Below are 42,858 nucleotides of genomic sequence, written 5' to 3'. Positions count from 1 at the left end.
TGAAGCTGGCTTTCCGGATATGAATCCCCAGATGCGACGAGGCCCGCACTTGGCGGGCCTTGTCGCTGATAGTTGGTGGGCCGGGGTAATTTGAAACCGGTCGGTATCTATCTGTTTTGGCTAGTAAATAATTTTTAGATCAACTTGCTTGGAATACCAGTTGGAACGCTGCGTGGCCTGGATTCCGATGGACGGTGCTTTTTAAGAACCGCGCCCAAAAACGAATCGGGGCCGAATCTATAAAGCAGATGGTCGCACTGTTGATTGTTGCCCCTACGCTCGCCGGCACAGGGGGTCTAGCAAACGATATCGTCAATGATTGCTGTGTTGGCTAAGCCGACTCTCGAAGTATTGCGCCGTCTCTTTGTCGGTGCAGTACAGGTAGCAACCCTTCATCCCCCTTGTCATCAGGGTTCGGTACGTATTTTTGATAATCAGGTCTGTTTCACTTTTCGCGAGGGCAGGTTGCTCTTTCATCATTTTTTTCCAGCCGCGAATCGATTTATCGTGCTTGTCGCGCTCATCCGGGGATGTCACTACCTGACCGTCACGTACGATCAGATCTGGTCCGATAATCACCCCAATGTAGTCGACTTCCAAACCTTGGCAGGTATGAATGCAGCCAACCTGCTCAATGGAGTTCTCAGCGATGATCCATAGGCTGCCATCCTGATCCAGGTTCCATTGGCGTTTGTAGTCACCAATCACGATATCAGCAGCGGTGGGGTCTTTCTTGCTCAACCAAGGCCAGCAATAGCCCGCGACCACACGAGCTTTGTTTCCGTGGTTTTTTTCGTTGATTGCGTCATGCATCGCCTGAGGTGAGTCGAACACCTTAAACTCGTACTCTTGGGTCTCAAGCGTCGGATTTGCCGTCGAGCGAATGCCTAGCGTGTCATCCAGCCATGCCAGGTAACCATCAGAACCACTGCAGCGAAACTGCGAAGACAGCACGTGTTCTTCAACCACAGCACCCTTGGCTTTTGCAAAGGCGCGTATCGCCTGCTTGCTGCCGATATCGCTCAAGGTTACACGCTGGTCCTCATCAATAAAGAAAATGGAGCATTTCGCTGAATCAATCAGCTCCTTGATCTGGTTTTCCCCAAGGTTTCCATAAAGCCCGCTTTTCTCATTCAGCCGGTGAGCTTCGTCCACGATAAGCGCATCGAATGTGTTGGGCTCAGTGTCGATGAATGCCCCAGAGCCTGAAAAGAAATTCGAGAAATGGCTGCGCTTGATGGTGCCAACCAGTTTGCTCTCGTAGACCTTGCGCGGGGCTGCGTTCTTGGAGACGTATTTGCTCATCAGCTTCAATTCGGTGAGCCTCACCAGCAGATTGATAGCCAGAACGGTCTTCCCGGTGCCCGGTCCACCTTCAATGATCATCACCTTGGGGGCTTGGTCCGAGGCCTCGCTTGCCGCCGCCAGCGCCGACTCAAAAATTGCTTTCTGATCGTCAATCAATACGAACTCGGGTTTGCCTTTCATCAACCCACCGAGGGCTTCGGCTAGCGCCTTGGACGGGCGAATTTTTCCTTCGGACAGCTCGTACAGCACCTCTTTATTGTCGCCATGGCTTATATGCTTTTTCAAAAAGCTTCTGAGCTTACTGAGCTCTTCCGGGCCTTTCAGAAACAGCGGAGCCTTGTTGATGTGGGGTTCATAGTGAGCTGAATCTATGACGCCGTCGCTGACGTAGTTATGGAGGTACGCACACGGACGGATTTCGATGCTTTTGTCATACACCGCCTCGTTGAAGCCTTCCAGCAGCGCTGCATATGACCACACTTGGTAGGACGGGTGAATGGTCTCAATGAGGCCGCCACCCAATGCCGTTTTGACGATGGCATCTTTGGTAGTGGCGTTGGCCTTACTCCATTGCTTCAGCTCGATCAGTACGGCCTTTTTTGCCTGGTTTTCGTCGCGACCGGTGAGCAGAAAGTCGATTCGCTTCGACGACTGCGGAATGTGCAATTCGATGGCCAGGCCTGCATCGCTCGGGAGGCCTTCATCTCTAAGGACCTTGGCCATGTACGTCAGGGACCCTTGCCACGACCTGATTTCCGAGGAGCCAACGTTCTTGCCGGTAGCTTCCTTGTAATGCCTGAGGATCACCTCCTCAATGTCATCGTTATCGTTGTCTTTGAGAAATTGCTGTTTGGTCGCAGCGTAGACGATCACGGGCTGTCCTTGGATTCGAGTTGTTCAGAGTCGGTCGTACTTTTTGCTGCTGCTTTTGGCTTTATCCACGGGGTACTTCTGGCCGTTCGAGGCGAGTTTCCGTGTCACAGCCTCGTTGAGGTCGATGCTGAGCACGCTGCTCAGGCGAACCAGGTACATCAGTACGTCCGCCAGTTCATCCTTTACGGCTTGGCCGATTTCGGGATCTGTTGCGGCGGAAATCGAATCGGCATCGCTCATCCATTGGAAAATCTCGCACAGCTCTCCTACCTCGCCAGTGAGAGCCAGGATGAGATTTTTGGGAGAGTGGAACTGCTGCCAGTCGCGATCATCTGCGAACCGCTGGAGGGAGGCGGCAAGCTTCACTACGTCAACCAGTGGCGCGGATGAGCTGTCTGAGTCACTCACAGGGCTATCTCTTGGGTATCAGTGGTGAGGTAAAAATATGTAGGAAATCCGGCTTTGGATTGTAAGGGTTTTCTCTGTCTGCGCAGATGTTTTGTTTTTCTATCACAGCCGTCTGCAGGCAGAGTTGCTTGCCAGTGTTTGCAATAACTGTTGAGAGCGGCAAGGGAGGGCTGGGCTGTCGGAGGGCGTAGTTCTTTTTCGAGGCGATCGTTACGCCCCGTCTTTCTCATAACCCTGTTCGTTTTTTTCATAACAGCGGAGCTTTCCAGTGGCGGCTGACGCTTTCCAATTGCCGCTATTTTGCTGGGCGGATGAGGAGAGCATTCTCTGGAAATTGTTGCCCATTACAGTAGGCACAAAGATGATCACGGGCTGTATGTCAGCACCGGCGGGTTCACCAAGGAGGCGCTATCTGAGGGAGAGTGGACGATAAATGAATTGGCTCGCACATTGCTGGCCCATTTCGCGGCTACCGATCCCGAGACTAAACGATTGGTGCCGCTGAGCTACGTTTACGTGCCTGCGTAAAAGGTCTTCCTAGTCCAATAGTCAGCGCTGATTTACTAAATCGCAGACACAAAAAAAGACGTCCAAGGACGTCTTTTTTATTGAGTTGGTGGAGCCGGGGGGATTTGAACCCCCGTCCGCCAGTACTCCGCTGTCGGTACTACATGCTTAGCCGTGTCTATTAAGTTAACCCTCAGCGACCCGACGGGCAGGGTGCTTTGGGCGAGTTGTGTAAGTTTTAGCCGCTTCGTCCACAACGTACTGCACGGCGATTCTGTTCTATATGACAATCATTTCGGGTTTACAGACATCCCCTGATGATTGCTGGGCCCGAAGGCACCAGAAGTGCATGTCAGCTGCAATTAAGCAGCGAGAGCAGCACCGTATTGGTCGTCATTGGCAACTATAAGAAGTTGCAACAGTGGATTTACGACTTCTGTTACCAAGTCGGCATGCACCTAGAGTTTCGCAACCGGCGTCGAATCCTGAACGGCCCCGAACTCATTGCCCGGTACATCTGTTGGAGCAACAAGCACGTGCAGTGTACGCCAAACGGCCCGCGAGGCCAACCCGAAGGTTGGCCGGGCTTCGATCAATTGTTGGTGCCGCTGGATTTTCGGAGTTCCGTAATGGTCTGCGAGGTTTCTGCGACGCAATCATCGATTTTGCCTTGGGCCTTGAGCGCCTGTGCCTTCTGCACACTGGTTTCGGCGCGCTGGCTCAGTTCCGGCGACGATGAAAGCTGGGCCTTGGCATTGTTGATGGTCTGGATGTTGGCATCGCACAGGTCGGCAGGCTTGTCGGCCGCGAACGAGGCGGATGCCATCATCGATGCCGTAACGAACAGACCTAACAGTACAGAACGTTTCATATGAATCTCCTTGAACTGAGGGATCCAGACTTCGCTGGCCGTCAGGACGGGCAACCGGGTTGAGGAAAAGCCCCGTTTGGCGGGGCTGTTCTGTGGACTGCCGTGGCTTTCAAGGAGTTCTATTTTTCTTCAGCCGGTTTTCGCCCGGGTCACCCGATCCACCAGATACACCAGCCCGTGGTAGTTGATGCCGCCGTGTTGCGTCAGGCCGATCTCACAGGTGCGGCTGGTGGAGATCCCTTCGCTGCAATGTTGCACCGCATCCTTGAGGGTACGCAGCGAATGGCCGTTGAGCTCCGGTGTGGTGAAGCCCTTGTCGCCGGCGAAACCACAGCAATGAATGCCCTCCGGGATCACCACGTTCTTGCTGCACTTGCGCGCCAGATCGATCAGTGCCTGACTCTCGCCCAGATGCTGAGTGCTGCACGTCACATGCACGGCAATCGGTGCTTCCTGTGGGATGAACTCCAGCCGGTCCATCAGATGGGTGCGGATGAAGCGCACAGGGTCATACAGATCGAGACGAACATTTCCTACATCCTGTACCAGTCGCAAGGTGCAGGGGCTGGTGTCGCAGTAGATCGGATCGAGCCCGCCACGGCTGGCGTGCAGCAGGGCGCCGATCAGTTCCTGGCGCTTGTGCTCGGCCTGTTCGGCATAGCCTTTGGAGGCGAAGGGCTGGCCGCAGCAGAGGTTGTCCAGATTGTCCGGAAGCACCACCTGATAACCGGCCTTCTCCAGCAGGCCACGGGTCTTGTCGTACAGCGACATCTGCTCCTTGTCGCCCGCCGCTGGCCCCATCACACGCGACACGCAAGCCGCCAGGTACACCACACGCGGGCGTTCGTCCGACAGGCCGGGGCTGACCCGAATGGCTTTTTCCGGTTGCGGCATGGCGTTGGTCCACTGCGGCACCTGGCCTTTGGACAGGCGTGTCAGTGTTGCCGACAACTTCGCCAGACGCGGTGCTCCCAGCAGCATCCGCGCACCGTTGGCCACGTGCAGGGTGAACCGCGCGCCTTGCAGGGTGGTGGCGAAATTTCCTTCGATCCAGTTAGCCGCTTTCGTATGGGTGGCGTTACGGGCGCGCAGCTTTTTCACCAGCTCGCCGGTGTTGATGCCTACAGGGCAGCGCTGCGCGCACAAACCGGTCGCGGCGCAGGTTTCGATGCCCTGGTACTCGTAGGCTTTTTCCAGTTCGGTGGTGTCGATGCCGGCGCGCTTTCGCGCCTGAATATCGCGCCAGATCACGATGCGCTGGCGCGGGCTCAGGGTCAGGCCTTTCGATGGGCAAACCGGCTCGCAGAAACCGCACTCGATGCACTTATCCACAATCTCGTCAGCGGCCGGCAGCGGTTTCAGGTGCTTGAGGTGGATCTGCGGATCTTCGCTGAGCACCACGTCCGGGTTGAGAATGCCCTGAGGATCGAGCAGGCGCTTGAGTTGCCACATCAACTGATAGGCGTCGCTACCCCATTCCTGTTCGACAAACGGCGCCATGTTGCGTCCGGTGCCGTGCTCGGCCTTTAACGAGCCACCGAATTCCACGGCCACCAACTGCGCCACGTCGTCCATGAACGCCTGATAGCGTGCGACTTCTTCCGGACTGTTGAAGCCTTGGGTGAAGACGAAGTGCAGATTGCCTTCCAGTGCGTGTCCGAAAAGGATCGCTTCGTCGTAGTGATGTTTGTCGAACAGCTCGATCAGACGGTTCACACCGATGGCCAGTTGTTCCACCGGGAAGGTGACGTCCTCGATGATTACCGTAGTGCCGGTCTTGCGCACGGCGCCGACGGCGGGGAAGGTGTCCTTGCGGATGGCCCAGAGGCGGGCGTTCTCCACCGGGTCTTCGGTGAAATCGACCTGTTTTTCCACCGGGAAGCCGTTGAGCGAGGCCATGATCTGCGCCAGTTGCTCTTGCAGCAAAGTGGAAGATGCGGCGCGGGATTCGATCAGCAGCGCGCAGGCATTGTTCGACAGGTGCCTTACGAAATCCGGCATGCCTGGTTTGTCCTGCACCGAGCGCAGGCTGCGGCGGTCGAGCAGCTCCACGGCGGACACCGGCTGGCTTTTCAGTACGGTGACCGCGTTGCAGCAGGTTTCCACATCCGGAAAAACGATCAGTGCCGAGGCTTTGTTCGGGTGGTCGATCACCGTGTCGTAGGTCACTGCGCTGATGAAGCCGAGAGTACCTTCGGAACCCACCAGCAGGTGACTCAGGATATCCACTGGCTCATCGAAATCCACCAGGGCGTTGAGCGACAGGCCGGTGGTATTTTTCAGACGATATTTGTGGCGGATTCGTGCAGCCAGTTCGGTATTGGCGCGGGTCTCGCGGCCCAATGTCGCCAAACGCTCCAGCAATTCGCCGTGGCTGGTGCGAAATGCCGCGACGCTGGCGGCGTCCTCGGTGTCCAGGCGCGTGCCGTCGGCCAGCACCAGACGAATTCCGGCCAACGTATGGTAGGTATTTTGTGCGGTGCCGCAGCACATGCCGCTGGCGTTGTTGGCGACGATGCCGCCGATCTTGCAGGCGTTGATCGACGCCGGATCCGGGCCGATCTTGCGCCCGAACGGCGCCAGCCAGGCGTTGGCCTGGGCGCCGATCACCCCCGGTTGCAGGCGGATCTGCATGCCTTGCCCTCGAATCTCACGGGCATTCCAGTTATCCCCAAGCACGATCAGCACCGAATCGCTGATCGCCTGGCCGGACAGGCTGGTGCCGGCGGCGCGGAAGGTCACCGGCACCTGATCGCGGCGGGCCAGTTTCAGCAGCGCCACCACTTCATCTTCGGATTCGACGCGGATCACCAGTTGCGGAATCAACCGATAGAAGCTGGCGTCGGTTCCGAAGGCCAGCGTCGACAGCGGGTCATCGAAACGCCGTTCGGCCGGAATCAGTTGTTGCGCATCGCGCAGGAAAGTCGCCGGTAAGGTCATTGGTCCTCCAGGATCAACACCACCAGGTCTTTCGGGCCGTGGGCGCCGTAGGCCAGCACTTGTTCGATGTCGGCGGTTTTCGACGGGCCGGACACCAGCAATGCATTGGTCGGCATGCCTTGCGCCCACTCGAATTCCTGCTGCACCTCATAGAAGTTGTCACGGATCTGGCTGGCCTTGAGCAGGGCGAAGTGCACCGGCGGTACCAGGCTCATCAATCGTGGTTCTTCGCGGCTCGGCCAGAGAATCAGGCTGCCCGTTGCGGCGATGGCGCCAAGGGTGCCGGTAAGGCTGGCCGGGGTGTCGTTGAACAACTCGGCTTTCCATTCCTCCACTGGCCGGTCGTAGGACTTCAGCGTCGGCAGACCCGGATTGTTCGCCCAGTGTTGTGTGATGCGTTGCCCGTGAGGCGTCGTCGGTGCGATCAGCAGGCTTGGTAACTGGCGGTCGCGCAGCAATTGCGCGAGAAGAGCCGGCCACGCGTCCGCAGACGTCAGATGGATTTCGGTGTGCACCGCTTCCATCAGTTTGCGCAGTTGCGGGATCCGTTGTTCGGCGCTGTAGGTGTAAGGCCGGGTTACCAGATCGACGTCGAAGTTGTCGGCAATCGGTGTGGTGCCGGTCAGACTTTTACGCAACTTGCCGAGGATGTTTTGCTTGGCGCTCATCAACGGTCTCCTTGTTTGGCCAGATGCTCGCGGGCCATGTCATGCAGTGAGCGGGCGGCGGGTTTCGGAGCGCTGTGATTCTGCGTCCACGGGCCGACATTGTTCGGCGTCAGCGCACGCAGGCGTGTGGCGAAGAACGCAAACAGTCGATACAAAGTCGGCGAGCTGTTGAGCTTCGCCCAGGCATTCCAGATGAACCGTTCCTTGCGCGAATACTTGCTGCCCTGGCCGCGCATCACTTGATGAGGGCTGTCAGGGGCTTTGACGTTTTCTTCGCGCAGACGACGCAGCAGCGCAGGGATCGGAATCTTCACCGGGCACACCTCGCCGCAGGCACCGCACAACGAAGACGCGCTCGGGTGATCCGGGACTTTCGCCAGGCCGACCATGTGCGGGGTGATGATTTTGCCGATCGGGCCGGGGTAAACCTTGCCGTAGGTATGGCCGCCGATACGGGTGTAGACCGGGCAATGATTCATGCAGGCGCCGCAGCGGATGCAGTTCAACGTCTGGCGCAGTTCGCTGTCGGCAAACGCCTGGCTGCGCCCGTTGTCGAGCAGGACCAGATGCACTTCCTGCGGGCCGTCGAGTTCGTGTTCCTTGCGCGGGCCGGAGATCATGTTGACGTAGGTGGTGATCGGAATGCCCAGCGCCGAACGGGTCAGCAACGACAGCAGCGGCACCACGTCGCGCAGGTTTTCCACGACTTTTTCGATGCCGGTGACGGCGATGTGCACCGGCGGCACGGTGGTGGTCATGCGTCCGTTGCCTTCGTTTTCCACCAGCAGCAGGGTGCCGGTTTCAGCCACGGCGAAGTTGACACCGGAGACGCCGATGTCCGCTTCGAAGAATTTCTGCCGCAGGACCCTGCGACCGATCTGAATGAGTTGGTCAACGTCCTTGGTGTATTCCACGCCAAGTTTGTCGTGGAACAAGGACGCGACCTGACCGGCATTCTTGTGGATTGCCGGCATGATGATGTGAGAAGGCTTCTCGTGGTCGAGCTGGACGATGTATTCCCCCATGTCGGACTCCAGACATTCAATGTCTTGAGCCTCGAGGAAATGGTTCATCTCCATCTCTTCGCTGACCATCGATTTGCCCTTGATCACTTGCCGCGCCTCGTGAGCGCGGATGATCGAAAGGACGATGCCATTGGCCTCGTCCACCGTTTCCGCCCAGTGCACTGTCACACCGTTGCGGGTCAGGTTCTGTTCCAGTTGCTCGAGCAGGTCGGGCAACTTGGAGAGCGCGCGGGCCCGGATCGCATTGCCCAGTGCGCGCAGGTGTTCTCTTTCGTGGGCATCGCTGAAAGCCGCTGCCCGCTTGGTCATCAGTGAATCCATCGCGGTGCGGAAGTTGTTCCGCAACTGCGAATCGCCCAGAGCGTTGTGCGCCCGGGCGCGGAAGTCGTCTTCTACGGCAACCACAGGAATCATTGTGGAAGTGCTCATCGCGCACCTCCGGTTCGTTGCCAGAGGAAACTTGCCAGGTGTTGCCCGCGCAGCGCTTCTTTCTGTTTTTCCAGCGAGCCGTTGATGTTCATCAGGCAGCCGCAGTCGGCACTGAGTACCTGATGCGCACCGGATTCCTTCAACGCCCGGGTCTTGTCAGCCACCATCGCGCCGGAAATGTCTGGCATACGGACGCTGAATGTCCCACCGAAGCCACAGCATTCGCTTTCGTGATCGTGGTTGACCCGTTCCACGTTGCTCAACTGCGCCAACAACTCACGGCCGTGCAGGTGGGTGTTCATTTCCCGTCGTGCCGAGCACGACGTGTGCAGCGCCACTTTGACCGGCTCGCCGCTGTCCTTGAGCTGCACCTTGCAGACGAACAGCAGGAACTCGGCCAGCTCATAGGTGCGGGCCGCGAGGGCCTGAACCTGTTTCAGCGTTTGCGGCTCGTCCTTGAACAAGTCGGCGTAATGCTCACGGATCATTCCCGCGCAGGAGCCGGACGGCACCACCACTGGATAATCCCCGGCAAACAGCGCCAGTTGCGAGCGCGCCACCGTCCGTGCCTGCTCGGTGTAACCCGAGGTGTAGGCCGGTTGTCCGCAGCAGCTCTGCCCTTGCGGGTAGTCGACCCGAATGCCTTCGCGTTCCAGCAAGTGGATCGCGTCCATCCCCGCTTCGGGATAAAACAGGTCGACCACGCAGGTGCCGAACAGGTAGACCCGCGACGGTTTCTCGCTCGGGTACTGCCGGGGCTCGGGCAGTGGTGGTGCAACGCGGGTGGCGTTGGGCACGGCGTTGTAAAAAAGCTCGCTCATCAGGCGTGTCTCCGGGTGGACCCGGTTATCCGTCTGTCGAGGCTGCCGAATATAGAGCGTGTTGCTTTCAGCAGCCTTACAGACCGGGTTGTGAATTGCTGACGCCGCAATCGCGAACCGGCGTCGGTTATTTCCATGTCGCTTGTGGTCTTCTTGCAGGTATCAGTGCACCAGCATGCCGGTGAACCAGTAGGCCTGAGCCAGGGTGATCAGGCCGACAATCGTTGCAAAGAATAGGCTGTGCTTGAGGGTGAAGCGGAACAGGTCGGATTCCTTGCCTACCAGCCCGGTCGCGGCACAGGCGACGGCGATCGACTGCGGCGAAATCATCTTGCCGGTCACGCCGCCGCTGGTATTGGCAGCGACAAGCAAGGTGTCGTTGACCCCGATCTGGTGCGCGGTGGTTGCTTGCAGCGAACTGAACAGCGCGTTGGACGAGGTATCGGAACCGGTGAGAAACACACCCAGCCAACCGAGGAACGGCGAGAAGAACGGGAATGCCGCGCCGGTCGCGGCCAGCACCAGGGCCATGGTCGAGGACATGCCGGAATAGTTGGTGACGAAGGCGAACGCCAGCACCATGCCGATCGACAGAATAGGCCAGCGCAGTTCGTAGAAGGTCTCTTTCAAAGTGGTCAGACCAGTTTTGAAGTTGATCTTAAGGATCACCATCGAGATCAGCGCCGAGAAGAAAATCGCCGTGCCGGTGGCGGAGATCGGGTCGAGCTTGAACACCGCCGGGATGGCTGTCGGTGTGGCGACGATCGGTGCGGTCTTGATCACCAGTTGATCCAGGTGCGGGATCGCGAAGTTGAACACCCAGGCATACATCGAGCCGCCGGCGGCGAACATGGCCTTGAACGGTTTGAGGGTCCAGATGGTGACCAGCACGGTGAGGATCAGGAACGGCGACCAGGCCTTGAAGATTTCCCCGAGGCTGTAGGGGGATTCGATGGTGGTGCGTTTTTGGCCGAAACCACCGACGCTGGCGGTTACCGCTGAAGCGGAAACCGCACCGGCAATGTGTTGGCCGGCGGCGCGTTTCGGCTGCCAGATTTTCAGGAACAGCGTCAGCGCAATCAGGCTGGCCAGGGCCGAGGTGATGTCCGGCAGTTCCGGGCCGATGAAGTTCGAGGTGAAGTACTGGGTCACGGCGAAGCTCAGGCCGGCAACCAGTGCGGCTGGCCAGGTTTCACGCACGCCGCGCAGGCCGTCCATCATGAACACCAGCCAGAACGGCACGAACAGCGACAGCAGCGGCAACTGGCGGCCGGTCATGGCGCCGATCTTGAATGCATCGATACCGGTGACCTGCCCGGCGACGATGATCGGAATCCCCAAGGCACCGAATGCAACCGGCGCGGTGTTGGCAATCAGGCACAGGCCGGCGGCGTACAGCGGATTGAAGCCCAGTCCTACCAGCAGCGCGGCAGTAATCGCCACCGGTGCACCGAAACCGGCTGCACCTTCGAGGAAGGCGCCAAAGCAGAAACCGATCAGCAGCACCTGTAAGCGCTGGTCATCGGTGATCGACAGCACTGAACTGCGGATGACTTCGAACTGACCGCTCTTGACCGTCAGTTTGTACAGGAACACCGCCGCCACGATGATCCAGGCAATCGGCCACAGACCATAGGCAAAACCATATCCGGCAGCGGCGAACGCCATGTCCACCGGCATCTGGAACGCGAAGATTGCCACAAGGATCGCCAGAGCCAGCGTGATGCTGCCGGCGACATGGCCTTTGAGGCGGAACACCGCCAGAGCAAGAAAGAAGAACACGATGGGGATGACGGCCGCGAGAGCGGACACGCCGAGACTGCCGAGCGGGCTGTAGAGCTGTTGCCAGGTTTGCATATGGGGTGGCCCCTAATTGTTGTTGGTCAGGCACTGTCAGCGTTCTTGGTTAATTGGTAAGACCAATTTACAATCGCTGTCGGCTAGGGTAAAAGCCTTGATGTCGGTGTGTCAATTTGTCGCCCGGAAACTTTCGTCGAATGACCGGTGCAGGCTCGATCTGATCCGCTCCGGGGCGTTTCATCTGGCAGGTGTCGGCAGGGCGCCGATAGGCCAGAATAGAGAGCCCGGCGAGTGGTCGGGCTCGTGGAGAATTGAGTGATGGGGTTTGATCAGATACGTCAGCGCCGTTTGTCTGACGATATTGTCGAGCGGCTTGAGGGGATGATCCTTGAGGGCACGCTGAAGCCTGGCGAGAGATTGCCGGCCGAGCGCGTGTTGGCTGAGCAGTTCGGTGTTTCCCGACCGTCGCTGCGCGAGGCGATCCAGAAACTGGCGGCCAAGGGGTTGCTGGTCAGCAAGCAGGGTGGCGGCAATTACGTGGTGGACAGCCTGGGCTCGACTTTCAGTGACCCGCTGCTGCAATTGCTGGAAAGCAATCCGGAGGCCCAGCGCGATTTGCTGGAATTTCGCCATACGCTGGAGGCATCGTGCGCCTATTACGCAGCATTGCGCGCTACAGACGTGGATCGCGAACGGCTGACTGCTGCGTTCGAAGAATTGCAGGATTGCTACTCGCGGCATGACGAAGTGAGTCGGGCCGAGGAAGGCGCGGCGGACGCGAAATTCCACTTGGCCATCGCCGAGGCCAGCCACAACGCTGTGTTGCTGCACACCATTCGCGGGTTGTTCGACCTGCTCAAGCGCAACGTGGTGACCAACATTGGCGGTATGTACAAACAGCGCACGGAAACCCGCGACATGCTGATCACTCAGCATCGGGAACTGTATCAGGCGATTATCGAAGGGCGTGCGGAGCAGGCGCGCGAGGTGTCCAGTCGGCACATTCTGTACGTGCAGGAAGTGCTGGAAGAGGTGCGTCAGGAAGTTCAGCGCGTGGCTCGGGCGGAGCGGCGCAAAGGGATGTAGCGGTGAACGATTGATTGTGGCGAGGGAGCTTGCTCCCGGTACTGGTCATTTCATGAAGACCAGGCGACTGCTTCGCAGTCGAGCGGGAGCAAGCTCTCTCGCCACAGAGCCGGATCAAGGTTGAGGAATCAGTCTTCCTTGCCCTTGTTGCGCACAGCACGCTGCAGCTCGCGACCGGCATCGCGTTCGCGTTCGGTATCGCGCTTGTCGTATTCCTTCTTGCCCTTGCCCAGAGCGATCTCGCACTTGACCATGTGCTTGCTCCAGTACCAGGACAGGCAGACGCAGGCATAACCCTTCTGCTGCACGGCAGCGGCCAGCTTGTCCAGCTCGCGGCGGTTGAGCAGCAGCTTGCGGGTGCGGACCGGGTCGGCGATGACGTGGGTGCTGGCAGTCGTCAACGGCGTGATGTGACTGCCGAGCAGCCAGGCTTCGCCGTCCTTGAGCAGGACGTAACTGTCGACCAGTTGCAGCTTGCTTGCCCGCAGACTTTTTACTTCCCAGCCGGCCAGGACCAGACCAGCCTCGAACTTGTGCTCGATGAAGTAATCGTGTCGCGCCTTTTTGTTTTGCGCGATGGTCCCTGTTGGGTGTTTCTTCTGTTTAGCCATAGGGGCGGCATTATATGGAGATAAATGGCTGTCGGCTACGGTGATGCTGCGTGCTTGAGCAGGTTGAGTGAATCCCGGACAATGCGGCCTCTTTTTCTAACGCTTGGGCGTGATAAACGATGTCGACAGACAAGGTTTCTGTCCACGGCAGTTGGGCTAGCCGCTGGGTTTTCATATTCGCCGCGACCGGTTCGGCCGTGGGACTGGGCAGCATCTGGAAGTTCCCCTACATGGTCGGGGTCTACGGTGGTGGTGCTTTTGTGCTGATGTTCCTGGCCTGCATTGCGCTGATCGGCATCCCGGTGATGCTCGCGGAAACCCTGATCGGCCGGCGTGCTCGGCAGAGTCCGGCCAACGCCCTGAAGGTGCTGGCCCGGGAGGCGGGGCACTCGGGCAAGTGGTCGTGGGGGGCGTTCGCCGGGATGATCACGGCGTTGCTGATCCTGTCTTTCTATAGCGTGGTCGGCGGCTGGTCGCTGGATTACATCATCGACATGGGGCGCGGGGATTTCCAGGGGGCGACGGCCGATCAGGTCGGTGCCTATTTTGGCAATGTCATCGCCGATCCCTGGCGCATCACGCTCTGGCACACGGTTTTCATGCTCCTTTCCGCCATCGTGATCGCCAAAGGCGTGGTCGCCGGGCTTGAGCGCAGTCTGCGGATCATGATGCCTTTGCTGTTTGTGATGGTTCTCGTCTTGCTGGGCTATAGCATGACCACCGGGCATTTCATGGAAGGCGTGCATTTCATGTTCGACTTCCACCCGGAGAAAGTCCTCGACGGCCTGCTGCCGGCCATGGGGCACGCGTTCTTCTCGCTGAGCGTGGGCGTGGGCTCGATCATGATCTACGGCGCCTACATGACCAAGGAGGCCTCGCTGTCCGGCACCGTCGTGGGTGTGGCGCTGCTCGATACCTTTGTATCGCTGGTGGCCGGTCTGGCACTGTTTCCGATTGTGTTTGCCGGCGGTCTGAACCCGAGCGAAGGTCCGGGGCTGATGTTCGTCAGCCTGCCATTTGCATTTGGTAACGTGCTATTCGGTCAATTGATGGGCGTGGTGTTCTTCGTCCTGGTGGCAATTGCTGCCTGGAGTTCGGCCATTTCCCTGCTGGAGCCGATGGTCGCCTATCTGGTCGAGCGGACTAAAATCAGTCGTGCCTGGGTGACGTTCTGGCTGGCGTTCACCTGCTGGTTCGTCGGGCTGGGTACGGTGTTTTCCTTCAATATCTGGAAGGAAGCCAAATTTTTCGTGAACGAAGGCGGGATGTTCCATCTCTACCAATGGGGTGCTGCAAGCGGTCTGGACTTCTTTGGTGTGATCGACTTCTTCACCTCGCGAATCATGCTGCCACTCGGCGGGCTGTGCTTTGTGCTCTTTGCCGGTTGGGTGATGGGGCGCGAAGCGGTGCGTGACGAATTGTCGATTCGCAGCCCGGCGCTGTTCGCTCTGTCTCTGTTCTTGATGCGCTATGTGGCGCCCATCGGCATTCTTGTAGTGTTTGCCACCCAGCTCTGGAAGTAACGCTCACATGACGACACATATTCAACGATCGGCACTGCTGCCTTACCCGGCGCAGTTTCTCTATGACCTGGTCAATGACGTGGCGCGTTATCCGGAGTTTCTGCCGTGGTGTTCCTCCGCAGAAGTTCTGGAAAGCTCGCCCGAACACATGCGCGCCAGTGTCGGCGTGGCCAAGGGAGGATTGAGTCAGCACTTTGTGACGCGTAACACCCTGGTGCCGGGTCAGTCGATCGAGATGAACCTCGAAGAAGGGCCGTTCAATCAGTTGCACGGCGTCTGGGTATTCAAGGCGCTGAACGAGAAGGCCTGCAAGATCAGCCTCGATCTGTCCTTCGATTATGCCGGCCCGCTGGTGCGCGCCACGCTCGGGCCGCTGTTCAATCAGGCCGCGAACACACTGGTGGATGCATTCTGCCAGCGCGCCAAGCAGTTGCATGGTTGAGCCGGTGATCGAAATCGAAGTGGTGTATGCGGCGGTTGATCGTCAGGTGCTGCGCACGATTAGCGTGGAAAAGGGATCAACCGTGCGTGCTGCGCTGTTGGCCAGCGGCATTGGCGCCGACTTTCCTGAGCTGGATCTGACTGCCTGTCCGGTCGGAATTTTCGGCAAGGTGATTGTCGATCCGGATGTGCGGGTTGTTCAGGCGGGGGATCGCCTCGAAATCTACCGGCCATTGTTGGCTGATCCGAAAGAAGTGCGTCGATTGCGGGCCGCCAAGGCTGCCGAGGCCAAAGCGAGAAATCAGTGATTACGCCGATCTGCAGGCAATAAAAAACCCGGAATGTCCGGGTTTTTTATTGCGTCGCACATTATTGCGGCGAGGTGTCCAGTGGCTCTGGTGTCGGAACCGGTACGGTTTCCACACCATCGACGTCCTTCTGGATCTGATCCAGCAAGGAACCTGGCTTGACCGGTTTTTCCGGTTTTGGCTTCTCGGCGTTTTCGGCAGGAGCGGTGACGGTAGTGCCGCTGTCCTTGCCGAGAATGGCTTCGTCACGGCTCACGCCCGGCATGAAGTCACCGGAGAGGCTGACAAGGCGGTCATTCGAGTCGAAAAAGACACTCATGCGTTCCTGCTGGCGTTCACCGCCACCAGGTTGCAGGCTGTACAGATAATCCCAGCGATCGGCATGGAACGTGTCGACAAGCAGAGGGTTGCCCATGATAAACCGTACTTGTGGCCGGGTCATTCCCGGGCGCAACTGGTCTATCATGTCCTGCGTGACGACATTGCCCTGCTGGATGTCGATTTTGTAAACCCCGGGGAATGAACAACCGGCGAGTGCGAGCAGTCCCACAAAGGTGAAACTGGTTAGCAAGAGCTTGGTGTTTTGCATCGGTGGGCGACTTCCACTATCTTGGCTGGGACAACGTAAACGCCGATCATACCCGCATTAAGAGAAGCTGCGAAGCAGCATCGCGAGAAAGCTGACCATGGTTGAAAATAGCGAACTACGCAAAGCCGGCCTCAAAGTGACCCTGCCACGGGTCAAGATCCTGCAAATGCTCGACTCTACCGAGCAGCGTCACATGAGTGCCGAGGACGTCTACAAGGCGTTGATGGAAGCGGGCGAGGACGTCGGTCTGGCCACGGTTTACCGTGTTCTGACCCAGTTCGAAGCTGCTGGCCTTGTGGTCCGTCACAACTTCGACGGTGGCCACGCGGTATTCGAACTGGCCGACGGTGGCCACCACGACCATATGGTCAATGTGGACTCCGGCGAGGTTGTTGAGTTCGTCAGTCCGGAAATCGAAAAACTCCAGAAGGCTATCGCCGAGGAGCATGGTTTCGAGCTGGTGGATCACAATCTGGTGCTGTACGTGCGCAAGAAAAAGTAAGCATGTCGCGCGAATTTCAGCTTCGCGAAACTAACGAAGGCGACCCGAGGGTCGCCTTCGTGCTTTCTGTGGTGCTTAAACCTTTGCGGTAACGACCATCTTCCTGGCGTGGGCCAGAGACTCTTTGGTCAAATCGATACCGCCGAGCATCCTTGCGACTTCTTCTATACGGTCATTCTTGCACAGCTTCGAGACGGCGGTGTGGGTCGCCTGTTCGCCGCGTACCTTGTGCACGAACAGATGCTGATGCCCCTGAGCCGCCACTTGCGGCAAGTGCGTAACGGTCAGTACTTGCCCGCGTTCACCCAGGCGTCGCAGCAACTGGCCGACGATCTCGGCGGTTGGGCCACCGATGCCCACGTCCACTTCGTCGAAGACCAGTGTCGGTACGCGGGACGTCTGGGCGGTGATGACCTGAATCGCCAGACTGATTCGTGAGAGTTCGCCGCCAGATGCCACTTTGGCCAGGGCTTTCAAGGGTTGGCCGGGGTTGGCGCTGACCAGCAGTTCAACCTGTTCGAGGCCATTGGGCTGGAGTTCGCCGCTGACGTTGGGGCGAAGTTCGATGGTGAAGCGACCGCCAGGCATGCCCAGTCGTTGAATCTCCTGTTCCACGGCACCGGCCAGGCTGCCTGCAGCCTGATGGCGCAGATCACTCAGCTCGCGAGCCTTTTCCTGATAGTGGCGGGCATACGACGCCAGTTCTTCGCCCAGGCGTTCGATGGATTCGTCGTTGGCATTGAGGGTTTCGATTTCATCCAGCAGCTTTTGCTGCATTTCGGCAACTTCGGTCGGCTGGATCCGGTGCTTGCGTGCCAGGGTATAGATGGCGTCGAGGCGTTCTTCCAGATACTGCAGGCGTGCCGGGTCGGCATCGAAGTTGTCGAGGAAGCGGTTCAGCTCGCCAACGGCCTCTTCGACCTGGATCTGCGCGCTGGTCAGCAAACTGCTGGCCTCGCCCAGGGCGCCGATGGAGTTGTTCACGCTGGACAGGCGATTGAGGCTGGCGGTCAGCGCGTTCAGCACGTTGCCGGAGTCGCTTTCACTGCATTGCTCTACCACTTGCCGGCAGATACCCAGCAGGGTTTCGGCGTTGGTCAGATTCTTGTGTTCCTGTTCCAGTTCTTCCAGTTCGTTTTCGCCGAGACCGAGGTTTTCCAGCTCTTCGAGTTGATAGCTGAGCAGTTGATGACGGGCGCGTTGTTCGTCGCCGGAGTTGGACAGGCGCTCCAGCTCCTGGCGAGTCTGGCGCCAGCGCTGGGCGGCCAGTTGTACCTGACGGGCAAGGTCGGTGGCGCCGGCGTACTCGTCGAGCAGTCGACGATGTGTGTCGGTCTTTAGCAGGGATTGGTGTTCGTGCTGGCTGTGGATGTCGATCAGCAGCTCACCGAGGGCCTTGAGATCGCCGAGTGGGCACGGCGTGCCATTTATATAGCCGCGTGAACGACCTTCGGAGGTGATGACCCGGCGCAGGATGCACGGGCCATCGTTTTCCAGGTCGCGCTCGGCCAGCCAGGAGCGAGCTTCGGGGATGTCGGCCAGGTCGAAGGTCGCCAGGATGTCGGCCTTGTCCGCACCCGGGCGAACCACGCCGCTGTCGGCGCGATCGCCGAGTGTCAGGCCGAGCGCGTCGAGCATGATCGATTTGCCGGCGCCGGTTTCCCCGGTAATCACGCTCATCCCGCGATCGAGTTCGAGATCGAGATGTTCAACGATGGCGTAGTTGTGTACGGACAGGTGCACCAGCATAAAGGCCGCTCCCAGGCTTCAGGTCTGGTTATTTATACAGTGTTTTGTTTCGGCCTGACAATGCCCTCGCTTAGCTCGATTGGTTTGACCCGATCAAATGCTTATCGCGCCTGGAAATGACAATGCAGCACTTTTTTGTAGGGTTAATCGTTGTCAGCCCTTGAAGCCTGATTTTGCGGCCCCATATACCGGGGCAGAAGCGCGAGTCGAGCTCGCGGACGATATTGAAAGGAGAATTCTATGGCTGACGAACAGACAGTAGATACGCAGAATCCGGAAGCCAATCAGGCGCCCGAGACTTCGGGTGATGACCTGGCGACCCGTGTACAAGTGCTCGAAGAGCAATTGGCCGCCGCGCAGGATCAATCTCTGCGCGTAGCTGCCGATCTGCAGAACGTCCGCCGCCGTGCCGAGCAGGACGTCGAAAAGGCGCACAAATTTGCGCTGGAAAAATTCGCCGGTGATCTGCTGCCGATCGTCGACAGCCTGGAGCGCGGCCTTGAGCTGTCGAGCCCGGACGATGAAAGCATCCGTCCGATGCGCGAAGGCATCGAGCTGACCCTGAAAATGTTCCAGGACACCCTCAAGCGCTATCAGCTTGTCGCGGTCAGTCCGCAGGAAGGTGAGCCGTTCAACGCCGTTGAGCACCAGGCAATGGCCATGCAGGAAAGTGCCGTCATGGAACCGAACAGCGTTCTGAAGGTGTTCCAGAAGGGCTATCAGCTCAATGGCCGCCTGCTGCGTCCGGCGATGGTCGTGGTCAGCAAGGCGCCGGCGCCAGTTTCGCCTTCGATTGACGAGAAGGCTTGAAATTAGCCGCAAGGCCCCCATTTAGAAGTCAAGCGTTTAAGTATTACCGCAGTTAGCCACCACTGCTGCGGCAACCAAATCCAAAGTTTCGGGAGAGTGAACATGGGCAAAATTATCGGTATCGACCTGGGGACTACCAACTCCTGCGTCTCCGTGCTGGAAAACGGCGTAGCCAAAGTTATTGAAAACGCCGAAGGCGCGCGTACCACGCCGTCGATCATCGCTTACGCCAACGATGGCGAAATTCTGGTCGGCCAGTCCGCCAAGCGTCAGGCTGTGACCAACCCGCACAACACACTGTTCGCGGTGAAGCGCCTGATCGGCCGCCGCTTCGACGAAGAAGTCGTGCAGAAAGACATCAAGCTGGTGCCTTACAAAATCGTCAAGGCCAGCAATGGTGATGCGTGGGTCGAGGCCGCTGACAAACAAATGGCTCCGCCGCAAATCAGCGCCGAAGTCCTGAAGAAGATGAAGAAGACCGCCGAAGACTACCTTGGCGAAGCTGTAACCGAAGCGGTCATCACCGTTCCGGCCTACTTCAACGACAGCCAGCGTCAGGCGACCAAAGATGCCGGTCGCATCGCCGGTCTGGACGTAAAACGTATCATCAACGAACCAACCGCAGCCGCTCTGGCTTACGGTATGGACAAGGCCAAGGGCGATCACACCGTGATCGTTTACGACCTGGGTGGTGGTACCTTCGACGTGTCCGTGATTGAAATCGCCGAAGTCGATGGCGAGCATCAGTTCGAAGTACTGGCCACCAACGGCGACACCTTCCTGGGTGGTGAAGACTTTGACATGCGCCTGATCGACTACCTCGTCGACGAGTTCAAGAAAGAGTCCGGCATGGATCTGAAAAACGATCCTCTGGCCCTGCAGCGTCTGAAAGAAGCCGCTGAGAAAGCCAAGATCGAGCTGTCTTCCTCTCAGTCGACCGACGTCAACCTGCCGTACATCACTGCAGACGCGACCGGTCCGAAGCACCTGAACGTGAAGATCTCTCGTGCCAAGCTCGAGTCGCTGGTCGAAGATCTGGTGAACCGTACCATCGAGCCATGCCGCATCGCTCTGAAAGACGCCGGCATCGACGCCAGCAAGATCGACGACGTGATCCTGGTCGGTGGTCAGACTCGTATGCCGCTGGTGCAGAAGGCAGTGACCGATTTCTTCGGCAAGGAAGCACGTAAGGACGTGAACCCGGACGAAGCTGTTGCCATGGGTGCTGCCATCCAGGGCGCCGTTCTGGCCGGTGACGTGAAAGACGTTCTGCTGCTCGACGTCAGCCCGCTGACCCTGGGTATCGAAACCATGGGCGGCGTGATGACCGCGCTGATCGAGAAAAACACCACGATTCCTACCAAGAAATCGCAAGTGTTCTCGACTGCCGACGACAACCAGGGCGCCGTGACCATTCACGTCCTGCAGGGCGAGCGCAAGCAAGCCGCACAGAACAAGTCGCTGGGCAAGTTCGACCTGTCCGAGATTCCACCGGCTCCACGCGGTGTGCCACAGATCGAAGTGACCTTCGACATCGACGCCAACGGCATCCTGCACGTTGGTGCGAAAGACAAGGCGACCGGTAAAGAGCAGAAGATCACCATCAAGGCCAACTCCGGTCTGTCGGATGAAGAAATCCAGAAAATGGTGCGTGACGCCGAGCTGAATGCCGAGGAAGACCGCAAGTTCGAAGAGCTGGCAGGTGCCCGTAACCAGGGTGACGCGCTGGTTCACTCGACTCGCAAAATGGTCACCGACGCTGGCGACAAAGTGACTGCAGAAGAGAAGACTGCAATCGAGGCCGCCGTGGTTGCCCTGGAAGCTGCTGTGAAGGGTGACGACAAGGCTGCCATCGAAGCGAAGATCGAAGAGCTGTCGAAAGTCTCCGCTCCGGTTGCCCAGAAGATGTACGCCGAACAGGCTAAGCCTGCCGAAGGCGCGGCGCAGCACGACGAGAAAGCTGAAAAGGCTGACGATGTCGTCGATGCCGAGTTCGAAGAAGTAAAAGACCACAAGTAAGTTGTTGGTCGCCCGGTTGACTGCCTTGCGGCGGTGACTGGTAGGATGTCGCCGCGCGGGAGCTTGCTCCCGCGTTGGCGTATCTGGAATACGCGAATTTTTACAGCATGCGTCAATGTGCGCGTGTTGGTGGCATGGCCGGAAATGCTCCTGCTTTTCGAGCTGAAAGTGCCACAAGAATCAAAGACCAGGATCGTTGAATAGACGTGAGTTGGGTCCGGGCCTGTATTGGGGCTCAGCGAGTTTGGCGATCCTCAGGAGGGGTTTGCCGGACGTCCTCAAGAGTGCAAAGACTTATGGCAAAACGTGACTATTACGAAGTGTTGGGTGTTGAGCGCGGCTCAAGCGACGCCGACCTGAAGAAGGCCTATCGTCGATTGGCGATGAAGCATCACCCGGACCGTAATCCCGGTGACAAGGCATCGGAAGAACTGTTCAAAGAGGCCAACGAGGCCTATGAAGTATTGTCCGACTCCAGCAAGCGTGCGGCGTACGACCAGTATGGTCACGCCGGTGTCGATCCGAGCATGGGTGGCGGCGGTGCCGGCTTCGGCGGGCAGAATTTCTCCGACATCTTCGGCGATGTCTTCAGTGATTTCTTCGGTGGTGGTCGCGGTGGTTCCCGTGGTGGTGCCCAGCGTGGCAGCGACCTGCGTTACACCCTGGAGCTGAATCTGGAAGAAGCGGTGCGCGGTACCACCGTGAATATCCGCGTTCCGACGCTGGTCAACTGCAAGCCATGCGATGGTTCGGGCGCCAAGAAAGGTTCGTCGCCATCGACCTGTCCGACGTGCGGCGGCATCGGTCAGGTGCGCATGCAGCAAGGTTTCTTCTCGGTGCAGCAGACCTGCCCGCGTTGCCACGGCCAAGGCAAGATCATTTCCGACCCGTGCGACTCCTGCCACGGCGAAGGTCGTGTCGAAGAATACAAAACCCTTTCCGTCAAAGTGCCGGCCGGTGTCGATACCGGTGACCGCATTCGTCTGTCCGGCGAAGGCGAGGCGGGCACTCAAGGTGGCCCGACCGGCGACCTGTACGTGGTGATCAATGTGCGCGAGCACGCGATCTTCCAGCGTGACGGCAAGCATCTGTTCTGCGAAGTGCCGATCAGCTTTGTCGATGCGGCGCTGGGCGGCGAGCTGGAAATTCCGACCCTCGACGGTCGCGTCAAGCTGAAGATTCCGGAAGGTACCCAGACCGGCAAGCAATTCCGCGTGCGTGGCAAGGGTGTGGCGCCGGTGCGTGGCGGCGGAGCTGGCGACCTGATGTGTCGTGTGGCGGTCGAGACCCCGGTCAACCTGAATCGTCGTCAGCGTGAATTGCTCGAAGAGTTCCGCAGTTCCCTGGCGGATGACAACAGCCATTCGCCGAAGACCGCTGGCTGGTTCGATGGTGTGAAGCGGTTCTTCGGCGATCTGTAAGGAGTCGGCATGCGACGTATAGCTGTGATGGGCGCCGCCGGGCGCATGGGCAAGATCCTGGTCGAAGCCGTGCAGCAGCGCGCGCCGTTGACCGGTCTGACGGCTGCCGTCGTTCGTCCGGGCAGTACGCTGATCGGGGTGGATGCCGGTGAACTGGCGTCGCTGGGTCGAATCGGCGTACCGCTGTCCGGGAATCTGGAATCGGTCGCGGAAGAGTTTGATGTCCTGATCGACTTCACTCTGCCGGAGGTCATGCTGAAGAACCTGGCGTTCTGCCGCAAGGCCGGCAAGGCCATGGTGATCGGCACGACCGGGCTGGATGCCGCCCAGAAGCAGTTGCTGGCCGAGGCGGGCAAGGATATTCCGATCGTCTTCGCGGCCAACTTCAGTGTCGGCGTGAATCTGTCGCTGAAGCTGCTCGACATGGCGGCTCGGGTGCTGGGAGATGATGCAGACATCGAAATCATCGAAGCCCATCACCGACACAAGATCGATGCGCCGTCGGGTACGGCTCTGCGCATGGGCGAGGTGATTGCCAATGCGCTGGATCGTGACCTGCAGAAAGTCGCGGTCTATGGCCGCGAAGGGCACACCGGTGCCCGTGAGCGTGAAACCATCGGTTTCGCCACTGTTCGTGGTGGCGATGTGGTGGGGGATCACACGGTGCTGTTCGCCTGCGAGGGTGAGCGTCTGGAGATCACTCACAAGGCCTCTAGTCGCATGACGTTCGCCAAGGGGGCGGTGCGTGCGGCGTTGTGGCTGGATGCCCGCAAGCCCGGTCTTTACGACATGCAGGACGTGCTCGATTTGCGTTGAACCTTGCTGGAGCCCGGTGCAAACGCTCTGTTTGTGCCGGGTTTGCTCCGCCGGGCGACACCCTGTCGCATTCTCAAGCCTTTCGGGCTCATTGGCGGTAGACCAAAAATCCCTTTTTCTGTAAGCTACAGCTTTAGTGTGTCCACTAAAAGCGCGCAGAATAATTCCAGTGAAGAAGCGGGGTGACGTGTCCATACGTCACTCCGCTTTTTTACAACCTGCGATTGCCCTTTCATGCGTTATTTACGGGAGGTCTTCTTGACTAAGCCAGCCATACTCGCCCTTGCTGATGGCAGCATTTTTCGCGGCGAAGCCATTGGAGCCGACGGTCAGACCGTTGGTGAGGTGGTGTTCAACACCGCAATGACCGGCTATCAGGAAATCCTTACCGATCCTTCCTACGCCCAACAGATCGTTACCCTGACTTACCCGCACATCGGCAACACCGGTACCACGCCGGAAGACGCCGAGTCCAATCGCGTCTGGTCCGCCGGCCTGGTCATCCGTGACCTGCCGCTGGTAGCGAGCAACTGGCGTAACACGATGTCCCTGTCCGATTACCTGAAAGCCAACAACGTTGTGGCGATCGCCGGTATCGACACCCGTCGCCTGACCCGCATCCTGCGTGAAAAAGGCGCCCAGAACGGCTGCATCATGGCCGGCGACAACATCTCCGAAGAAGCGGCCATCGCCGCTGCGCAAGGCTTCCCGGGCCTGAAGGGCATGGATCTGGCGAAAGTCGTCAGCACCAAGACCCAGTACGAATGGCGCTCCACTGTCTGGGAGCTGAAAACCGACAGCCACGCTACCATTGAAGCCTCCGAGCTGCCTTACCACGTGGTTGCGTACGACTACGGCGTCAAGGTCAACATTCTGCGCATGCTGGTCGAGCGCGGTTGCCGCGTGACCGTAGTGCCGGCGCAAACCCCGGCTGCCGATGTGCTGGCCCTGAATCCGGATGGCGTGTTCCTGTCCAACGGCCCGGGCGATCCGGAGCCTTGCGACTACGCGATCAAGGCCATCAAGGAAGTGCTGGAAACCGAAATTCCGGTGTTCGGCATCTGCCTCGGTCACCAACTGTTGGCCCTGGCCTCCGGCGCCAAGACCCTGAAGATGGGGCACGGCCACCACGGTGCCAACCACCCGGTTCAGGATCTGGACACTGGCGTGGTGATGATCACCAGCCAGAACCACGGTTTTGCGGTTGACGAAGCGACCCTGCCAGCCAACGTCCGCGCGATCCACAAATCGCTGTTCGATGGCACCCTGCAAGGTATCGAACGCACCGACAAGAGCGCGTTCAGCTTCCAGGGTCACCCTGAAGCCAGCCCGGGCCCGAACGATGTGGCACCCCTGTTTGACCGCTTCATCAACGAGATGGCCAAGCGACGCTAAGCGTTCGCCTTGAGACTGTAGCGAGAAGCTCTCGAGGGTGGCCCCGGAACCGGCGGCCCCTTCGGGACTTCAGAAATCGATCAAGACGGCTTGCCGACTGACCTGCGGATTTGAGTGACAACCCATGCCAAAACGTACAGACATTAAAAGCATCCTGATTCTCGGCGCTGGCCCGATCGTTATCGGCCAGGCCTGTGAATTCGACTACTCCGGCGCCCAGGCCTGCAAGGCCCTGCGCGAAGAGGGTTACCGCGTCATCCTGGTGAACTCCAACCCGGCCACCATCATGACCGACCCGGACATGGCCGACGCGACCTACATCGAGCCGATCAAATGGCAGACCGTTGCCAAGATCATCGAAAAAGAGCGTCCGGATGCGGTACTGCCGACCATGGGCGGCCAGACCGCGCTGAACTGTGCCCTGGACCTGGAGCGCGAAGGCGTACTGGAAAAATTCGGCGTGGAAATGATCGGTGCCAACGCCGACACCATCGACAAGGCCGAAGACCGCTCGCGTTTCGACAAGGCGATGAAAGCCATCGGTCTGGAATGCCCGCGTTCCGGTATCGCCCACAGCATGGAAGAAGCCAACGCCGTGCTCGAGCGCCTGGGCTTCCCGTGCATCATCCGTCCGTCCTTCACCATGGGCGGCACCGGTGGCGGTATTGCATACAACCGTGAAGAGTTCGAAGAAATCTGCGCCCGCGGTCTGGACCTGTCGCCGACCAAGGAACTGCTGATCGACGAATCCCTGATCGGCTGGAAAGAGTATGAAATGGAAGTTGTCCGCGACAAAAAGGACAACTGCATCATCGTCTGCTCGATCGAAAACTTCGACCCGATGGGGGTGCACACCGGTGACTCGATCACCGTCGCTCCGGCCCAGACCCTGACCGACAAGGAATACCAGATCCTGCGTAACGCCTCGCTGGCGGTACTGCGCGAGATCGGCGTCGAGACCGGTGGTTCCAACGTGCAGTTCGGTATCTGCCCGAACACCGGCCGCATGGTCGTGATTGAAATGAACCCGCGTGTGTCGCGCTCTTCGGCCCTGGCTTCGAAGGCCACCGGTTTCCCGATCGCCAAGGTTGCGGCCAAACTGGCAGTCGGCTACACCCTCGACGAGCTGTCGAACGACATCACCGGCGGCAAGACCCCGGCGTCCTTCGAGCCGTCCATCGACTACGTCGTCACCAAGATGCCGCGCTTCGCTTTCGAGAAGTTCGCCAACGCTGACGCGCGTCTGACCACTCAAATGAAGTCCGTAGGCGAAGTCATGGCCATCGGCCGCACCTTCCAGGAGTCCCTGCAGAAAGCTCTGCGCGGTCTGGAAGTGGGTGTTTGCGGCCTGGACGAGAAAGTCGACCTGAGCAACCCGGAAAGCATGAGCGTGCTCAAGCGCGAACTGACCGTGCCGGGTGCCGAGCGTATCTGGTACGTGGCGGACGCTTTCCGCGCCGGCATGACCGTCGAAGAAATCTTCGGCATGAACATGATCGACCCGTGGTTCCTGGTGCAGATCGAAGATCTGATCAAGGACGAAGAGAAGGTCAAGACCCTCGGTCTGTCTGCAATCGATCGCGACCTGATGTTCAAGCTCAAGCGCAAAGGCTTCTCCGATCAGCGTCTGGCCAAGCTGCTGGGCGTCACCGAGAAAAACCTGCGCACTCACCGCCACAAGCTGGAAGTGTTCCCGGTCTACAAGCGCGTCGACACCTGCGCTGCCGAGTTCGCCACCGACACCGCCTACCTTTACTCGACCTATGAGGAAGAGTGCGAGGCGGCGCCGTCCGGTCGCGACAAGATCATCATCCTCGGTGGTGGCCCTAACCGTATCGGTCAGGGCATCGAGTTCGACTACTGCTGCGTACACGCTGCATTGGCGCTGCGCGATGACGGTTACGAGACCATCATGGTCAACTGCAACCCGGAAACCGTATCGACCGACTACGACACTTCCGACCGTCTGTACTTCGAGCCGGTGACCCTGGAAGACGTGCTGGAAATCTGCCGTGTCGAGAAGCCGAAAGGCGTCATCGTCCAGTACGGCGGCCAGACTCCCCTGAAGCTGGCTCGCGCACTTGAAGCGGCCGGTGTGCCAATCATCGGCACCAGTCCTGACGCCATCGACCGTGCCGAAGACCGTGAACGCTTCCAGCAGATGGTTGAGCGTCTGAACCTGCGTCAGCCGCCAAATGCCACCGTGCGCAGCGAAGACGAAGCCGTTCGCGCTGCCGCGAAGATCGGTTACCCGCTGGTGGTGCGTCCGTCCTACGTACTGGGCGGCCGGGCAATGGAAATCGTCTACAAGGAAGAAGAGCTCAAGCGTTACCTGCGTGACGCGGTGCAGGTGTCGAACGACAGCCCGGTGCTGCTCGACCACTTCCTCAACTGTGCCATCGAGATGGACGTTGATGCGGTCTGCGACGGCAAGGACGTGGTGATCGGCGCGATCATGCAGCACATCGAGCAGGCGGGCGTGCACTCCGGTGACTCCGCGTGCTCGCTGCCGCCGTACTCGCTGCCGGCACACATCCAGGACGAGATGCGCGAACAGGTCAAGAAAATGGCCCTGGAACTGGGCGTGGTCGGCCTGATGAACGTTCAGTTGGCCTTGCAGGGCGAAGACATCTACGTCATCGAAGTCAACCCTCGCGCTTCCCGTACCGTGCCGTTCGTGTCGAAGTGCATCGGTGTTTCCCTGGCGATGATCGCTGCCCGTGTGATGGCCGGTAAGACATTGAAGGAAATCGGCTTCACCAAGGAGATCATTCCGAACTTCTACAGCGTGAAAGAGGCGGTATTCCCGTTCGCCAAGTTCCCTGGCGTTGACCCGATCCTCGGCCCGGAGATGAAGTCCACCGGTGAAGTGATGGGCGTCGGCGACACCTTTGGCGAAGCCTTTGCCAAGGCCCAGATGGGTGCCAGCGAAGTGCTGCCGACCGGCGGTACCGCGTTCATCAGCGTGCGTGACGATGACAAGCCTCTGGTTGCAGGCGTGGCCCGTGATCTGATCAACTTGGGCTTCGAAGTGGTCGCCACCGCCGGCACTGCCAAGCTGATCGAAGCCGCAGGCCTGAAAGTGCGTCGCGTGAACAAGGTGACCGAGGGTCGTCCGCACGTGGTCGACATGATCAAGAATGACGAAGTCACCCTGATCATCAACACCACCGAAGGTCGCCAGTCGATCGCCGACTCTTACTCCATTCGTCGTAACGCCTTGCAGCACAAGATCTACTGCACCACCACTATTGCTGCTGGCGAAGCGATCTGCGAAGCGCTGAAGTTCGGTCCTGAGAAGACCGTGCGCCGCTTGCAGGATCTACACGCAGGATTGAAGGCATGAATAAATACCCAATGACCGTCCAGGGCTCCAAGGCCCTGGAAGAAGAGCATGCTCACCTGACCAAGGTCGTTCGTCCGAAGCTCAGCCAGGACATCGGTACGGCCCGCGAGTTGGGTGATTTGAAGGAAAATGCTGAATACCATGCTGCCCGCGAGCAACAAGGCATGGTCGAGGCGCGTATTCGTGATATCGAGGGTCGTCTGCAGAACGCGGTGATCATCGACGTGACGACCATTCCACATACCGGCAAAGTGATTTTCGGCACGACCGTCGAGATCGCCAACGTCGAGACCGACGAAAGCGTGACTTACCAGATCGTCGGTGAGGACGAAGCGGACATCAAACTCGGCAAGATTTCGGTCGGCTCGCCGATCGCTCGCGCCTTGATCGCCAAGGAAGAGGGCGACACAGTCGTCGTGAAAACGCCGGGCGGCGATATCGAGTATGAGATTGTCGAAGTCCGTCACATCTGAGACAAGGCGCCCGCTGCGTGCGGGTGCCATGCTCTGGCAGCTGGCTCAGATGTTGTGGGTTGGCGGTTTATGGCTGGTGCACCTCGGTCTGCGGCCGGTGCTGGGCCAGATTGGTCTCGCACCGCTGTTGATCGACGAGGTCGCCAGTGCGTTTGAAGTACCGGTGGTGGGTTTCGCTGCCGCGTGCGTGATTTTTCAGGCCTTGGTACTGGTGCGGGCCGAGGGCCTTTCCAGTTTATGGCGGGATTTTCGCGGGCAAGTGTTGCTGATGGCGGTGTATGCGAGTGCGATGTATGTCGCCGTGCGTGTCGGCTGGCCGGATGCGCAGCGCTGGCAGGTATTCAGTTATCTTGTTCTGGGGTTTTCCGGACTGGTACTGGTGATGCAGCCAGTGCCGGGATGGAGTGCCAGGGTGCGCAAAGCACACCCTTGACCCTGTTCATCACTTGAAACGATGAACGTTCGACAGCTGCTTGTTGGCGCTGAAGTTCCTGCGGTAAATCAGTGCCATTTTGCCGATGACCTGCACCAGATCGGCTTTCCCGGCCTTGCACAGTTCTGCAATGGACGCCAGGCGATCCTCGCGATCGAGGATGTTGAGCTTGATCTTGATCAGCTCATGGTCCGCCAGGGCGCGCTCGAGTTCGGCTAGAACACCCTCGGTCAAACCGTTGTCCGCCACGATCAATACCGGTTTCAGATGGTGACCAATGGATTTGTACTGTTTCTTCTGCTCTGGAGTGAGCGGCATAATCTGACCCTTTCGTCTGGATTCTGTAAAATGGCGGCCATTTTACCCGAGGGCTCGTGGATCCGCCCAGTTAATCACGACCCTAATCAACGAGGTGCCCAATGGCGCGTTCCAAGACAAGCCTTGGTTGGCTGAAACGACATGTCAACGATCCTTATGTGAAGCAAGCGCAGAAGGATGGCTACCGCTCGCGTGCGAGTTACAAGCTTCTGGAGGTCCAGGAGAAATACAAACTGATTCGTCCCGGCATGAGCGTGGTCGATCTGGGGGCTGCGCCCGGCGGCTGGTCGCAGGTTACCAGTCGTCTGATCGGTGGTCAGGGCCGTCTGATCGCCTCGGACATTCTGGAAATGGACGGCATTCCGGACGTGACCTTCATTCAGGGGGATTTCACCCAGGATGAGGTGCTGGCTCAGATCCTTGAGGCTGTGGGTAATTCGCAAGTGGACCTTGTGATTTCCGATATGGCCCCCAATATGAGTGGTACGCCTGCCGTAGATATGCCGAAAGCCATGTTTTTGTGCGAGCTGGCGCTTGATCTGGCAGAGCGGATACTCAAGCCGGGTGGCAATTTTCTGATCAAGATTTTCCAGGGAGAAGGGTTCGACACTTATTTGAAGGACGCTCGTCAGAAATTCGACAAGGTCCAGATGATCAAGCCGGATTCTTCCCGTGACAGTTCCCGCGAGCAATACATGCTGGCTTGGGGCTACCGCGGCGGTAGCATGTAAAACGAGTTATTTGGGCGGGGTGATAGGTTTTTCGTATTTCGCCCTCCGTGCATAAGCGAATATTGTGTAGCAAGTGTTTCACAAAGGGTTACAGACGGCGCCTGCCAGAGCTGTAGGTAATGTAGTAAGTTAGGCCGGTGAATATCATGCGAAGCGCGCGCCATCAGCGGAGCTTGCTTCAGAGGGTAGTTAATTGAACGATATGGCAAAGAATCTGATCCTGTGGTTGATCATCGCGGCTGTCCTGGTGACGGTGATGAACAACTTCTCCAGCCCTAACGAGCCGCAGACCCTCAACTATTCCGACTTCATCCAGCAGGTCAAGGATGGCAAGGTCGAGCGCGTGGCCGTCGATGGCTACGTGATTACCGGCAAGCGCAACGATGGCGACAGCTTCAAGACCATTCGTCCGGCGATCCAGGACAATGGCCTGATCGGCGATCTGGTCGACAACCATGTCGTGGTCGAAGGCAAGCAGCCTGAACAGCAAAGCATCTGGACCCAGCTTCTGGTGGCCAGCTTCCCGATTCTGGTCATCATTGCGGTATTCATGTTCTTCATGCGCCAGATGCAGGGCGGCGCAGGTGGCAAGGGTGGGCCGATGAGCTTTGGCAAGAGCAAGGCTCGCCTGCTCTCCGAAGATCAGGTGAAGACCACGCTGTCGGACGTTGCCGGTTGCGACGAAGCCAAGGAAGAGGTTGGCGAGCTGGTAGAGTTTCTTCGTGATCCGGGCAAGTTTCAGCGTCTGGGCGGTCGCATTCCTCGCGGCGTACTGATGGTCGGTCCTCCCGGTACCGGTAAAACCTTGCTGGCCAAGGCAATTGCCGGCGAAGCCAAGGTGCCGTTCTTCACCATTTCCGGTTCGGACTTCGTCGAAATGTTCGTCGGTGTCGGCGCCAGCCGTGTTCGTGATATGTTCGAACAGGCCAAGAAGCACGCCCCCTGCATTATATTCATCGACGAGATCGACGCCGTTGGTCGCCATCGTGGCGCCGGCATGGGTGGTGGTCACGACGAGCGCGAACAGACGCTCAACCAGTTGCTGGTGGAGATGGACGGTTTCGAAATGAATGACGGCATCATCGTCATTGCTGCAACCAACCGTCCTGATGTGCTGGATCCTGCCTTGCTGCGCCCTGGTCGCTTCGACCGTCAGGTTGTGGTCGGTCTGCCGGACATCCGTGGTCGCGAGCAAATCCTCAAGGTACACATGCGCAAGGTGCCAATGGGTGACGACGTTGCTCCGGCCGTTATCGCGCGCGGTACTCCGGGCTTCTCCGGTGCCGATCTGGCCAACCTGGTCAACGAGGCTTCGCTGTTCGCTGCCCGTGCCGGCAAACGCATCGTTGAAATGAAAGAGTTCGAGCTGGCCAAGGACAAGATCATGATGGGCGCCGAGCGCAAATCCATGGTCATGTCCGAGAAAGAAAAGCAGAACACCGCTTATCACGAAGCAGGCCACGCAATCGTCGGTCGTGTCGTGCCAGAGCATGATCCGGTCTACAAGGTTTCGATCATTCCTCGCGGTCGTGCGCTGGGTGTGACCATGTTCCTGCCGGAAGAAGATCGCTACAGCCTGTCCAAGCGCGCGCTGATCAGTCAGATCTGCTCGTTGTACGGTGGCCGTATCGCCGAAGAGATGACTTTGGGCTTCGATGGGGTAACCACCGGTGCTTCCAACGACATCATGCGTGCCAGCCAGATCGCACGGAACATGGTGACCAAGTGGGGCCTGTCTGAAAAACTCGGTCCGTTGATGTATGCGGAAGAAGAAGGCGAAGTGTTCCTCGGTCGTGGCGGTGGCGGTCAGAACGCCAGTTTCTCTGGTGAAACGGCCAAGCTGATCGACTCGGAAGTGCGCAGCATCATCGATCAGTGTTATGGCACCGCCAAGCAGATTTTGACGGACAACCGTGACAAGCTTGACGCCATGGCCGACGCCCTCATGAAGTACGAGACTATCGACTCCGAGCAGATCGACGACATCATGGCAGGACGCACGCCTCGTGAGCCTCGTGACTGGTCGGGTGGTACCGGCACACCGCCTCCGGTTGTTCGGGATGAGCGTCCGGAAACACCGATTGGCGGTCCGGCTGCCGACGTATAAGGTTTGAAATGACTTCTGTACAGTCCCTGACCCGGTTGCCTTGCGGCAACCGGGTTCTTGATTTGGCCCGGGCGCACGTCATGGGCATTCTCAATGTCACTCCCGATTCCTTTTCCGATGGCGGCCGATACAGCCAGCTTGATGCAGCCTTGCGTCACGCCGAGGCGATGGTTTCTGCCGGTGCGACGTTGATCGACGTGGGGGGTGAGTCCACTCGGCCCGGTGCGCGAGCGGTGTCCCCGTTGGAGGAGCTCGAGCGTGTGGCGCCGATTGTCGAGCTGATCAACCGCGAACTGGATGTGATCATATCGGTTGATACCTCGACCCCGGCCGTCATGCGGGAAACTGCGCGTCTGGGGGCCGGGCTGATCAATGATGTTCGGTCGCTGCAGCGTGACGGTGCCCTGGATGCGGCGGCGGCCACCGGCTTGCCGGTCTGCCTGATGCATATGCTGGGTGAGCCAGGTAACATGCAGGACAACCCGCATTATCAGGACGTCACCCGGGAAGTGGGTGAATTTCTCGCCGAGCGTATGGAGCGATGCGCCTCGGTCGGTATACCCGCCGAACGGATCATTCTTGATCCGGGCTTCGGCTTCGCCAAAACCCTTCAGCACAATCTAAGCTTGTTCAAACACATGGAGGCCCTCCATGCATTGGGTCGACCTCTGCTGGTGGGCGTTTCGCGAAAAAGCATGATCGGACAGACCCTTGATCGCCCGGTGGGTGAGCGCCTTTCTGGCGGTCTGGCTCTGGCTGCGCTGGCGTCGGTCAAGGGGGCGCGTATTTTGCGCGTCCATGATGTGGCAGAAACGGTGGATGTCGTGCGCATGATCGCAGCCGTGGAATCAGCCGAATAAGAATGATGGAGCACTTATGAGCAAGAAATATTTTGGTACCGACGGCATTCGTGGCCGCGTTGGTGAGTACCCGATCACTCCTGACTTCATGCTCAAGCTTGGCTGGGCTGCCGGTATGGCTTTCCGGAAAATGGGTGCCTGCAAGGTGCTTGTTGGCAAGGACACGCGGATTTCCGGGTATATGTTCGAGTCGGCTTTGGAGGCCGGCCTGACGTCGGCGGGTGCCGATGTCATGTTGCTGGGTCCGATGCCGACGCCTGCCATTGCTTACCTGGCGCGTACCTTTCAGGCTGAGGCCGGCATCGTGATCAGTGCTTCGCACAATCCTCACGATGATAATGGCATCAAATTCTTTTCCGGCCGGGGTACCAAATTGCCGGATGAGCTGGAACTGATGATCGAGGAATTGCTCGACACGCCGATGACCGTCGTCGAGTCGAGCAAGATTGGCAAGGTGTCGCGAATCAACGACGCCTCTGGCCGCTACATCGAATTCTGCAAGAGCAGTGTGCCAACCAACACCAGCTTTGCCGGTCTGAAGATTGTTATCGACTGCGCGCACGGTGCAACCTACAAGGTCGCGCCGAGTGTGTTTCGCGAGCTGGGTGCCGATGTCGTCGTCTTGTCCGCCCAGCCCAACGGGTTGAACATCAACGACAACTGTGGCTCGACTCACATGGGGCCATTGCAGGCGGCGGTGCTTGCCGAGCAGGCTGATCTGGGGATCGCATTCGATGGTGACGGCGACCGCGTGCTGATGGTCGATCATACCGGTGCGATAGTCGATGGGGATGAGCTGATCTTCATCATTGCTCGCGATCTGCATGAGCGTGGCAAGTTGCAGGGCGGTGTCGTCGGCACGCTGATGAGTAACCTTGGCCTGGAACTGGCCCTGGCGGATCTGGGGATTCCTTTTGTGCGTGCCAACGTGGGTGACCGATATGTCATTGCCGAGTTGCTGGAGCGCAACTGGCAGGTCGGCGGTGAGAACTCGGGGCATGTCGTCTGCTTCAATCACACCACGACGGGGGATGCGATCATCGCGGCATTGCAGGTGCTGATGGCGCTCAAGGCTCGCGGTGAGGGTCTGGCTCAAACCCGTCAATTCCTGCGCAAATGTCCGCAAGTGCTGATCAATGTTCGTTTCGGCGGCGGCGACAGTCCTCTCGAGCACCCGGCTGTCAAGGAGGCCAGCAAGCGTGTGACCGAAGCCATGGCTGGGCGTGGTCGTGTGCTTTTGCGCAAGTCCGGGACAGAGCCTCTGGTGCGGGTAATGGTCGAAGGTGAGGACGAAACCCAGGTTCGTGGCTATGCCGAAGAGCTGGCAAAACTGGTAACTGAAGTTTCTGCCTGATACAGCTTGCCAGTCTTGATTGTGTTGGGTAACATCTGCGCCCACTTTGACCGACGAGGTACAGCATGCGTCGCCCTATGGTAGCTGGTAACTGGAAGATGCACGGTACCCGCGCCAGCGTCGCTGAGCTGATCAACGGCCTTCGTCATCTGGCCTTGCCAAGCGGTGTTGATGTCGCGGTATTCCCGCCTTGCCTGCATATCAATCAAGTGATTGATGGCTTGAAAGGAAAGTCGATTTCGGTCGGCGCGCAGAACTCTGCGGTGGAATCGATGCAAGGTGCATTGACCGGTGAGATTGCGCCGAGTCAGTTGGTGGATGCAGGGTGTTCCCTGGTGCTTGTCGGACATTCCGAGCGCCGCCAGATCATGGGCGAGCGAGACGGGATGCTGAATCGCAAGTTCGCAGCGGCACAGGCATGTGGCTTGATTCCGGTGTTGTGTGTGGGGGAAACCCTGGAGCAGCGTGAAGCCGGAAAGACTCTTGAGGTTGTCGGGCGTCAGCTGGGCAGCATCATCGAGGAGCTTGGTGTCGGTGCCTTTGCACAAGCGGTGATCGCATACGAGCCGGTCTGGGCCATTGGTACCGGGCTGACTGCAACGCCGCAACAGGCTCAGGATGTGCATAAGGCCATTCGTGAGCAGTTGGCGGCGGAGAATTCTGAAGTCGCTCGAAATGTGCGGCTTCTATACGGCGGCAGCGTGAAGGCGGCCAATGCGGTCGAGCTGTTCGGCATGCCGGATATCGATGGGGGGCTCATTGGTGGAGCTTCCCTGAATGCAGATGAGTTCGGTGCGATTTGTCGCGCCGCGGGAAACTGAAAAAATGCTGGAAACAGTCGTAGTCGTTTTTCATCTGCTGGGTGCATTGGGCGTAGTTGCTCTGGTTTTGCTGCAGCAGGGTAAGGGTGCGGACGCTGGTGCGTCTTTCGGAGCAGGTGCTTCAAATACTGTGTTCGGAAGCCAAGGTTCCTCTACCTTTCTTAGTAAGTTTACTGCTATACTTGCCGCCGGTTTCTTCATAACCAGCTTGGGGTTAGGATACTTTGCTAAAGAGAAGGCTCATCAGCTGACTCAAGCAGGATTGCCAAATCCAGCGGTATTGGAAGTTCCAAAGCAACAACCGGCTTCTGATGATGTACCGGTGCTTCAAGAGCAAAAGTCGGCTACTCCAGCGACTGACGTACCTCCAGCTCAAGAGCAGAAGTAAGAAGAGTTTCAAACGTAGTTTTGCCGAGGTGGTGGAATTGGTAGACACGCAACCTTGAGGTGGTTGTGCCCATAGGGTGTAGGGGTTCGAGTCCCCTTCTCGGTACCAATTAGTCAGGAGAGCCCGCTGTTGCGGGCTTTCTTGCAGGTGGAAGGTTACATTGACCCTCCAGGGGATCGGTCGTATACTTCCGCCCCAGCTTTGTCGCGGGGTGGAGCAGTCTGGTAGCTCGTCGGGCTCATAACCCGAAGGTCGTCGGTTCAAATCCGGCCCCCGCAACCAGTTTAAGGAGCCCCTTTTAAGGGGCTTTTTGTTAGCTGGACACTTTCAACGCCGCTGTTCGACGGCGTTTCAAGGATGGGCGTTTCGCCCATTTTTTATTTTGCAAAGCATGCACATACATGCACGAGGGGGTTCAGGTGTCGAGCAAGCTAGAAGAGTTGCAGGCCTTGCTGGCCCCGGTGGTCGTGGCCCTGGGCTATGAATGCTGGGGTATTGAGTTCTCGGCTCAAGGTCGTCACTCAATGTTGCGCGTTTATATCGATAAGGAAGGCGGCGTGCTGGTGGACGATTGCGCCATCGTCAGCCGTCAGATCAGCGGTGTGCTGGATGTTGAAGATCCGATCTCCGTTGAATACACCCTTGAGGTTTCCTCGCCTGGCATGGAACGCCCACTGTTCACTCTTGAGCAGTTTGCCAAATTTGCCGGTGAACAAGTAAAGATCAGGCTGCGCTCGCCTTTTGAAGGACGACGCAACTTTCAGGGCCTTCTGCGCGGTGTAGAAGAACAGGATGTCGTGGTGCAGGTAGATGACCATGAGTTCCTGTTGCCGATCGATATGATCGACAAGGCCAACATTATTCCCAGTTTTGACTGAGACGCGGATCCCGCGGATCCAATGGCTTGCGAAAGGCGAGGCGTACGATGAGCAAAGAAGTACTGCTGGTTGTTGAGTCGGTATCCAATGAAAAGGGCGTACCGGCAAGCGTAATTTTTGAAGCGCTGGAGCTGGCTCTGGCCACGGCTACCAAAAAGCGTTTTGAAGACGAAGTTGATCTGCGTGTGGAAATCAATCGCCACACCGGTTCTTACGAAACTTTCCGTCGCTGGACGGTCGTCGAAGAGAATGATCTTGATGATCCGGCCATCGAAACCTGGCCAAGCAAGGTTGCCGAAACGCACCCTGGCGCCAAGGTCGGTGACGTCGTCGAAGAAAAGATCGAGTCCATCGAGTTCGGCCGCATCGCTGCGCAGACCGCCAAGCAGGTCATCGTGCAGAAAGTGCGCGAAGCGGAGCGTGCTCAAGTGGTCGACGCCTATCGCGAGCGCCTGGGTGAAATCATCTCGGGCACCGTGAAGAAAGTGACCCGCGATAACGTGATCGTCGATCTGGGCAATAACGCTGAAGCGTTGCTCGCCCGCGAAGACATCATTTCCCGCGAAACCTTCCGTGTCGGTGTGCGTCTGCGTGCGCTGCTCAAGGAAATCCGCACCGAGAACCGTGGCCCGCAGTTGATCCTGTCGCGCACCGCGCCGGAAATGCTGATCGAGCTGTTCCGCATCGAAGTGCCGGAAATTGCTGAAGGTCTCATCGAAGTCATGGCCGCTTCCCGTGATCCGGGATCGCGCGCCAAGATTGCCGTCCGCTCCAAGGACAAGCGCATCGACCCGCAGGGTGCTTGCATCGGTATGCGCGGTTCGCGCGTCCAGGCCGTGTCGGGTGAGTTGGGTGGTGAGCGTGTCGATATCGTCCTTTGGGACGACAACCCGGCGCAGTTCGTGATCAATGCCATGTCGCCGGCGGAAGTGGCGGCCATCATCGTTGACGAAGATGCCCACGCGATGGACATCGCGGTCGGCGCAGACAACCTGGCTCAGGCCATCGGTCGTGGTGGTCAGAACGTGCGTCTGGCCAGCCAGTTGACCGGCTGGACCCTGAACGTGATGACTGAGTCGGACATCCAGGCCAAGCAACAAGCGGAAACCGGCGATATCCTGCGCAACTTCATCGACGAGCTGGAAGTCGACGAGGAGCTGGCTCAGGTGCTGGTCGACGAAGGCTTTACCAGCCTGGAAGAGATTGCCTACGTACCGTTGGAAGAAATGCTCAACATCGACGGCTTTGACGAAGACATCGTCAACGAGCTTCGCGCTCGTGCCAAGGATCGCCTGTTGACCAAAGCCATCGCTACTGAGGAAAAACTGGCAGACGCCCATCCGGCCGAAGACCTGCTCTCGCTTGAGGGTATGGACAAGGATCTGGCGGCGGAACTGGCGGTGCGCGGCGTAGTTAACCGCGAAGACCTGGCCGAGCAGTCGATTGACGACCTGCTCGACATCGACGGTATCGACGAAGAGCGTGCCGGCAAGTTGATCATGGCCGCCCGAGCCCACTGGTTCGAGTAATTAGGCGCGGCCTGAGGAGAGAAGTGCATGACGCAAGTCACGGTGAAACAACTGGCCGATGAGGTCAAAACACCGGTAGAGCGCCTGTTGCAGCAGATGCGTGAGGCAGGTCTGCCGCACACCGCCGCCGAAGAACATGTGACTGACAGTGAGAAGCAATCCCTGCTGACTCATTTGAAGAGCAGCCACAAGGCGAAAGTGGAAGAACCACGCAAGATCACGCTGCAGCGTAAAACCACCAGCACCCTGCGTGTGGCTGGCAGTAAAAGCATCAGTGTTGAAGTTCGCAAGAAGAAAGTTTTCGTACAGCGTAGCGCGGAAGAAATCGAAGCCGAGCGCAAGCGTGAACTGGATGAGCGTCGTGCAGTAGAAAATGCTGCTCGTCAAAAGGCTGAAGAAGAAGCCCGTGTTCGCGCCGAAGAAGAAGCGCGTCGCCAGCCTGCTCCGGTCGTTGCTGCGGAACCTGTTTCAGAGCCTGCCCCTGTGGTCGAGCCAGTGCGTGAAGCCGCTCCGGCGCCTGCTGCGCCGGCTGCCGACACTCGCAAGCGTGACGAACAGCGCCGTCCGGACAAGTCTCGTGCCGACGACAACATCCGTCGTGGCGGTGGTGATGGCGAGCGCAAAAACGCTCCGCACCGCGCTTCGGTCAAGGAAAAGGCTCCGGCTCCACGTGTGGCGCCGCGCACTACGGACGAAGAAAGCGATGGCTTCCGTCGCGGCGGCCGCGGCAAGGCCAAGCTGAAGAAACGCAACGCTCACGGTTTCCAGAGCCCGACTGGCCCTGTCGTGCGCGATGTGCGAATCGGCGAAACCATCACTGTGGGCGATCTCGCCCAGCAGATGTCGGTAAAAGCTGCTGAAATCATCAAGTTCATGTTCAAGCTGGGTACTCCAGCGACCATCAACCAGGTACTGGATCAGGAAACTGCCCAGCTGGTTGCTGAAGAACTGGGCCACAAAGTAACTCTGATCAGCGACACGGCCCTGGAAGATTCCCTGGCCGAGTCCCTGAAGTTCGAAGGTGAAGAGGTTCCTCGTGCGCCGGTCGTGACCGTAATGGGTCACGTTGACCACGGTAAGACTTCCCTGCTCGACTACATCCGTCGTGCCAAGGTCGCTGCTGGCGAAGCCGGCGGTATCACCCAGCACATCGGTGCATACCACGTTGAAACCGAACGCGGCATGGTCACCTTCCTCGATACCCCGGGTCACGCCGCGTTTACCGCCATGCGTGCCCGTGGTGCCAAGGCGACCGATATCGTGATCCTCGTGGTTGCAGCGGATGACGGCGTGATGCCGCAAACCATCGAAGCCGTTCAGCACGCTCAGGCGGCTGGCGTTCCTCTGGTGGTCGCAGTGAACAAGATCGACAAGCCGGGCGCTGATCTCGATCGCATCCGCAGCGAGCTGTCGGCTCATGGCGTGACCTCCGAAGACTGGGGTGGTGACACTCCGTTCGTTCCGGTCTCCGCGAAAATGGGTACCGGCGTCGACGAACTGCTGGAAGCCGTGTTGCTGCAAGCCGAAGTTCTGGAACTGACTGCCACTCCATCGGCCCCTGGCCGTGGTGTCGTGGTTGAATCGCGTCTGGACAAGGGCCGTGGCCCGGTGGCTACCGTTCTGGTTCAGGACGGTACGCTGCGTCAAGGTGACATGGTGCTGGTCGGCTCGAATTACGGCCGCGTGCGCGCCATGCTCGACGAGAACGGCAAGCCGATCAAGGAAGCGGGTCCTGCCATTCCGGTCGAGATCCTCGGCCTGGACGGTACACCAGACGCTGGCGACGAGATGAGCGTGGTTGCCGACGAGAAGAAGGCCCGTGAAGTGGCTCTGTTCCGTCAAGGCAAGTTCCGCGAAGTCAAACTGGCTCGCGCTCACGCCGGCAAGCTGGAGAACATCTTCGAAAGCATGGGGCAGGAAGAGAAGAAGACGCTCAACATCGTCCTCAAATCTGACGTCCGTGGTTCGCTGGAAGCACTGCAGGGCGCTCTGAACGGCCTGGGCAACGACGAAGTGCAAGTGCGTGTGGTCGGCGGTGGTGTCGGTGGTATCACCGAATCCGACGCCAACCTGGCACTGGCTTCCAACGCTGTACTGTTCGGCTTCAACGTGCGTGCCGATGCCGGCGCACGGAAGATCGTCGAGCAGGAAGGTCTGGACATGCGTTACTACAACGTGATCTACGACATCATCGAAGACGTCAAGAAAGCCCTTACCGGTATGCTTGGCAGCGACGTTCGCGAGAACATCCTCGGTGTGGCCGAAGTCCGTGACGTGTTCCGCTCGCCTAAGTTCGGCGCCATCGCCGGCTGCATGGTGATCGAGGGTACCGTTCACCGTAACCGTCCGATCCGCGTACTGCGTGAAGACATCGTGATCTTCGAAGGCGAGCTGGAATCCCTGCGCCGCTTCAAGGATGACGCTTCCGAAGTGCGTGCCGGCATGGAATGCGGTATCGGCGTGAAGAGCTACAACGACGTCAAGGTCGGTGACAAGATCGAAGTCTTCGAGAAGGTTCAGGTTGCTCGCAGCCTCTGACTCGCGTACTTCAAGGGCCACGTCGGGCCGTCGCATGAGCATGCGCGGCACGACGTCAGGACTCTAAACGCAACGCCCGGTCTGGCTTTTTGTCAGGCCGGGCGTTTGCCGCTTTCAGACCTCGCGGGTTTCACCGCAGGGCAGTAACAGGTAACAAATCATGGCAAAAGAATACAGCCGTACCCAACGTATCGGCGATCAGATGCAGCGCGAGCTGGCTCAACTGATCCGTCGCGAAGTCAAGGATCCGCGTGTCGGTCTGGTCACCATTACCGCTGTCGATGTCAGTCGTGATGTCGGTCACGCGAAGATCTTCATCACCGTGATGGGGCAGGAAGGCGCTGCCGATATCGCACAGACCATCAAGGTGCTCAACGCTGCCGCCGGTTTCCTGCGCATGCAGCTGGGGCGCGAAATGAAGTTGCGCAGCGTGCCGCAATTGCATTTCCACTACGACGAAAGCGTCGCCCGTGGTGCACACCTGTCCGCCCTGATCGAGCGCGCGGTGGCCGAAGACAGTCAGCACGAAGTGGCTGCACCTGAAGACACCAAGGAGTAATTCGGTGGCTCAGGTCAAACGTATCCGTCGTAACGTCAGCGGCATCATCCTGCTCGACAAGCCGCTGGGGTTTACCTCCAACGCAGCGCTGCAGAAGGTTCGCTGGTTGCTCAACGCCGAGAAGGCCGGCCACACGGGCAGTCTCGACCCGCTGGCCACCGGCGTGCTGCCGCTGTGCTTTGGCGAGGCGACCAAGTTCTCGCAATACCTGCTCGATTCCGACAAGGGTTACGAAACCCTGGCGCAACTGGGCAAGACCACTACCACGGCAGACGCCGAAGGCGAAGTTTTGCAGGAGCGTCCGGTGACCGTTGGTCAGGCCGACATTGAAGCGGTCTTGCCGAAATTTCGCGGGCAAATCAATCAGATACCGCCGATGTACTCGGCTCTCAAGCGCGATGGCCAGCCGCTGTACAAGCTGGCCCGTGCAGGTGAAGTAGTGGAGCGTGAACCGCGTTCTGTTACTATTGCGCGCTTGGAATTGCTGGCCTTTGAAGGCGATACTGCGCGTCTTGCGGTGGATTGCAGCAAGGGCACCTATATTCGTACCCTGGTGGAGGATATCGGTGAGCAACTCGGTTGTGGTGCGTACGTCGCTGAACTGCGCCGTACCCAGGCCGGGCCTTTCTCCCTGGCGCAGACCGTGACCCTCGAAGAGCTCGAAGCGGTACATGCCGAAGGCGGCAACGAAGCGGTCGACCGTTTCCTCATGCCATCGGACAGCGGCCTGCAGGATTGGCCACTGCTGCAGTTTTCGGAACACAGTGCGTTCTACTGGCTCAATGGCCAGCCGGTACGCGCTCCGGATGCACCGAAGTTCGGCATGGTGCGGGTACAGGATCATACCGGTCGCTTCATCGGCATCGGTGAAGTGAGCGAAGACGGGCGCATCGCGCCGCGTCGACTGATTCGGTCAGAATGACCGAACGAGTGTGGCTGTCAACAGGCACGGTCACTACTCATTTATAGATACAGGGATTTGTCCCTGGCCTGTTGAAACCGTTTTTGTAACGGTTTCCTGATAAGAAGGATTGCCTCATGGCTCTCGACGTTCAAGAAAAAGCCCAAATCGTAGCTGACTACCAGCAAGCTGTTGGTGACACTGGTTCGCCAGAAGTGCAAGTTGCACTGCTGACCGCCAACATCAACAAACTGCAAGGTCACTTCAAGGCCAACGGTAAAGATCACCACTCCCGTCGTGGTCTGATCCGCATGGTTAACCAGCGTCGCAAGCTGCTGGACTACCTGAAAGGCAAGGACCTGAGCCGTTACAGCGCTCTGATCGCTCGCCTGGGTCTGCGTCGCTAATCAGCGATTGCGCTAGAGGTTGGTTGTCTGTCGTGCGTCAATGGGATCCCCGTTGGCGCATGGCAGGCTCCCAGCCTCAAGTTTTATCTGAACTACCGTTTTACCCGGACAATCAGCGGGCCGATTCCCGACGTTGCCCAAGAATTTCGCAAGAAACCAGTTCCCCCAAGAGCCACAAAGAAGGTAGGACACCGTGAACCCGGTAATCAAGAAATTCCAGTTCGGTCAGTCGACCGTTACCCTCGAGACTGGCCGTATCGCCCGTCAGGCCTCCGGCGCAGTATTGGTCACCGTT

The 42,858-nt window shown here is 58.6% G+C and carries 38 protein-coding genes, 2 tRNA genes and 1 other RNA gene (1 of these 41 cut by a window edge); 28 read left to right on the top strand and 13 right to left on the bottom strand.

Annotation, left to right across the window (positions count from 1 at the left end; translation table 11 throughout):
• Positions 1-312: 312 nt before the first annotated feature.
• The 9 genes from ACK6BI_RS20895 to ACK6BI_RS20855 form a co-directional block, all read right to left on the bottom strand.
• Positions 313-2,181 (bottom strand): DNA/RNA helicase domain-containing protein, encoded by a 1,869-nt coding sequence (locus ACK6BI_RS20895; protein WP_409318545.1) that lies wholly within the window; start codon positions 2,179-2,181, stop codon positions 313-315.
• Between the two features lie 24 nt (positions 2,182-2,205).
• Entirely contained in the window at positions 2,206-2,589 is a 384-nt protein-coding gene (locus ACK6BI_RS20890) for a nucleotide pyrophosphohydrolase (RefSeq protein WP_409318544.1), read from the bottom strand.
• A gap of 614 nt (positions 2,590-3,203) precedes the next feature.
• Positions 3,204-3,593: a transfer-messenger RNA gene (ssrA, locus tag ACK6BI_RS20885) on the bottom strand.
• A gap of 95 nt (positions 3,594-3,688) precedes the next feature.
• Positions 3,689-3,967: a hypothetical protein gene (locus ACK6BI_RS20880; protein WP_065259951.1), complete on the bottom strand. Its 279-nt coding sequence runs from the start codon at positions 3,965-3,967 to the stop codon at positions 3,689-3,691.
• 129 nt (positions 3,968-4,096) lie between these two features.
• Complete coding sequence (locus ACK6BI_RS20875) at positions 4,097-6,907, bottom strand: FAD-binding and (Fe-S)-binding domain-containing protein (protein WP_409318543.1); 2,811 nt, start codon at positions 6,905-6,907, stop codon at positions 4,097-4,099.
• A complete protein-coding gene (locus ACK6BI_RS20870) occupies positions 6,904-7,575 on the bottom strand; it encodes a lactate utilization protein C (RefSeq protein ID WP_409318542.1) in 672 nt (223 codons plus the stop codon). Before ACK6BI_RS20870 ends, ACK6BI_RS20875 begins: the two co-directional genes overlap by 4 nt.
• The gene (locus tag ACK6BI_RS20865) at positions 7,575-9,029 is read right to left on the bottom strand and encodes a LutB/LldF family L-lactate oxidation iron-sulfur protein (protein ID WP_409318541.1); all 1,455 of its coding nucleotides are present in this window, start codon (positions 9,027-9,029) and stop codon (positions 7,575-7,577) included. The genes ACK6BI_RS20870 and ACK6BI_RS20865 overlap by 1 nt, the downstream gene beginning before the upstream one ends.
• Positions 9,026-9,850 carry a (Fe-S)-binding protein gene (locus tag ACK6BI_RS20860; RefSeq protein ID WP_065259955.1) on the bottom strand — a complete coding sequence of 275 codons (825 nt, stop codon included), beginning with the start codon at positions 9,848-9,850 and terminating at the stop codon, positions 9,026-9,028. The genes ACK6BI_RS20865 and ACK6BI_RS20860 overlap by 4 nt, the downstream gene beginning before the upstream one ends.
• A 162-nt stretch (positions 9,851-10,012) precedes the next feature.
• Positions 10,013-11,707: a lactate permease LctP family transporter gene (locus ACK6BI_RS20855; protein ID WP_409318540.1), complete on the bottom strand. Its 1,695-nt coding sequence runs from the start codon at positions 11,705-11,707 to the stop codon at positions 10,013-10,015.
• A gap of 261 nt (positions 11,708-11,968) precedes the next feature.
• Here ACK6BI_RS20855 and ACK6BI_RS20850 point away from each other — a divergent pair, with 261 nt between their 5' ends.
• The gene (locus ACK6BI_RS20850; RefSeq protein ID WP_260523479.1) at positions 11,969-12,736 is read left to right on the top strand and encodes an FCD domain-containing protein; all 768 of its coding nucleotides are present in this window, start codon (positions 11,969-11,971) and stop codon (positions 12,734-12,736) included.
• A gap of 128 nt (positions 12,737-12,864) precedes the next feature.
• Here ACK6BI_RS20850 and smpB read toward each other — a convergent pair whose 3' ends face one another.
• A complete protein-coding gene (gene smpB / locus ACK6BI_RS20845; protein ID WP_409318539.1) occupies positions 12,865-13,347 on the bottom strand; it encodes an SsrA-binding protein SmpB in 483 nt (160 codons plus the stop codon).
• Positions 13,348-13,466: 119 nt separating this feature from the next.
• Between smpB and ACK6BI_RS20840 the strand changes: the two genes are divergently transcribed.
• Genes ACK6BI_RS20840 through ACK6BI_RS20830 form a run of 3 tightly spaced genes read left to right on the top strand, consistent with a single transcriptional unit; the run spans position 13,467 to position 15,619 of the window.
• On the top strand, positions 13,467-14,870 hold the full coding sequence (locus ACK6BI_RS20840) for a sodium-dependent transporter (RefSeq protein ID WP_409318538.1): 1,404 nt from the start codon (positions 13,467-13,469) through the stop codon (positions 14,868-14,870).
• 7 nt (positions 14,871-14,877) lie between these two features.
• Positions 14,878-15,312, top strand: a complete 435-nt coding sequence (locus tag ACK6BI_RS20835) for a type II toxin-antitoxin system RatA family toxin (protein ID WP_065259960.1) — start codon at positions 14,878-14,880, stop codon at positions 15,310-15,312.
• On the top strand, positions 15,305-15,619 hold the full coding sequence (locus ACK6BI_RS20830; protein ID WP_409318537.1) for an RnfH family protein: 315 nt from the start codon (positions 15,305-15,307) through the stop codon (positions 15,617-15,619). Before ACK6BI_RS20835 ends, ACK6BI_RS20830 begins: the two co-directional genes overlap by 8 nt.
• 61 nt (positions 15,620-15,680) lie before the next feature.
• Here ACK6BI_RS20830 and ACK6BI_RS20825 read toward each other — a convergent pair whose 3' ends face one another.
• Positions 15,681-16,208, bottom strand: coding sequence for an outer membrane protein assembly factor BamE (locus ACK6BI_RS20825; protein ID WP_260522159.1), 528 nt, complete (start codon positions 16,206-16,208; stop codon positions 15,681-15,683).
• A 97-nt stretch (positions 16,209-16,305) separates the two neighbouring features.
• Between ACK6BI_RS20825 and fur the strand changes: the two genes are divergently transcribed.
• Positions 16,306-16,710, top strand: a complete 405-nt coding sequence (gene fur / locus ACK6BI_RS20820) for a ferric iron uptake transcriptional regulator (RefSeq protein WP_065259963.1) — start codon at positions 16,306-16,308, stop codon at positions 16,708-16,710.
• Positions 16,711-16,785: 75 nt separating this feature from the next.
• Here the strand turns inward: fur and recN are convergent, their stop codons facing one another.
• Entirely contained in the window at positions 16,786-18,459 is a 1,674-nt protein-coding gene (gene recN, locus ACK6BI_RS20815; protein ID WP_409318536.1) for a DNA repair protein RecN, read from the bottom strand.
• A 240-nt stretch (positions 18,460-18,699) separates the two neighbouring features.
• Here recN and grpE point away from each other — a divergent pair, with 240 nt between their 5' ends.
• The 8 genes from grpE to ACK6BI_RS20775 all read left to right on the top strand — a co-directional run bounded on the left by grpE (position 18,700) and on the right by ACK6BI_RS20775 (position 29,172).
• Positions 18,700-19,269, top strand: coding sequence for a nucleotide exchange factor GrpE (gene grpE / locus ACK6BI_RS20810; protein ID WP_409318535.1), 570 nt, complete (start codon positions 18,700-18,702; stop codon positions 19,267-19,269).
• A gap of 102 nt (positions 19,270-19,371) precedes the next feature.
• Positions 19,372-21,288 (top strand): molecular chaperone DnaK, encoded by a 1,917-nt coding sequence (gene dnaK, locus ACK6BI_RS20805; RefSeq protein ID WP_409318534.1) that lies wholly within the window; start codon positions 19,372-19,374, stop codon positions 21,286-21,288.
• Between the two features lie 296 nt (positions 21,289-21,584).
• Positions 21,585-22,709: a molecular chaperone DnaJ gene (dnaJ, locus tag ACK6BI_RS20800; RefSeq protein ID WP_065259967.1), complete on the top strand. Its 1,125-nt coding sequence runs from the start codon at positions 21,585-21,587 to the stop codon at positions 22,707-22,709.
• A gap of 9 nt (positions 22,710-22,718) precedes the next feature.
• Positions 22,719-23,525 (top strand): 4-hydroxy-tetrahydrodipicolinate reductase, encoded by an 807-nt coding sequence (gene dapB / locus ACK6BI_RS20795; protein ID WP_409318533.1) that lies wholly within the window; start codon positions 22,719-22,721, stop codon positions 23,523-23,525.
• Positions 23,526-23,783: 258 nt separating this feature from the next.
• The gene (gene carA / locus ACK6BI_RS20790) at positions 23,784-24,920 is read left to right on the top strand and encodes a glutamine-hydrolyzing carbamoyl-phosphate synthase small subunit (RefSeq protein ID WP_065259971.1); all 1,137 of its coding nucleotides are present in this window, start codon (positions 23,784-23,786) and stop codon (positions 24,918-24,920) included.
• Positions 24,921-25,044: 124 nt separating this feature from the next.
• On the top strand, positions 25,045-28,266 hold the full coding sequence (gene carB, locus ACK6BI_RS20785) for a carbamoyl-phosphate synthase large subunit (RefSeq protein WP_409318532.1): 3,222 nt from the start codon (positions 25,045-25,047) through the stop codon (positions 28,264-28,266).
• The gene (gene greA, locus ACK6BI_RS20780) at positions 28,263-28,739 is read left to right on the top strand and encodes a transcription elongation factor GreA (RefSeq protein WP_007953757.1); all 477 of its coding nucleotides are present in this window, start codon (positions 28,263-28,265) and stop codon (positions 28,737-28,739) included. Before carB ends, greA begins: the two co-directional genes overlap by 4 nt.
• A 28-nt stretch (positions 28,740-28,767) precedes the next feature.
• Positions 28,768-29,172: an MFS transporter gene (locus ACK6BI_RS20775; protein ID WP_409318531.1), complete on the top strand. Its 405-nt coding sequence runs from the start codon at positions 28,768-28,770 to the stop codon at positions 29,170-29,172.
• 9 nt (positions 29,173-29,181) lie between these two features.
• Here the strand turns inward: ACK6BI_RS20775 and ACK6BI_RS20770 are convergent, their stop codons facing one another.
• Entirely contained in the window at positions 29,182-29,490 is a 309-nt protein-coding gene (locus ACK6BI_RS20770) for a YhbY family RNA-binding protein (protein ID WP_409318530.1), read from the bottom strand.
• Between the two features lie 101 nt (positions 29,491-29,591).
• Here ACK6BI_RS20770 and rlmE point away from each other — a divergent pair, with 101 nt between their 5' ends.
• The 15 genes from rlmE to pnp form a co-directional block, all read left to right on the top strand.
• Complete coding sequence (gene rlmE / locus ACK6BI_RS20765) at positions 29,592-30,221, top strand: 23S rRNA (uridine(2552)-2'-O)-methyltransferase RlmE (RefSeq protein WP_065259975.1); 630 nt, start codon at positions 29,592-29,594, stop codon at positions 30,219-30,221.
• Positions 30,222-30,423: 202 nt separating this feature from the next.
• Positions 30,424-32,328 carry an ATP-dependent zinc metalloprotease FtsH gene (gene ftsH, locus ACK6BI_RS20760; protein WP_409318529.1) on the top strand — a complete coding sequence of 635 codons (1,905 nt, stop codon included), beginning with the start codon at positions 30,424-30,426 and terminating at the stop codon, positions 32,326-32,328.
• Positions 32,329-32,336: 8 nt separating this feature from the next.
• A complete protein-coding gene (gene folP, locus ACK6BI_RS20755; protein WP_409318528.1) occupies positions 32,337-33,188 on the top strand; it encodes a dihydropteroate synthase in 852 nt (283 codons plus the stop codon).
• Positions 33,189-33,204: 16 nt separating this feature from the next.
• A complete protein-coding gene (gene glmM / locus ACK6BI_RS20750; protein WP_409318527.1) occupies positions 33,205-34,542 on the top strand; it encodes a phosphoglucosamine mutase in 1,338 nt (445 codons plus the stop codon).
• A gap of 65 nt (positions 34,543-34,607) precedes the next feature.
• Positions 34,608-35,363 carry a triose-phosphate isomerase gene (tpiA, locus tag ACK6BI_RS20745; protein ID WP_409318526.1) on the top strand — a complete coding sequence of 252 codons (756 nt, stop codon included), beginning with the start codon at positions 34,608-34,610 and terminating at the stop codon, positions 35,361-35,363.
• A gap of 4 nt (positions 35,364-35,367) precedes the next feature.
• The gene (gene secG, locus ACK6BI_RS20740) at positions 35,368-35,751 is read left to right on the top strand and encodes a preprotein translocase subunit SecG (protein ID WP_011332406.1); all 384 of its coding nucleotides are present in this window, start codon (positions 35,368-35,370) and stop codon (positions 35,749-35,751) included.
• A 22-nt stretch (positions 35,752-35,773) separates the two neighbouring features.
• Positions 35,774-35,859, top strand: a tRNA-Leu gene (locus ACK6BI_RS20735).
• Positions 35,860-35,956: 97 nt separating this feature from the next.
• A tRNA-Met gene (locus ACK6BI_RS20730) sits at positions 35,957-36,033 on the top strand.
• 137 nt (positions 36,034-36,170) lie between these two features.
• A complete protein-coding gene (gene rimP / locus ACK6BI_RS20725; protein ID WP_065260004.1) occupies positions 36,171-36,629 on the top strand; it encodes a ribosome maturation factor RimP in 459 nt (152 codons plus the stop codon).
• 47 nt (positions 36,630-36,676) lie between these two features.
• Positions 36,677-38,158, top strand: coding sequence for a transcription termination factor NusA (nusA, locus tag ACK6BI_RS20720; RefSeq protein WP_409318525.1), 1,482 nt, complete (start codon positions 36,677-36,679; stop codon positions 38,156-38,158).
• Between the two features lie 27 nt (positions 38,159-38,185).
• A complete protein-coding gene (gene infB, locus ACK6BI_RS20715) occupies positions 38,186-40,696 on the top strand; it encodes a translation initiation factor IF-2 (protein ID WP_409318524.1) in 2,511 nt (836 codons plus the stop codon).
• Between the two features lie 160 nt (positions 40,697-40,856).
• On the top strand, positions 40,857-41,255 hold the full coding sequence (gene rbfA / locus ACK6BI_RS20710) for a 30S ribosome-binding factor RbfA (RefSeq protein ID WP_065259982.1): 399 nt from the start codon (positions 40,857-40,859) through the stop codon (positions 41,253-41,255).
• A gap of 4 nt (positions 41,256-41,259) precedes the next feature.
• The gene (gene truB, locus ACK6BI_RS20705; RefSeq protein ID WP_409318523.1) at positions 41,260-42,177 is read left to right on the top strand and encodes a tRNA pseudouridine(55) synthase TruB; all 918 of its coding nucleotides are present in this window, start codon (positions 41,260-41,262) and stop codon (positions 42,175-42,177) included.
• Positions 42,178-42,293: 116 nt separating this feature from the next.
• Positions 42,294-42,563, top strand: coding sequence for a 30S ribosomal protein S15 (gene rpsO / locus ACK6BI_RS20700; protein ID WP_085698397.1), 270 nt, complete (start codon positions 42,294-42,296; stop codon positions 42,561-42,563).
• A gap of 193 nt (positions 42,564-42,756) precedes the next feature.
• A protein-coding gene (gene pnp / locus ACK6BI_RS20695; protein ID WP_409318522.1) for a polyribonucleotide nucleotidyltransferase crosses the window boundary here: on the top strand, positions 42,757-42,858 show its 5' portion. 2,004 nt of this gene lie beyond the right edge of the window; 102 of the gene's 2,106 nt are visible here — the first part of the coding sequence; it begins with the start codon at positions 42,757-42,759; the stop codon falls past the right edge of the window.

This window comes from Pseudomonas sp. KCJK9016 (assembly GCF_046231795.1).
GTDB classification, from domain to species: Bacteria; Pseudomonadota; Gammaproteobacteria; order Pseudomonadales; family Pseudomonadaceae; genus Aquipseudomonas; species Aquipseudomonas bananamidigenes.
This window is presented reverse-complemented; position numbering and strand designations above follow the sequence as displayed.

What these genes read in the sequence shown, in the direction of transcription:
- ACK6BI_RS20880 (WP_065259951.1), bottom strand. Translation starts at nt 3,967, where the DNA reads ATGAAACGTTCTGTACTGTTAGGTCTGTTCGTTACGGCATCGATGATG.
- ACK6BI_RS20875 (WP_409318543.1), bottom strand. Translation starts at nt 6,907, where the DNA reads ATGACCTTACCGGCGACTTTCCTGCGCGATGCGCAACAACTGATTCCG.
- ACK6BI_RS20870 (WP_409318542.1), bottom strand. Translation starts at nt 7,575, where the DNA reads ATGAGCGCCAAGCAAAACATCCTCGGCAAGTTGCGTAAAAGTCTGACC.
- ACK6BI_RS20865 (WP_409318541.1), bottom strand. Translation starts at nt 9,029, where the DNA reads ATGAGCACTTCCACAATGATTCCTGTGGTTGCCGTAGAAGACGACTTC.
- ACK6BI_RS20860 (WP_065259955.1), bottom strand. Translation starts at nt 9,850, where the DNA reads ATGAGCGAGCTTTTTTACAACGCCGTGCCCAACGCCACCCGCGTTGCA.
- ACK6BI_RS20855 (WP_409318540.1), bottom strand. Translation starts at nt 11,707, where the DNA reads ATGCAAACCTGGCAACAGCTCTACAGCCCGCTCGGCAGTCTCGGCGTG.
- ACK6BI_RS20850 (WP_260523479.1), top strand. Translation starts at nt 11,969, where the DNA reads ATGGGGTTTGATCAGATACGTCAGCGCCGTTTGTCTGACGATATTGTC.
- smpB (WP_409318539.1), bottom strand. Translation starts at nt 13,347, where the DNA reads ATGGCTAAACAGAAGAAACACCCAACAGGGACCATCGCGCAAAACAAA.
- ACK6BI_RS20840 (WP_409318538.1), top strand. Translation starts at nt 13,467, where the DNA reads ATGTCGACAGACAAGGTTTCTGTCCACGGCAGTTGGGCTAGCCGCTGG.
- ACK6BI_RS20835 (WP_065259960.1), top strand. Translation starts at nt 14,878, where the DNA reads ATGACGACACATATTCAACGATCGGCACTGCTGCCTTACCCGGCGCAG.
- ACK6BI_RS20830 (WP_409318537.1), top strand. Translation starts at nt 15,305, where the DNA reads ATGGTTGAGCCGGTGATCGAAATCGAAGTGGTGTATGCGGCGGTTGAT.
- ACK6BI_RS20825 (WP_260522159.1), bottom strand. Translation starts at nt 16,208, where the DNA reads ATGCAAAACACCAAGCTCTTGCTAACCAGTTTCACCTTTGTGGGACTG.
- fur (WP_065259963.1), top strand. Translation starts at nt 16,306, where the DNA reads ATGGTTGAAAATAGCGAACTACGCAAAGCCGGCCTCAAAGTGACCCTG.
- recN (WP_409318536.1), bottom strand. Translation starts at nt 18,459, where the DNA reads ATGCTGGTGCACCTGTCCGTACACAACTACGCCATCGTTGAACATCTC.
- grpE (WP_409318535.1), top strand. Translation starts at nt 18,700, where the DNA reads ATGGCTGACGAACAGACAGTAGATACGCAGAATCCGGAAGCCAATCAG.
- dnaK (WP_409318534.1), top strand. Translation starts at nt 19,372, where the DNA reads ATGGGCAAAATTATCGGTATCGACCTGGGGACTACCAACTCCTGCGTC.
- dnaJ (WP_065259967.1), top strand. Translation starts at nt 21,585, where the DNA reads ATGGCAAAACGTGACTATTACGAAGTGTTGGGTGTTGAGCGCGGCTCA.
- dapB (WP_409318533.1), top strand. Translation starts at nt 22,719, where the DNA reads ATGCGACGTATAGCTGTGATGGGCGCCGCCGGGCGCATGGGCAAGATC.
- carB (WP_409318532.1), top strand. Translation starts at nt 25,045, where the DNA reads ATGCCAAAACGTACAGACATTAAAAGCATCCTGATTCTCGGCGCTGGC.
- greA (WP_007953757.1), top strand. Translation starts at nt 28,263, where the DNA reads ATGAATAAATACCCAATGACCGTCCAGGGCTCCAAGGCCCTGGAAGAA.
- ACK6BI_RS20775 (WP_409318531.1), top strand. Translation starts at nt 28,768, where the DNA reads ATGCTCTGGCAGCTGGCTCAGATGTTGTGGGTTGGCGGTTTATGGCTG.
- ACK6BI_RS20770 (WP_409318530.1), bottom strand. Translation starts at nt 29,490, where the DNA reads ATGCCGCTCACTCCAGAGCAGAAGAAACAGTACAAATCCATTGGTCAC.
- rlmE (WP_065259975.1), top strand. Translation starts at nt 29,592, where the DNA reads ATGGCGCGTTCCAAGACAAGCCTTGGTTGGCTGAAACGACATGTCAAC.
- ftsH (WP_409318529.1), top strand. Translation starts at nt 30,424, where the DNA reads ATGGCAAAGAATCTGATCCTGTGGTTGATCATCGCGGCTGTCCTGGTG.
- folP (WP_409318528.1), top strand. Translation starts at nt 32,337, where the DNA reads ATGACTTCTGTACAGTCCCTGACCCGGTTGCCTTGCGGCAACCGGGTT.
- glmM (WP_409318527.1), top strand. Translation starts at nt 33,205, where the DNA reads ATGAGCAAGAAATATTTTGGTACCGACGGCATTCGTGGCCGCGTTGGT.
- tpiA (WP_409318526.1), top strand. Translation starts at nt 34,608, where the DNA reads ATGCGTCGCCCTATGGTAGCTGGTAACTGGAAGATGCACGGTACCCGC.
- secG (WP_011332406.1), top strand. Translation starts at nt 35,368, where the DNA reads ATGCTGGAAACAGTCGTAGTCGTTTTTCATCTGCTGGGTGCATTGGGC.
- nusA (WP_409318525.1), top strand. Translation starts at nt 36,677, where the DNA reads ATGAGCAAAGAAGTACTGCTGGTTGTTGAGTCGGTATCCAATGAAAAG.
- infB (WP_409318524.1), top strand. Translation starts at nt 38,186, where the DNA reads ATGACGCAAGTCACGGTGAAACAACTGGCCGATGAGGTCAAAACACCG.
- rbfA (WP_065259982.1), top strand. Translation starts at nt 40,857, where the DNA reads ATGGCAAAAGAATACAGCCGTACCCAACGTATCGGCGATCAGATGCAG.
- rpsO (WP_085698397.1), top strand. Translation starts at nt 42,294, where the DNA reads ATGGCTCTCGACGTTCAAGAAAAAGCCCAAATCGTAGCTGACTACCAG.